Origin of the sequence: Streptomyces sp. HUAS 31, from assembly GCF_028198125.1 — a bacterium.
Taxonomy (GTDB): Bacteria; Actinomycetota; Actinomycetes; order Streptomycetales; family Streptomycetaceae; genus Streptomyces; species Streptomyces chartreusis.
Map to the genome: position 1 here is coordinate 7,351,413 of NZ_CP116353.1, position 56,700 is coordinate 7,408,112.

General features: G+C 72.0%; 50 protein-coding genes, 2 tRNA genes and 1 pseudogene (1 of these 53 cut by a window edge). 20 read left to right on the forward strand and 33 right to left on the reverse strand.

The features are described from left to right. The first annotated feature begins 125 nt into the window (after positions 1-125). Complete coding sequence (locus tag PGH47_RS32625) at positions 126-1,649, forward strand: amino acid permease (RefSeq protein ID WP_271666351.1); 1,524 nt, start codon at positions 126-128, stop codon at positions 1,647-1,649. A 37-nt stretch (positions 1,650-1,686) separates the two neighbouring features. On the opposite strand, the gene PGH47_RS32630 is transcribed toward PGH47_RS32625, so the two are convergent. Next, on the reverse strand, positions 1,687-2,058 hold the full coding sequence (locus PGH47_RS32630; RefSeq protein ID WP_271666352.1) for an NTP pyrophosphohydrolase: 372 nt from the start codon (positions 2,056-2,058) through the stop codon (positions 1,687-1,689). Between the two features lie 225 nt (positions 2,059-2,283). After that, the gene (locus tag PGH47_RS32635; RefSeq protein ID WP_333938221.1) at positions 2,284-3,216 is read right to left on the reverse strand and encodes an NAD(P)-dependent oxidoreductase; all 933 of its coding nucleotides are present in this window, start codon (positions 3,214-3,216) and stop codon (positions 2,284-2,286) included. 144 nt (positions 3,217-3,360) lie between these two features. Between PGH47_RS32635 and PGH47_RS32640 the strand changes: the two genes are divergently transcribed. Continuing rightward, a complete protein-coding gene (locus PGH47_RS32640) occupies positions 3,361-4,377 on the forward strand; it encodes a hypothetical protein (protein ID WP_271666354.1) in 1,017 nt (338 codons plus the stop codon). 75 nt (positions 4,378-4,452) lie between these two features. Here PGH47_RS32640 and PGH47_RS32645 read toward each other — a convergent pair whose 3' ends face one another. The 4 genes from PGH47_RS32645 to PGH47_RS32660 all read right to left on the reverse strand — a co-directional run bounded on the left by PGH47_RS32645 (position 4,453) and on the right by PGH47_RS32660 (position 11,351). Beyond that, on the reverse strand, positions 4,453-6,582 hold the full coding sequence (locus PGH47_RS32645; RefSeq protein ID WP_271666355.1) for a 3-hydroxyacyl-CoA dehydrogenase NAD-binding domain-containing protein: 2,130 nt from the start codon (positions 6,580-6,582) through the stop codon (positions 4,453-4,455). After that, on the reverse strand, positions 6,579-7,799 hold the full coding sequence (locus tag PGH47_RS32650; RefSeq protein WP_030952690.1) for a thiolase family protein: 1,221 nt from the start codon (positions 7,797-7,799) through the stop codon (positions 6,579-6,581). Before PGH47_RS32650 ends, PGH47_RS32645 begins: the two co-directional genes overlap by 4 nt. Before the next feature lie 142 nt (positions 7,800-7,941). Beyond that, on the reverse strand, positions 7,942-8,967 hold the full coding sequence (locus tag PGH47_RS32655; protein ID WP_271666356.1) for a LacI family DNA-binding transcriptional regulator: 1,026 nt from the start codon (positions 8,965-8,967) through the stop codon (positions 7,942-7,944). Then, positions 8,964-11,351: a glycoside hydrolase family 2 protein gene (locus PGH47_RS32660; protein ID WP_271666357.1), complete on the reverse strand. Its 2,388-nt coding sequence runs from the start codon at positions 11,349-11,351 to the stop codon at positions 8,964-8,966. Before PGH47_RS32660 ends, PGH47_RS32655 begins: the two co-directional genes overlap by 4 nt. Before the next feature lie 158 nt (positions 11,352-11,509). Between PGH47_RS32660 and PGH47_RS32665 the strand changes: the two genes are divergently transcribed. From PGH47_RS32665 to PGH47_RS32675, 3 genes are read left to right on the forward strand one after another with little or no spacing between them, the layout of a single operon-like run. Beyond that, positions 11,510-12,823, forward strand: coding sequence for an ABC transporter substrate-binding protein (locus PGH47_RS32665; protein WP_271666358.1), 1,314 nt, complete (start codon positions 11,510-11,512; stop codon positions 12,821-12,823). Beyond that, on the forward strand, positions 12,823-13,770 hold the full coding sequence (locus PGH47_RS32670; RefSeq protein WP_271666359.1) for a carbohydrate ABC transporter permease: 948 nt from the start codon (positions 12,823-12,825) through the stop codon (positions 13,768-13,770). The genes PGH47_RS32665 and PGH47_RS32670 overlap by 1 nt, the downstream gene beginning before the upstream one ends. Beyond that, positions 13,767-14,597: a carbohydrate ABC transporter permease gene (locus tag PGH47_RS32675; protein WP_271666360.1), complete on the forward strand. Its 831-nt coding sequence runs from the start codon at positions 13,767-13,769 to the stop codon at positions 14,595-14,597. The genes PGH47_RS32670 and PGH47_RS32675 overlap by 4 nt, the downstream gene beginning before the upstream one ends. A gap of 27 nt (positions 14,598-14,624) precedes the next feature. On the opposite strand, the gene PGH47_RS32680 is transcribed toward PGH47_RS32675, so the two are convergent. The 3 genes from PGH47_RS32680 to PGH47_RS32690 form a co-directional block, all read right to left on the reverse strand. After that, complete coding sequence (locus tag PGH47_RS32680; protein ID WP_271666361.1) at positions 14,625-15,905, reverse strand: ribonuclease D; 1,281 nt, start codon at positions 15,903-15,905, stop codon at positions 14,625-14,627. Positions 15,906-16,108: 203 nt separating this feature from the next. After that, the gene (locus PGH47_RS32685; RefSeq protein WP_030967662.1) at positions 16,109-16,771 is read right to left on the reverse strand and encodes a response regulator transcription factor; all 663 of its coding nucleotides are present in this window, start codon (positions 16,769-16,771) and stop codon (positions 16,109-16,111) included. Positions 16,772-17,002: 231 nt separating this feature from the next. After that, positions 17,003-17,680, reverse strand: coding sequence for a DUF3000 domain-containing protein (locus tag PGH47_RS32690; RefSeq protein WP_271666362.1), 678 nt, complete (start codon positions 17,678-17,680; stop codon positions 17,003-17,005). 104 nt (positions 17,681-17,784) lie between these two features. Here PGH47_RS32690 and hemE point away from each other — a divergent pair, with 104 nt between their 5' ends. Continuing rightward, positions 17,785-18,840, forward strand: coding sequence for a uroporphyrinogen decarboxylase (gene hemE, locus PGH47_RS32695; RefSeq protein ID WP_271666363.1), 1,056 nt, complete (start codon positions 17,785-17,787; stop codon positions 18,838-18,840). Between the two features lie 7 nt (positions 18,841-18,847). Here the strand turns inward: hemE and PGH47_RS32700 are convergent, their stop codons facing one another. Then, entirely contained in the window at positions 18,848-19,672 is an 825-nt protein-coding gene (locus tag PGH47_RS32700) for a rhomboid family intramembrane serine protease (RefSeq protein WP_271666364.1), read from the reverse strand. Positions 19,673-19,797: 125 nt separating this feature from the next. Here PGH47_RS32700 and PGH47_RS32705 point away from each other — a divergent pair, with 125 nt between their 5' ends. Further along, positions 19,798-20,142: a hypothetical protein gene (locus PGH47_RS32705; RefSeq protein WP_176575121.1), complete on the forward strand. Its 345-nt coding sequence runs from the start codon at positions 19,798-19,800 to the stop codon at positions 20,140-20,142. Positions 20,143-20,237: 95 nt separating this feature from the next. Here the strand turns inward: PGH47_RS32705 and PGH47_RS32710 are convergent, their stop codons facing one another. Both PGH47_RS32710 and PGH47_RS32715 read right to left on the reverse strand, forming a co-directional pair. Further along, entirely contained in the window at positions 20,238-21,647 is a 1,410-nt protein-coding gene (locus PGH47_RS32710; RefSeq protein WP_271666365.1) for an FAD-dependent oxidoreductase, read from the reverse strand. Between the two features lie 27 nt (positions 21,648-21,674). Continuing rightward, positions 21,675-22,682 (reverse strand): DUF4349 domain-containing protein, encoded by a 1,008-nt coding sequence (locus PGH47_RS32715; protein ID WP_271666366.1) that lies wholly within the window; start codon positions 22,680-22,682, stop codon positions 21,675-21,677. Positions 22,683-22,901: 219 nt separating this feature from the next. Between PGH47_RS32715 and hemG the strand changes: the two genes are divergently transcribed. Both hemG and hemQ read left to right on the forward strand, forming a co-directional pair. Next, positions 22,902-24,383 (forward strand): protoporphyrinogen oxidase, encoded by a 1,482-nt coding sequence (gene hemG / locus PGH47_RS32720; RefSeq protein WP_271666367.1) that lies wholly within the window; start codon positions 22,902-22,904, stop codon positions 24,381-24,383. A 4-nt stretch (positions 24,384-24,387) separates the two neighbouring features. After that, entirely contained in the window at positions 24,388-25,119 is a 732-nt protein-coding gene (hemQ, locus tag PGH47_RS32725; protein ID WP_125528840.1) for a hydrogen peroxide-dependent heme synthase, read from the forward strand. A gap of 68 nt (positions 25,120-25,187) precedes the next feature. On the opposite strand, the gene PGH47_RS32730 is transcribed toward hemQ, so the two are convergent. The 5 genes from PGH47_RS32730 to PGH47_RS32750 form a co-directional block, all read right to left on the reverse strand. Then, positions 25,188-26,834: an alpha/beta hydrolase gene (locus PGH47_RS32730; protein WP_271666368.1), complete on the reverse strand. Its 1,647-nt coding sequence runs from the start codon at positions 26,832-26,834 to the stop codon at positions 25,188-25,190. Positions 26,835-26,957: 123 nt separating this feature from the next. Next, entirely contained in the window at positions 26,958-27,755 is a 798-nt protein-coding gene (locus tag PGH47_RS32735; RefSeq protein ID WP_271666369.1) for a TIGR04222 domain-containing membrane protein, read from the reverse strand. Between the two features lie 102 nt (positions 27,756-27,857). Continuing rightward, positions 27,858-28,655, reverse strand: a complete 798-nt coding sequence (locus tag PGH47_RS32740) for a DUF4142 domain-containing protein (protein ID WP_271666370.1) — start codon at positions 28,653-28,655, stop codon at positions 27,858-27,860. A 272-nt stretch (positions 28,656-28,927) separates the two neighbouring features. Next, positions 28,928-30,244, reverse strand: coding sequence for a DUF692 domain-containing protein (locus PGH47_RS32745; RefSeq protein ID WP_271666371.1), 1,317 nt, complete (start codon positions 30,242-30,244; stop codon positions 28,928-28,930). Between the two features lie 151 nt (positions 30,245-30,395). After that, positions 30,396-31,127, reverse strand: coding sequence for a peptidyl-tRNA hydrolase (locus tag PGH47_RS32750; RefSeq protein WP_271666372.1), 732 nt, complete (start codon positions 31,125-31,127; stop codon positions 30,396-30,398). Between the two features lie 80 nt (positions 31,128-31,207). Here PGH47_RS32750 and PGH47_RS32755 point away from each other — a divergent pair, with 80 nt between their 5' ends. Both PGH47_RS32755 and PGH47_RS32760 read left to right on the forward strand, forming a co-directional pair. Continuing rightward, positions 31,208-32,080, forward strand: a complete 873-nt coding sequence (locus PGH47_RS32755; protein ID WP_271666373.1) for an ABC transporter ATP-binding protein — start codon at positions 31,208-31,210, stop codon at positions 32,078-32,080. Next, a complete protein-coding gene (locus PGH47_RS32760) occupies positions 32,077-32,748 on the forward strand; it encodes an ABC transporter (protein WP_271666374.1) in 672 nt (223 codons plus the stop codon). Before PGH47_RS32755 ends, PGH47_RS32760 begins: the two co-directional genes overlap by 4 nt. On the opposite strand, the gene PGH47_RS32765 is transcribed toward PGH47_RS32760, so the two are convergent. The 9 genes from PGH47_RS32765 to zapE all read right to left on the reverse strand — a co-directional run bounded on the left by PGH47_RS32765 (position 32,740) and on the right by zapE (position 41,855). After that, a complete protein-coding gene (locus tag PGH47_RS32765) occupies positions 32,740-32,919 on the reverse strand; it encodes a hypothetical protein (RefSeq protein WP_093747633.1) in 180 nt (59 codons plus the stop codon). The genes PGH47_RS32760 and PGH47_RS32765 overlap by 9 nt on opposite strands. Before the next feature lie 18 nt (positions 32,920-32,937). Then, positions 32,938-33,786, reverse strand: coding sequence for a polysaccharide deacetylase family protein (locus PGH47_RS32770; protein ID WP_271666375.1), 849 nt, complete (start codon positions 33,784-33,786; stop codon positions 32,938-32,940). Between the two features lie 88 nt (positions 33,787-33,874). Continuing rightward, complete coding sequence (locus PGH47_RS32775; protein WP_271666376.1) at positions 33,875-35,392, reverse strand: serine/threonine-protein kinase; 1,518 nt, start codon at positions 35,390-35,392, stop codon at positions 33,875-33,877. Between the two features lie 64 nt (positions 35,393-35,456). Next, positions 35,457-36,860 carry an alkaline phosphatase PhoX gene (locus tag PGH47_RS32780; RefSeq protein ID WP_271666377.1) on the reverse strand — a complete coding sequence of 468 codons (1,404 nt, stop codon included), beginning with the start codon at positions 36,858-36,860 and terminating at the stop codon, positions 35,457-35,459. A gap of 90 nt (positions 36,861-36,950) precedes the next feature. Continuing rightward, complete coding sequence (locus PGH47_RS32785; RefSeq protein WP_271666378.1) at positions 36,951-37,904, reverse strand: slipin family protein; 954 nt, start codon at positions 37,902-37,904, stop codon at positions 36,951-36,953. Between the two features lie 121 nt (positions 37,905-38,025). Continuing rightward, positions 38,026-39,483, reverse strand: coding sequence for a SulP family inorganic anion transporter (locus PGH47_RS32790; RefSeq protein ID WP_271666379.1), 1,458 nt, complete (start codon positions 39,481-39,483; stop codon positions 38,026-38,028). Between the two features lie 5 nt (positions 39,484-39,488). After that, positions 39,489-40,067: a carbonic anhydrase gene (locus tag PGH47_RS32795; RefSeq protein WP_271666380.1), complete on the reverse strand. Its 579-nt coding sequence runs from the start codon at positions 40,065-40,067 to the stop codon at positions 39,489-39,491. Between the two features lie 79 nt (positions 40,068-40,146). Beyond that, complete coding sequence (locus PGH47_RS32800; protein WP_271666381.1) at positions 40,147-40,551, reverse strand: hypothetical protein; 405 nt, start codon at positions 40,549-40,551, stop codon at positions 40,147-40,149. 194 nt (positions 40,552-40,745) lie between these two features. Beyond that, the gene (gene zapE / locus PGH47_RS32805; protein ID WP_271666382.1) at positions 40,746-41,855 is read right to left on the reverse strand and encodes a cell division protein ZapE; all 1,110 of its coding nucleotides are present in this window, start codon (positions 41,853-41,855) and stop codon (positions 40,746-40,748) included. A 37-nt stretch (positions 41,856-41,892) separates the two neighbouring features. Here zapE and PGH47_RS32810 point away from each other — a divergent pair, with 37 nt between their 5' ends. The 5 genes from PGH47_RS32810 (at position 41,893) to PGH47_RS32830 (ending at position 46,264) form a co-directional block, all read left to right on the forward strand. Then, positions 41,893-42,804 (forward strand): pyrimidine reductase family protein, encoded by a 912-nt coding sequence (locus PGH47_RS32810; RefSeq protein WP_271666383.1) that lies wholly within the window; start codon positions 41,893-41,895, stop codon positions 42,802-42,804. A 150-nt stretch (positions 42,805-42,954) separates the two neighbouring features. Continuing rightward, on the forward strand, positions 42,955-43,428 hold the full coding sequence (locus tag PGH47_RS32815; protein ID WP_185932892.1) for an indole-3-glycerol phosphate synthase: 474 nt from the start codon (positions 42,955-42,957) through the stop codon (positions 43,426-43,428). 97 nt (positions 43,429-43,525) lie between these two features. Then, entirely contained in the window at positions 43,526-44,914 is a 1,389-nt protein-coding gene (gene murC, locus PGH47_RS32820) for a UDP-N-acetylmuramate--L-alanine ligase (RefSeq protein WP_093865774.1), read from the forward strand. Between the two features lie 13 nt (positions 44,915-44,927). Further along, the gene (gene msrB / locus PGH47_RS32825; RefSeq protein WP_271666384.1) at positions 44,928-45,335 is read left to right on the forward strand and encodes a peptide-methionine (R)-S-oxide reductase MsrB; all 408 of its coding nucleotides are present in this window, start codon (positions 44,928-44,930) and stop codon (positions 45,333-45,335) included. Between the two features lie 182 nt (positions 45,336-45,517). Continuing rightward, entirely contained in the window at positions 45,518-46,264 is a 747-nt protein-coding gene (locus PGH47_RS32830) for a PP2C family protein-serine/threonine phosphatase (RefSeq protein ID WP_271666385.1), read from the forward strand. Positions 46,265-46,288: 24 nt separating this feature from the next. Here PGH47_RS32830 and PGH47_RS32835 read toward each other — a convergent pair whose 3' ends face one another. The 4 genes and pseudogenes from PGH47_RS32835 to PGH47_RS32850 all read right to left on the reverse strand — a co-directional run bounded on the left by PGH47_RS32835 (position 46,289) and on the right by PGH47_RS32850 (position 50,109). Then, positions 46,289-47,377, reverse strand: a complete 1,089-nt coding sequence (locus PGH47_RS32835; protein ID WP_271666386.1) for a lysylphosphatidylglycerol synthase transmembrane domain-containing protein — start codon at positions 47,375-47,377, stop codon at positions 46,289-46,291. Between the two features lie 275 nt (positions 47,378-47,652). Next, positions 47,653-49,959: pseudogene (locus PGH47_RS32840) on the reverse strand (hypothetical protein). Between the two features lie 3 nt (positions 49,960-49,962). Then, a tRNA-Pro gene (locus tag PGH47_RS32845) sits at positions 49,963-50,034 on the reverse strand. Positions 50,035-50,037: 3 nt separating this feature from the next. Then, positions 50,038-50,109 (reverse strand) — tRNA-Cys (locus tag PGH47_RS32850). A gap of 174 nt (positions 50,110-50,283) precedes the next feature. On the opposite strand from PGH47_RS32850, the gene PGH47_RS32855 reads away from it, so the two are divergent. Both PGH47_RS32855 and PGH47_RS32860 read left to right on the forward strand, forming a co-directional pair. Continuing rightward, the gene (locus tag PGH47_RS32855) at positions 50,284-51,783 is read left to right on the forward strand and encodes a glycoside hydrolase family 3 N-terminal domain-containing protein (protein WP_271666387.1); all 1,500 of its coding nucleotides are present in this window, start codon (positions 50,284-50,286) and stop codon (positions 51,781-51,783) included. Between the two features lie 63 nt (positions 51,784-51,846). Beyond that, the gene (locus tag PGH47_RS32860; RefSeq protein ID WP_271666388.1) at positions 51,847-52,926 is read left to right on the forward strand and encodes an N-acetylglucosamine kinase; all 1,080 of its coding nucleotides are present in this window, start codon (positions 51,847-51,849) and stop codon (positions 52,924-52,926) included. A 64-nt stretch (positions 52,927-52,990) separates the two neighbouring features. On the opposite strand, the gene PGH47_RS32865 is transcribed toward PGH47_RS32860, so the two are convergent. Next, positions 52,991-53,872 carry a MurR/RpiR family transcriptional regulator gene (locus PGH47_RS32865; RefSeq protein WP_271666389.1) on the reverse strand — a complete coding sequence of 294 codons (882 nt, stop codon included), beginning with the start codon at positions 53,870-53,872 and terminating at the stop codon, positions 52,991-52,993. 188 nt (positions 53,873-54,060) lie between these two features. Here PGH47_RS32865 and PGH47_RS32870 point away from each other — a divergent pair, with 188 nt between their 5' ends. Both PGH47_RS32870 and PGH47_RS32875 read left to right on the forward strand, forming a co-directional pair. Then, entirely contained in the window at positions 54,061-54,825 is a 765-nt protein-coding gene (locus tag PGH47_RS32870; RefSeq protein WP_271666390.1) for an SIS domain-containing protein, read from the forward strand. Between the two features lie 163 nt (positions 54,826-54,988). After that, entirely contained in the window at positions 54,989-55,570 is a 582-nt protein-coding gene (locus PGH47_RS32875) for an Rv1733c family protein (protein ID WP_107907674.1), read from the forward strand. 93 nt (positions 55,571-55,663) lie between these two features. Here the strand turns inward: PGH47_RS32875 and PGH47_RS32880 are convergent, their stop codons facing one another. Further along, positions 55,664-56,413 carry a DUF4142 domain-containing protein gene (locus tag PGH47_RS32880; protein ID WP_271666391.1) on the reverse strand — a complete coding sequence of 250 codons (750 nt, stop codon included), beginning with the start codon at positions 56,411-56,413 and terminating at the stop codon, positions 55,664-55,666. 150 nt (positions 56,414-56,563) lie between these two features. Further along, on the reverse strand, positions 56,564-56,700 hold the 3' end of the coding sequence (locus PGH47_RS32885; RefSeq protein ID WP_271666392.1) for an alpha/beta fold hydrolase. The gene runs 688 nt beyond the window's last position; the window shows 137 of its 825 coding nt (coding positions 689-825); its start codon lies off the right edge, out of view — the gene reads right to left on this strand; it ends in the stop codon at positions 56,564-56,566.

Below are 56,700 nucleotides of genomic sequence, written 5' to 3' on the forward strand. Positions count from 1 at the left end.
GGGCCGGTTTCACCACCCATGACGGTGGCGAAACCGGCCCATCTGTGTGAATCCGCCCACGCCGGGGCAGGCGTATCACGCCCCCTCTCGATCATGTCGAGGACGACAAGTGGGAGGTACGACCCGTGAGCAGCACACTCTTCCGGACGAAGAGAGTCGAGCAGTCCATCCTCGATACCGAGGAGCCGGAGCACGCGCTCAAGAAGTCCTTGTCCGCGTTGGATCTGACCGTCTTCGGCGTCGGTGTCATCATCGGCACCGGCATCTTCGTGCTCACCGGCACCGTCGCGAAGGACAACGCCGGACCCGCCGTGGCCCTGGCGTTCGTCGTCTCCGGCGTCGCCTGCGCGCTGGCCGCGCTCTGTTATGCCGAGTTCGCCTCCACGGTCCCGGTGGCCGGGTCCGCGTACACGTTCTCGTACGCCTCGCTGGGTGAACTGCCCGCCTGGATCATCGGCTGGGACCTGGTCCTGGAGTTCGCGCTCGGCACGGCGGTGGTGGCCGTCGGCTGGTCGGGCTACATCCAGTCCCTCATGGACAACGCGGGCTGGACGATGCCCGACGCGCTGGGCAGCCGGGAGGGCGCCGACACCTTCGGGTTCGACATCCTCGCCGCCGCGCTCGTCCTGGTCCTCACCTTCATCCTCGTCCTCGGCATGAAGCTGTCCGCGCGGATCACGTCCCTGGTCGTCGCCATCAAGGTGGCCGTCGTCCTGACCGTGATCATCGCCGGCGCCTTCCTGATCGACGGCGACAACTACGACCCGTTCATCCCGAAGACGCAGACGGTGGAAGCCGCCAGCAATCTCGACGCCCCGCTGATCCAGCTCATGTTCGGCTGGGCCCCCTCCAACTACGGCGTGATGGGCATCTTCACCGCCGCCTCGGTCGTGTTCTTCGCCTTCATCGGCTTCGACGTCGTGGCCACGGCCGCCGAGGAGACCAAGAACCCGCAGCGCGACATGCCGCGCGGCATCATCGGCTCGCTCATCATCTGCACCACGCTGTACGTCCTCGTGTCCATCGTGGTCACGGGCATGCAGCACTACACCAAACTGTCCGTGGACGCCCCGCTCGCCGACGCGTTCAAGGACACCGGGCATCCCTGGTTCGCGGGCTTCATCAGCTTCGGCGCCGCGGTCGGCCTGACGACGGTGTGCATGATCCTGCTGCTCGGCCAGACCCGGGTGTTCTTCGCGATGAGCCGCGACGGACTGCTGCCGCGGTTCTTCTCCCACGTCCACCCGCGGTTCAAGACCCCGCACCGGCCGACCATCCTGCTCGGCGTGATCATCGCGATCCTCGCCGGCTTCACCCCGCTGACCGAACTCGCGGCCCTGGTGAACATCGGCACCCTGTTCGCCTTCGTGGTCGTGGCCATCGGCGTGATCATCCTCCGCAAGACCCGCCCCGACCTGCACCGGGCCTTCCGCACCCCGTGGGTGCCGGTCATCCCGATCCTGTCGGTGTGCGCCTCGCTGTGGCTGATGATCAACCTGCCCACCGAGACCTGGGTCCGCTTCGCCATCTGGATGGTCGTGGGCTTCGGCGTGTACTTCCTCTACGGCCGCTCCCACAGCCGCCTCGGACGGCACGAGGAGACGACCGAGGCCGAGGTCGAGAAGGGCAACGGCCCAGGCACCGCCTAGCCCGATCCGACGACTGCGGGCCGCGTACGGCAGCCGGCTACGGCCGGACCGTGCGCGGCCCTGCCACGTCCGCCCCCAACTCCGTCACCCGCCGACGCAGTTCCCGGTCCGCGGTCACCACGAGGCAGGTCCGCCCGGCCGCCCGCGCCACCAGCTCGACCATGCGGTCGTCCCCGCTCCCGGCGGCGGACTCCACCAGCACCCCCGGCACGCTCTGCACGCCCCGAGCGGCCCCCTCCACGACCAGCACGATCTCCACGGGCCCCGCGTGCCCCGGCACCCCGTCCGCCGCCAGCCGGTCCCGCAGCCGCTCCGCGGCCCCCCGCCGATCCCGCCACCACCCGTCGGGCACCGACCCGACGACGTTCGCGGCGTCGACGATCACGAGCAGGGGGACGTCAGCGGTCATGCGGCAAGGGTCGCACGGCGGCCGTGGGAGGCGACCGGCGCGCTCGCTGCCGGAACCGGCCTGCTGCCCCTTCGCCCCCGTGCGGGAATGGCCTGCTGCCCCTGCGACCCGTGCGGAACCGGCGTGCTGCCCCTTCGCCCCCGTGCGGGAATGGCCTGCTGCCCCAGCGACCCCGTGCGGGAACCGGCGCGCTCAACCTGCGGCTCCCTGACGGAGCCGGCCCGCTCACTCCGCGGCCCCCTCCTCGAAGCTCGCGAAGTACGCCGCCGCCATGTCCTCGTCGCCGTGCCCCTGCGCCGTCGCCCGTTCGAAGCGCTCCGCGCTCGCCGTCGCCACGTCCAGCTGTACGCCGTGCCGTTCGCCGGCCTCCACGATGAGCCGTGCGTCCTTCGCCGCCGTGCTCACCGCGAAGGCGGCCGGGGACAACCGGTCGTTCAGCACCAGGTCCGTCTTGGCCCGTAGGTACCCCATGTCGAGCGGCCCGCCGTCGATCACCTCGAAGAAGCGCTGCGGGTCCACGTCCAGTGCCTTGGACAGCGCGAGCACCTCACCGGCGGCGTTCGTCACGGCCAGCACCCAGCTGTTGGCGACCAGCTTCAGCCGGGTCGCACTGCCCGCCCCGCCGTCCTCGCCGGTCCACACCGTACGGGCGCCGACGGCGTCGAACACCGGCGTGACCTTCTCACGGCTCTCGGCGGGACCGGCCGCCAGGACGGTGAGCTGACCGGCCTCGGCGGGCTGGCGGGTGCCGAGGACGGGGGCGTCGTAGAAGACGAGGCCGTGCTCGTCGGCGAAGGCGACCAGCGCGGCGATGCCGTCGATCCCGGCGGTCGTCGACTGCATCCAGACGGCACCGGAGCGCAGTCCGGGCGCCGCCTCGCGCATGACTTCGAGCGTCGCGGGACCGTCGTACAGCATGGTCAGGACGACGTCGGCGCCCTCGACCGCCTCGGCGGGGGAGTCGGCGACGAAGGCGCCGTCGGCGGCGAGCGGCTGGGCCTTGGCCCGGGTGCGGTTCCAGGCGCGGACGCTGTGCCCGGCCTTCGCGAGGTTGCGGGCCATCGCGGCGCCCATGATGCCGGTGCCCAGGACGCTCACGGTGAGCTTGTCGGTCATGACGTCGAATTCCTGTTCTCGTGCGGACGTTGCTGCTCTGATCCAGCTTGCCCCGGGTACACGGGGATGCTGCGGACCCCACGACACGGAGGGGGAGTTGGTGACATCGGCCGCGGTCACGGCATCGCATGCCGAGAACCCGGGGCCGGGACACCGGCGCCGGTCCGCCCCGCATATGGTGATCCGGTGAACGGCGACTGGCTCATCCGCGGCCGTGACGGCCGCCTCAGCGTCTATCTGCCGACCGAGGACGCCGTCCTGTGCCGGGCGGAACTCGGTCCCGGCGGCCCCTGGGAACCCCCGCGCAAGGTCGGCGGCGACCAGAAGCTGCGCCCCGGCCCCGCGGTCGGTCAGGGTGCCGACTCCTACGCCCATCTGGCCGCCTGGCGGCCCACCAAGGAGGGTGAGGCGGGCCTGGTGCACTCCACGCACTTCCGGCCCCGGCTGGCCCCGCTGGACTGGGCGTCCATCGGTCACCCGGACAAGGCTGGCGACCGCACCGGCACGCCCGCCGTCACGGTGGACGCGCAGGGCCGGGCGCACGTCTTCGTGCGCAACCGGGAGGGCGGCGTCAGCATGCGCGGCCAGAAGGAGGTCGGCGGCTGGGGCCCGTGGCGCGACCTGAAGGGCGCCGAGGTCGACGACCGGCTGGCAGCGGTGACGGGGGAGTCGGGACGGGTCGAGCTGTACGCGGCCGTCCCCGGGGCCCTGCTGCACTGGCGGCAGGAGAAGCCGGGCAGTGTTCCGGTCCTGGAAGAGGCGATGGAGACGCCGGTGCGGGCGGGCACCCTGCACGCCCTGGCGACCTCCGCGGAGCACACGACCCTCTTCTACGCCGACGACTCCGGCGACCTGTGCGCCTGGCGCCCCGGCACCAAGCCGGTGAACCTCCTGACGTCCGCGGGGCCCGGCCCGGTCACCGCGATCCGCTGCGAACTCGACGGCCACGACTGCACGTTGCTCGCCCAGCGCTCGACGAGCGGCCGTGTGGCCTTCGCCGCGTACCCGACGGAGCAGGAGTCGGCGGGCGCGTGGTGGACCGAGTCGGGCCCGCAGCTCCCGGCGGACGCGGTGGTGGCGATGGCGGTGGACGAGGACGGCCGGGTCGTGGCGGCAACGCTGTCACCGTCGACCGACCAACTCCTCATCACCCGCCGCAAGGACGAGCCGGGGCTGGCCCTGGAGGCGTGGCGGGAGGTCTGACCGCCCTCGCCCCGGCACAACGGACGCGAAAGGGCCCCTGCCGGAGCAGGGGCCCTCACTCGCGTACGAGTCGTGTTACGCCGGAACCGACGCCACGCCCGGAGCCAGGAACTTCTTGCCGTTCACGCGCTCGGAGACACCCTCGCGGTCCAGGTACGGCGTGATGCCGCCCAGGTGGAAGGGCCAGCCGGCGCCCGTGATCAGGCAGAGGTCGATGTCCTGGGCCTCGGCGACGACACCCTCGTCGAGCATGAGCCCGATCTCCTGGGCGACGGCGTCGAGGACCCGGTCGCGGACCTGCTCCTCGGTCAGGACGGAGTCGCCCTGCTTCAGCAGCGCGGCGACCTCGGGGTCCAGCTCCGGCTTGCCGGAGTCGTAGACGTAGAAGCCGCGCTTGCCCGCCTTGACGACGGCCGCGAGGTTCGGGGAGACCGTGAAGCGGTCCGGGAAGGCCCGGTTGAGGGTCTCCGAGACATGCAGACCGATCGCGGGACCGACCAGCTCCAGGAGGACGAGAGGAGACATCGGCAGGCCCAGAGGCTCCACCGCCTTCTCCGCGACCTCGACCGGGGTGCCCTCGTCGATGACGTTCTGGATCTCGCCCATGAAGCGGGTGAGGATGCGGTTCACGACGAACGCCGGGGCGTCCTTGGTGAGGACCGCGGTCTTCTTCAGCTTCTTGGCGACGGCGAAGGCCGTGGCCAGCGAGGCGTCGTCCGTCTTCTCGCCGCGGACGATCTCAAGGAGCGGCAGGACCGCGACCGGGTTGAAGAAGTGGAAGCCGACGACCCGCTCGGGGTTCTTCAGCTTCGACGCCATCTCGGAGACCGAGAGGGACGAGGTGTTGGTGGCGAAGACGGCGTGCGCCGGGGCGACCGCCTCGACCTCCGCGAACACCTGCTGCTTGACGCCGATCTCCTCGAAGACGGCCTCGATGATGAAGTCCGCGTCCGCGAAGCCCTCGGCCTTGTCCAGGACACCGGTCACCAGCGCCTTGAGGCGGTTGGCCTTGTCCTGGTTGACACGGCCCTTGCCGAGCAGCTTGTCGATCTCGGCGTGGACGTAGCCCACACCCTTGTCGACGCGCTCCTGGTCGATGTCCGTGAGGACGACCGGGACCTCAAGGCGGCGCAGGAAGAGCAGCGCGAGCTGGGAGGCCATCAGACCGGCGCCGACGACACCGACCTTGGTGACCGGGCGGGCCAGGTTCTTGTCCGGCGCGCCGGCGGGGCGCTTGCCGCGCTTCTGCACCAGGTTGAAGGCGTAGATGCCGGACCGCAGTTCGCCACCCATGATCAGGTCGGCGAGCGCCTTGTCCTCGGCGTCGTAGCCCTGCTGGAGGTCGCCGTTCTTGGCGGCGGCGATGATGTCGAGGGCGCGGTAGGCGGCCGGAGCGGCGCCGTGCACCTTCGAGTCCGCGACGAAGCGGCCCTTGGCGACGGCCTGGTCCCAGCCCTCACCGCGGTCGATCACCGGACGCTCGACCTCGACGTCGCCCTTGAGGACGTTCGCGGTCCAGATCAGCGACTGCTCCAGGAAGTCGGCGCCCTCGAAGATGGCGTCCGCGATACCGAGGTCGAAGACCTGCTGGCCCTTGAGCTGCTTGTTCTGGTTGAGGCTGTTCTCGATGATCACCTGGACGGCCTTGTCGGCGCCGATCAGGTTCGGCAGGATCGTGCAGCCGCCCCAGCCCGGGACCAGGCCCAGGAACACCTCGGGGAGCGAGAAGGCGGGCAGCGCCTTCGACACGGTCCGGTACTCGCAGTGCAGACCGACCTCGACGCCACCGCCCATCGCGGCACCGTTGTAGTACGCGAAGGTCGGGACCGCGATACCGGCGAGGCGCTTGAAGACCTCGTGGCCGCCCTTGCCGATGGCCAGCGCGTCCTTGTGCTCCTTCAGCAGCTCGACGCCCTTGAGGTCGGCGCCGACGGCGAAGATGAACGGCTTGCCGGTGATGCCGACGCCGACGATGTCGCCGTCCGCGGCCTCCTTCTCGACCTGGTCGATGGCGGTGTTGAGGTTCGCCAGCGAGGCCGGGCCGAAGGTGGTCGGCTTGGTGTGGTCGAAGCCGTTGTCCAGCGTGATGAGCGCGAAGCGCCCGGCGCCGAACGGCAGGTCGAGGTGGCGCACGTGCGCCGACGTCACGACCTCGTCGGGGAACAGCTCGGCCGCACCCTTCAAAAGCTCAGCGGTGGTGCTCACTTGCTGCCTCCGTCGAAGTTCGGGTTCTCCCAGATGACCGTCGCGCCCATGCCGAAGCCGACGCACATGGTGGTCAGGCCGTAGCGGACGTGCGGCTGCTCCTCGAACTGGCGGGCCAGCTGGGTCATCAGACGGACGCCGGAGGAGGCGAGCGGGTGGCCGAAGGCGATGGCGCCGCCGTACTGGTTGACGCGCTCGTCGTCGTCGGCGATGCCGTAGTGGTCGAGGAAGGCCAGGACCTGGACGGCGAAGGCCTCGTTGACCTCGAACAGACCGATCTCGGAGATGTCGAGGCCCGCCTTGGCGAGGGCCTTCTCCGTGGCCGGGATCGGGCCGTAGCCCATGACCTCCGGCTCGACGCCCGCGAAGGCGTAGGAGACCAGGCGCATCTTCACCGGGAGGTTGTTCTCGCGGGCGAAGTCCTCGGAGGCGATGAGGGAGGCGGTGGCGCCGTCGTTCAGACCGGCCGCGTTACCGGCGGTGACCCGGCCGTGGACGCGGAAGGGGGTCTTCAGACCGGAGAGGTTCTCCAGCGTGGTGCCCGGGCGCATCGGCTCGTCGGCGGTGACCAGGCCCCAGCCCGTCTCGCCGGCCTCGGGGTTGGTGCGGCGCACGGAGATCGGGACCAGGTCGGCCTGGATCTTGCCGTTGGCGTACGCCTTGGCGGCCTTCTCCTGCGAGCGCACGGCGTACTCGTCGGCGCGCAGCTTGGTGATGTGCGGGTAGCGGTCGTGCAGGTTCTCCGCAGTCATGCCCATGAACAGGGCGGACTCGTCGACCAGCTTCTCGCTGACGAAGCGCGGGTTGGGGTCCACGCCCTCGCCCATGGGGTGGCGGCCCATGTGCTCGACACCACCGGCGATGGCGATGTCGTACGCCCCGAAGGCGACCGAACCGGCAACCGAGGTGACGGCGGTCAGGGCGCCGGCGCACATGCGGTCGATGGAGTAGCCGGGCACCGACTGGGGCAGACCGGCGAGGATGCCGGCCGTACGGCCGATGGTCAGGCCCTGGTCGCCGATCTGCGTGGTCGCGGCGATGGCGACCTCGTCGATCTGCTTCGCGTCGAGACCGGGGTTGCGGCGCAGCAGCTCCCGGATCGCCTTCACGACGAGGTCGTCGGCGCGGGTCTCGTGGTAGATGCCCTTCGGGCCCGCCTTGCCGAACGGGGTGCGGACGCCGTCGACGAAGACGACGTCCCTGACGGTACGAGGCACGATGGCTCTCCTCCAGAGGTGCGGGATCTGCACTGCTGCGGCACGCAAGCGCTGAGCGCGCGCTCAGGCCCATGCTACTTATGAGTAACGTAGCTGCACAGTCCTGGAGGGTGGAGCGGCGAAGGTCACACACGAACGGTGCTCACCGAGGTGGCGCCGTGGACCCCCGAGGAGTCAGCACCGGAGTGGGCACGGGATGCGATCCGGCCCCGTCCCCCATGATCACCCCGAACAGGGTCCGCGCCACCTCCGCCCCGAACCCGTGCACGTCATGACTCATCGCGGACAGCGTCGGATGCGTCAGCCGGCACAGCTGCGAGTCGTCCCAGGCCAGCAGCGACACGTCCTCCGGCACCCGCAGCCCCATCTCCGCGGCCACCGCCAGCCCCGCCACCGCCATGATGTCGTTGTCGTACACGATCGCCGTCGGCCGGTCCTCCGGTGACGCCGCCAGCAGGGACCGGGTCGCCCGCGCCCCCGCGTCGCCCGAGAAGTCCGTCGCGACCTGCCACGCCCCGGCCAGCGCGAGCGCCCCCGCCGCCTCGTCGAACGCGGCCGTACGGATGGCCGTGTGGCCGAGGGCGGCAGCCCCGCCCACCCGTGCGATCCGCCGGTGCCCGAGCGCGGCCAGATACCGCACGGCCTCCGTCACGGCGGTGGCGTCGTCCGTCCACACCGACGTCAGCCCGCCGGTCAGCGACGGGTGCCCGACCGCGACCACCGGCATCCCGAGCCGCTCGGCCATCGCCACCCTGGGATCGTCCGCCCGGAAGTCGACCAGGATCGACCCGCCGATCTGCCGCCCGCGCCACCAGGTGTCCTGGAGCCCGGCCTCCTCCTCCACGGTCCGCACGAGACGCAGCAGCAGCGAGCAGGAGTGCTCGGTCAGCACGCTCTCCACGCCCGAGATGAACTCCATGTAGAACGGTTCGAGCCCGAGCAGCCGGGCCGGCCGGCAGATCGCCAGCCCCACCACGTCCACCCGCGACCCGGCCAGCGTCCGGGCCGTGAGGTTCGGCGCCCAGCCCAGCTCCCGGGCGGCCCGGAAGATCCGGTCCCGGGTCGCCTCGGACAGTCCGGGCTTGTGGTTGAAGGCGAGGGAGACCGCGCCCTTGGACACACCGGCGCGCGCGGCGACGTCCTTGATGGTGACGCGCGAGGTCGTCATCGGGAGGGCTCCATGCAGTACAGGGCGGACCGGGCGGCGGCCGCGTCAGGAGTCTCCCAGCCGCTCACCCCGATGGTCACCTCCTCGCCCGGCAACAATGTCACCAGCCCCCGGTCGGCCCGGGCGTCCGGGTGCAGCCGGTCGGCCTGGAGCAGCAGGTCCCGCACCAGGGTGCGGGCCGTGACCAGCACCCCGCCCGGCACGAGCGCGACGTCGAACTCCGGCCGGGGATACGGTACTTCGCGATCCGGCGCGGGGAAGTGCACGGCACGTGAACCGTCCGCGTCCACCACGAGGAACTCCTTAGGTCCGACGGGTTCCAGCTCCTTCGGTACGCCGATGCGGGCCACCGCACGCCGCTCGGCACCGAAGCCCGCACTCGCCTCGCCGAGCACCGCCCCCTCGACCGACATCCGCCGCAGCCTCGCCGTCCCGGTCCAGGCCACGCCCGCCTGATTGACGACGGCCAGCTCCAGCCCCTGCTCCCGCACCCCCAGCGTGATCAGCCGGTCCGCGTACAGCCGCCGCAGCTCGTGGTACAGCGGCTTCTCCCGCCCGTCCCCGTCGATCGCCGCCCAGGACGTCACCGGCCAGCAGTCGTTGAGCTGCCAGAGGACCGTGCCCGCGCACACCGGCCAGTTGGACCGCCAGTGCTCGATCCCGGCCGCGACGGCCCGCGCCTGATTGACCTGGGTGAGGTAGTGCCAGCGGTCGAAGTCCTGCTCGGAGTCCTTCTCCGGCAGGGCGAAGTACCGCTCCAGCCCCCGCCTCAGCTTCCCGTTCCCGTCGTCCGCCTTCTGATGGTGCAGCATGCCGGGGGAGTCGGGCGCGAGCTCCTCGTCCGGCAGCGCCCGCCGCAGCGTGGCGTACGCGGGCGGCGCCTGCCAGCCGAACTCGGCCACGAAACGCGGCACGCTCAGCCGGTAGTCGGCGTGGTCCTCCCGGTTCCACACCTCCCAGGAGTGGTGCGTGCCGTGGGCCGGATCGTTCGGATGCCGGTCCCACGACCCGGACCAGGGGCTGCCCGCGGTGTACGGCCGCGTCGGATCCAGCTCGGCCACCACCCGCGGCAGCATGCCCAGGTAGTACCCCTCGCCCCAGGAGTCCCCGGCCAGCCGCGGCTCCCAGTCCCAGTCCCGGAACCCCCACAGGTTCTCGTTGTTGCCGTTCCACAGCACCAGCGAGGGGTGCGGCATCAGCCGTACGACGTTCTCGCGGGCCTCGGCCTCGACCTCCCCGCGCAGCGGCTGCTCCTCCGGATAGGCCGCGCACGCGAACGGGAAGTCCTGCCACACCAGCAGCCCCAGCTCGTCACAGGCGTCGAAGAAGTCCTCGCTCTCGTAGATCCCGCCGCCCCAGACCCGTACGAGATCCACGCCCGCGTCGGCGGCCTGCCGCAGCCGGGTGCGGTACCGCTCGCGGGTCACCCGGGACGGGAACACGTCGTCCGGGATCCAGTTGACGCCCCGCGCGAAGAGCCGTTCGCCGTTGACGACGAGGGTGAAGCCGGTGCCGTGCTCGTCGGCGGAGCGGTCGAGCCCGACGGTCCGGAAGCCGATCCGGCGGCGCCACACATCCAGCGGGGCGTCGCCGTGCAACAGCCGCAACTCGACGTCGTACAGGGGCTGTTCGCCGTAACCCCGCGGCCACCACAGCCGTACGTCCGGCACGGTCAGCCGTACCGTCCCGCCCGTCCCCTCGATCTCGGCCCGCGCCCGGACCCCGCCGACCGTCGCCTCGACCGTAAGCGGCGCCTCGACCCGGGTCCGCTCCACGTCGACCGCCAACTCGACCTGTCCGGCGCCCTGTTCGACGCCCGCCACGGGCCGCACGCGCGCGATCCGTGCCGTCGACCACTGCTCCAGCCGCACCGGCCGCCAGATCCCGGCGGTCACCAGGGTCGGTCCCCAGTCCCAGCCGAAGGAGCAGGCCATCTTGCGGAGGTACTGGTAGGGCTCGGCATAGGCGGCGGGCCGTTCGCCCAGCCTGCCGCGCATGGCCTCGGCCTCGGCGTACGCGGAGGCGAACCGCACCGAGAGCCGCCCGCTCAGGCCCGTGACGTCGAAGCGGTAGGAGCGGTGCATGTTCCGCACCCGGCCCAGGACCCGGCCGTCGAGCAGGATCTCGGCGACGGTGTCGAGCCCGTCGAAGACGAGGTCGGTCTGCTCATGGGCGGAGGCGGCGTCCAGGTCGGTCTCGTACGTCCAGTCCCGCCGCCCCACCCACGCCACCTCGGTCTCGGCCCGCCCGAGAAAGGGGTCCGGGATCACGCCGGCGGCCAGCAGGTCGGTGTGCACACAGCCGGGCACGGCGGCCGGCAGCGCCGCCGCCCCGTCGGGGTGTCGCAGGATCCATCCGTCGGTGAGTGGTGTCGCCTGAAGCATGCGCGCACTCCTAAACCGATTCATCCCAGTACTGGGAAACAGTTTGGCATCGTTGGCGAGATAGGGACTTTACCGGTTAAGAAAACGTTGTCAGAGTTCCGAACCAGCCAACCCGCACATGCTCGTCCTCGTCCGTCCCCAGAACGGAGCTGACGCACATGAACCGCCGTACAGTCCTCGCCATCACGACAGGTGCCGCCCTGCTGCTCGCGGCGTGCACCGGCACCGGAGGAAGCTCGAAGGGCGCGGAGGCCAAGGCGCCCGACGACCCGTCAGAGGTGAGCGGCACCATCACGGTCCTCACCCATCGCACCGACCTCGTGCAGGACGGCACGATGAAGGCGTACGCCGCCGAGTTCGGCAGGACGTACCCGAAGGTGAAGGTCGAGTTCGACGCCGTCACCGACTACGAGGGCGAAGTCAAGATCCGTATGAACACGGAGAACTACGGCGACGTCCTCATGATCCCCGGCGTGATCGAGAAGAAGGACTACCCGAGGTTCTTCGCCTCCCTCGGCACCCCGGCCGAGCGGAGCAAGAAGTACCGCTTCACCGACTACACCACCGTCGACGGCAAGGTCTACGGCCAGAGCCCGCTCGGCGCGGTCCCCGGCTTCATCTACAACAAGAAGGTCTGGCAGCGGGCCGGCGTCACCGACTGGCCCACCACACCGGACGAGTTCCTCGCCGACCTGAAGGCGATCAAGTCGAGGACCGACGCGGTCCCGTACTACACCAACTTCAAGGACATGTGGCCGCTGACCCAGTGGACCCAGGTCAACGGCTCGGTCAGCTGCGACGAACAGGCCACGACCAGGCTCGCCGAGGGCGACCCGTGGGCCGAGGGCGCGGACCTGCGCACCGCCGACACCCTGCTGTACGACATCGTGCGCGAGCAACTGGTCGAGAAGGACCCCACGACCACCAACTGGGAGGCGTCCAAGCCCCGTATCGCCAAGGGCGAGATCGCCACGATGTGGCTCGGCTCCTGGGCGGTCATCCAGATGCGGGGCGCGGCCGAGCAGGCCGGCGCCGACCCCGACGACATCGGGTTCATGCCCTTCCCGGCGCAGCGGAACGGAAAGTTCTGCGCGGTCGCCCTGCCCGACTACAACCAGGCCGTCAACATCCACTCCGAGCACAAGGAGGCGGCCCGCGCCTGGGTCGACTGGTTCACCGACAAGTCCGGCTACGCGGCGGACAACCTGGCGCTCTCCCCGCTCAAGGACGCCCCGCTGCCCGACGTCCTCGCGCCCTACGAGGAGCAGGGCGTCGAGCTCCTCGACCTCGACGACACCAAGGGCGCCGAGGTGAAGGCCATCGACAACAGGTCCGAGGTCGGCATCAACAAGCCGGACTACCGCCAGGACCTGGTCGATCTCGCACGCGGCGCCACCAAGGGCAGCCTGGACGACTTCCTGGCCGGCCTCGCCAAGAAGTGGACCGACACACAAGCGTCCCTGGGGTCCTGATGACGGACACCACCGAGAAGGCGGCCGCCCCGCCGGCCCCGGGACCGGCCGCGCCCGAACCGGCCCCCGCCCCGCGCGCGGCACGGCTGTGGCGCGGGGCCACCCCCTGGCTGTTCCTGCTCGCGCCGCTCACCCTGCTGATCGTCTTCACCTACGCGCCGATCGCCAACATGGTCGCCTACAGCTTCACCGACTGGGACGGCGTGAGCCCCGAGCTGCACTACACCGGCGCGGGGAACTACACCGAACTCTTCACCCGCTCCGACCTGTTCGAGGTGTTCTGGGTGAGCGGCTACTACCTGGCGGCCTCCGTCGTCCAGATCGTCGCCGCCCTGTACTTCGCGACGGTCCTGAGCTTCAACGTCCGCTTCCGGAACTTCTTCAAGGGCGTGCTGTTCTTCCCGTACCTGATCAACGGCGTCGCGATCGGCTTCGTCTTCCTGTACTTCTTCCAGGACGGCGGCACCCTCGACTCGGTGCTGAGCCTGTTCGGCGTGCACACGGACCGCGCCTGGCTGGGCACCCCGGCCGCCGCGAACACCTCGCTCGCGGCGGTGTCCGTCTGGCGCTACCTGGGCCTGAACTTCGTCCTCTTCCTCGGCGCGATCCAGTCGATCCCGGGGGAGCTGTACGAGGCCGCCGAACTGGACGGGGCGAACCGCTGGCACCAGTTCCGCCACATCATCGCGCCCGGCATCAAGCCGGTGCTGTCCCTGACCGTGATCCTGTCGATCTCCGGCTCGCTGTCGGTCTTCGAGATCCCGTACATCATGACCGGCGGGGCGACCGGCACCGAGACCTTTGTGATCCAGACCGTGAAGCTGGCCTTCCAGTTCAACAAGACGGGGCTCGCCTCGGCGGCCGCGGTCGTGCTGCTGCTGATCGTGCTGGCGGTGACCTGGGTGCAGCGGCGCCTCGTCCCCGACGACAGGGCGGACCTCGTATGACGCGCCGTAGCGTGGCCCGCACCCTGATGTACGTGTCGCTGATCGCCGCGACGGTGGTGGTCCTGCTCCCGCCGGCGGCCGTGGTCCTTACGTCCCTCAAGTCGGAGCGGGAGATGGCGGACGGCAGCGGGGCCCTCGCCCTCCCTGACGATCCGCTGAACTTCTCCAACTACGCGACGGCGTTCCAGGACGGCCGTATGCTCTCGGCCTTCGCCAACACGGCGGTCATCCTGCTCTTCGCCATCGGCGGCACGGTCCTCATCGGCTCGATGACGGCGTACGCCATCGACCGCTTCGCGTTCCGCTTCAAGAAGCCGGTCGTGGCGCTGTTCCTGGTCGCCGCGCTGGTCCCCGGCGTCACGACCCAGGTGGCGACCTTCCAGATCGTCAACAGTCTCGGCATGTTCGACAGCATCTGGGCGCCGATCGTCCTGTACATGGGCACGGACATCGTGTCGATCTACATCTTCCTCCAGTTCGTCCGCTCCATCCCGGTCTCCCTGGACGAGGCGGCCCGCCTGGACGGCGCCAACGCCTTCACGATCTACCGCCGGATCATCTTCCCGCTGCTGAAGCCGGCGATCGCGACGGTGGTGATCGTCAAGGGCATCACCACCTACAACGACTTCTACATCCCGTTCCTGTACATGCCCTCGGAAGATCTTGGCGTGATCTCGACGTCGCTGTTCCGCTTCAAGGGCCCGTTCGGCGCCCACTGGGAAACGATCTCGGCAGGAGCGGTCCTGGTGATCCTGCCGACACTGATCGTCTTCCTGTTCCTCCAGCGGTTCATCTACAACGGCTTCACGAAGGGAGCGACGCGGTGAGAACCGGGGGCGCGGGCGGCCGCACGACTAGGCGGACAGGGCGGCCACCAGAACCGGCGTGACCTGCTCGACCTGCCAGGGCCGAGCCCCGTGACCGGCAAGCGCCTCGGCGACCGTCTCCGCGCTCACCTCCTTCGGCGGCTCCCAGCAGACCCGCCGCACGGTGTCCGGGGTGATCACGTTCTCCTGCGGCATGTTCAGCTGCTCGGCCAGCGCCGACACCGCGGCCCGCGCGGCGGAGAGCCGGGCGGCGGCGGCCGGATCCTTGTCCGCCCAGGCCCGCGGCGGAGGCGGCCCCGCGACGGGCTGGCCGGGGGTCGGCAGCTGGGCCTCGGTCAGGGCCTTCGCACGGTCGACGGCGGCCTGCCACTGCTCCAGCTGGCGGCGCCCCATGCGATGCCCGAAGCCGTTGAGCGCGGCCAGGGCGTGCACATTGCCGGGCACGGCGAGCGCGGCCTCGACGATGGCCGCGTCGCTGAGCACCTTGCCCGGGGACACATCCCGCTTCTGGGCGATCCGGTCCCGGGCCTGCCACAGCTCCCGCACGACACCGAGCTGCCGGCGCCTGCGCACCTTGTGCATGCCGGACGTCCGCCGCCAGGGGTCCTTGCGCGGCTCGGCGGGCGGCGCGGACGCGATCGCGTCGAACTCCTGCCATGCCCACTCCAGCTTGCCCTGCCGGTCGAGCTCCTTCTCCAGGGCGTCGCGCAGGTCCACGAGCAGCTCGACGTCCAGGGTCGCGTACCGCAGCCAGGGCTCCGGCAGCGGGCGGGTCGACCAGTCGACGGCCGAGTGGCCCTTCTCCAGCACGAACCCGAGAACGCTCTCGACCATCGCGCCGAGGCCCACGCGGGGGAAGCCGGCGAGGCGTCCGGCGAGCTCGGTGTCGAACAGCCGGGTCGGCACCATGCCTATCTCACGCAGGCAGGGCAGATCCTGGGTGGCGGCGTGCAGCACCCACTCCACTCCGGACAGCGCCTCGCCGAGGCCGGACAGATCGGGACAGGCCACGGGATCGATCAGCGCGGACCCCGCGCCCGCGCGGCGCAGCTGCACCAGATAGGCACGCTGGCCGTAGCGGTAGCCGGACGCGCGTTCGGCGTCGACGGCGACCGGGCCCGAGCCGGCGGCGAAGGCGGCGATCACCTCGGCGAGCGCGTCCTCGTCGGCGATCACGGGCGGAATGCCCTCGCGGGGCTCCAGCAAAGGGATCGGCGCCTCTGTAACAGAAGATCCGTCGTCTTCCGGAGGGGCGCCTCCGGTGGTTCGCAGTGAACTGTCTGCTGCGGTTTCTTGGGCGTCGGTCACATGTCAAGGGTATCTGTGTATGGACGGCGCCCGCCGACGGAACGTTCCGTCGGCGGGCGCTCAAGGGTCGTAAACCAGTCAGTCAAGTGAAGGATCCGGCTCACGACGGATAGGGGACGGGGGCGGGATCAGCGGCCGATCCTGTTCACGTCAGTGAATGATCAAGCGTTGAATCGTCGGTGGCGGGCTGGAGGGGGACGGGCTCAGTGGATGATGCCGGTGCGCAGCGCCACGGCGACCATACCGGCGCGGTCGCCGGTGCCGAGCTTGCGGGCGATGCGGGCGAGGTGGCTCTTGACGGTCAGGGCGGACAGGCCCATCGAGACGCCGATCGCCTTGTTCGACTGGCCCTCCGCCACCAGCCGCAGTACCTCGACCTCACGGCCGGACAGTTCGCGGTAGCCGCCCGGGTGGCTCGGGGCACCCGGGTGGCGACGGTGCATACGGGCGGCGGCGGCGCCGATGGGGGCGGCACCGGGGCGGGTGGGGAGCCCGACGTTGGTGCGGGTGCCGGTGACGACGTAGCCCTTCACACCGCCCGCGAGGGCGTTGCGTACGGCGCCGATGTCGTCGGCGGCGGACAGGGCGAGGCCGTTCGGCCAGCCCGCGGCGCGGGTCTCCGACAGGAGGGTGAGGCCCGAGCCGTCGGGCAGGTGGACGTCGGCGACACAGATGTCGCGGGGGTTGCCCACGCGAGGACGGGCCTCCGCGATGGACGAGGCCTCGATGACATCGCGCACACCGAGCGCCCAGAGATGACGGGTGACGGTGGAGCGGACGCGCGGGTCGGCCACGACCACCATGGCGGTCGGCTTGTTCGGGCGGTAGGCGACCAGGCTTGCGGGCTGCTCGAGGAGAACGGACACCGGGCCTCCTGGGGTGCGGGGACGGCTTTCAAGGTCACAGTCGTCTTCGGCACCAAACCTCTGGCCCTTTAGGGAAAGATCACGATTTAGTGAGTAACAATTGGGGCAATTCGGACACGTGGTCGATCGTTCGGGGAGTAATTCGCTTCGATCATGGACTGTTTCCTGACCGAAAGTGGCCGTATCGACAAAGTGACGGTCAAGGTTCCGGCCGTCGGATGCCGTGCGTGTTTATCGGGACTGCGGGTCGCGGCGCTGAGGCAGCGTCACGACCGACGCGTCACCCGGACCGGCCGGCGGCAGGCCCGCGATCTGGGCCAGCAGATCGCACCAGGACGCCAGATGGGCCGCGGTGTCCGGGACGCCGCCCAGGCCCTCACGCGGGGTCCAGGAGGCACGGATCTCGATCTGCGAGGCCGCCGGGCGCTCGGACAGGCCGCCGAAGTAGTGGGAGCTCGCCCGCGTGACGGTGCCGCTCGGCTCGCCGTACGACAGCCCCCGCGTCTGGAACGCGCCGGTCAGCCAGGACCAGCACACCTCCGGCAGCAGCGGGTCCGCGGCCATCTCCGGCTCCAGCTCCGCGCGGACCAGGGTCACCAGCCGGAAGGTGCCCCGCCAGGCGTCGTGGCCCGACGGGTCGTGCAGCAGCACCAGCCGGCCGTCGGCCAGATCCTGGTCGCCGTCGACGACCGCCGCCTCCAGGGCGTACGCGTACGGGGCCAGGCGCTGGGGCGCCTTGGTCTGCTCGATCTCGATCTGCGGCCGCAGGCGACTCGCCCGCAGTGCCTCGACAGCGGCACGGAACGCCGCTGGAGCCGTACTGTGCGAATGCCGGTCCCCCTCCCCGGCCTCCTTCGCGTCATCCATTCCGCCAGTGCCGTCCGACAGTCTTCCCTGAGCCGCAGCCATGCCGGGAAGATTAAGGGGAACGCGGGCTTCGTGCAGGGAGGGACACCCGGACAACACGGCAACCCCGGCGTGGAGCCCATCGTGGCCGTGCGAGACTTGCCCCCGTGAGTGCCAACCAGACGCCGCCGCCCGCCACGTACGACTCAGCCTTCCTCAAGGCATGCAGGCGCGAGCCCGTGCCGCACACGCCGGTGTGGTTCATGCGGCAGGCCGGGCGCTCACTCCCCGAGTACCGCAAGGTGCGCGAGGGCGTCGGCATGCTCGAGTCCTGCATGCGGCCCGACCTGGTCACCGAGATCACTCTCCAGCCCGTGCGCAGGCACGACGTGGACGCGGCGATCTACTTCAGCGACATCGTCGTGCCGCTGAAGGCCATCGGCATCGACCTCGACATCAAGCCCGGCGTCGGCCCGGTCGTCGAGCGCCCCATCCGTACCCGCGCCGACCTCGCCCAACTGCGCGACCTCACGCCCGAGGACGTCTCCTACGTCACCGAGGCCATCGGCCTGCTCACCGCGGAGCTCGGCGCCACCCCGCTCATCGGTTTCGCCGGCGCGCCTTTCACCCTCGCGAGCTACCTCGTCGAGGGCGGTCCGTCGCGCACGTACGAGAACGCCAAGGCGATGATGTACGGCGACCCGCAGCTGTGGGCCGATCTGCTCGACCGCCTCGCCGACATCACCGCGGCCTTCCTGAAGGTGCAGATCGAGGCCGGCGCCTCCGCCGTCCAGCTCTTCGACTCCTGGGCCGGCGCCCTCGCCCCCGCCGACTACCGCCGCTCGGTGATGCCCGCCTCCGCGAAGGTCTTCGACGCCGTCGCCGGGTACGGCGTCCCGCGCATCCACTTCGGCGTCGGCACCGGTGAGCTGCTGAAGCTCATGGGCGAGGCCGGCGCGGACGTCGTCGGCGTCGACTGGCGCGTCCCGCTCGACGAGGCCGTCCGCCGGGTCGGCCCCGGCAAGGCGCTCCAGGGCAACCTCGACCCGACCGTCCTGTTCGCCGGCACCGAGGCGGTAGAGGCCAAGACCCGCGAGGTGCTGGACGCCGCGGCCGGCCTCGAGGGCCACGTCTTCAACCTCGGCCACGGCGTCATGCCGTCCACCGACCCGGACGCCCTGACCCGGCTCGTCGAGTACGTCCACACCCGGACCGCCCGCTAGGCGACGCTCACCACGTCTGCCGGGGTCGCGCCCGTCTGCCGAACAGCAGGCCCCGCGGCTCCGGCGGAGGCGGTGTCCCCGGCTTCAGCGGCCAGGCGAGCAGCATCCCCGCGAGGAAGCCGACGATGTGCGCCGCGTACGCCACCGTGCCCGCGTCGGAGACGCCCTCGCCGGACGAGTACACGGCCTGGAGCACGAACCAGAACCCGAGCACCAGCCACGCGGGCAGCCGCAGCGGCAGGAAGATCAGGAACGGCACCAGGACCCATACCCTGGCCCTCGGATACAGCACGAGATAGGCGCCCAGGACACCTGCGATGGCCCCGGAGGCGCCGATCAGCGGGTCCGCCGAGTCGGCGTTGAGGTACGCGAAGCCGTAACCGGCCGCGTAGCCGCAGACCACGTAGAAGAGGAAGTACCGCACGTGTCCCATGCGGTCCTCGATGTTGTTGCCGAAGATCAGCAGGAAGAGCATGTTGCCCAGCAGGTGCACCCAGCCGCCGTGCAGGAACATCGCGGTGAAGACCGACAGCGCGGGCGACTTGTCGTAGCCCGGCGGGCCGATGGCACAGCCGGCGCCGTTCGGGCCGACGGCCACCTGGCCGGTGGGGACGACGCCGGGCAGCTGATCGTGGATCAACTCCCGCGGCACGGCCGCGTAGTGGTCCAGGAACGCGTGCAGATGGCACATCTGGGCCAGGCTGCTCTCACCGGACACGGACCCGGCTATGCCGGGCGTGGACAGGAAGACGAGGACGTTCGCGGCGATCAGCGCGTATGTCACCCAAGGGGTGCGGCGCACCGGGTTCACGTCATGGACGGGGATGACCACGACTGGTATCTGCCCGGGATCCGTGCGGCGAATCGGTGAACGGGGGTGTGGCCGCCTGCGTATGAGTCGGCAACCGCCCGCGGCACGGGGAAGGCGGGTCGCGGGGTCTACGTGAGGAACAGGCGATGAACGACCGAGTTACTCCTCCGATTCACGCGTTGCCCGACGGGGAGGCCGAGATCGCGGTGGTGGTGCGGCTGCCGTGGGAAGACGTGGCGCGGCTGGGTCAGGAGGCCGGACGGCTCGCGTCGCAGATGCAGCGCCCGGTGACGCTGGACGAGGCCGTGAGCCATCGCCTGCGGTCGGCTCGGCCCGCCGCGGCGCATGCGAAGCCGGCGGGGGAGCAGCCCGCTGCCGCCGCCGCTGCCGCGATGCCGCCGAGTGTGAGTGCGTCGGTTTCCTCGTTGCCGTCCCGGCCGCCGGCCGAGCAGGCCCGGCAGGCCATCGAGAGGATCAACGGCAGCGCGTGAGCGCCGTGGGGGTGCGGGTGCTCGGCGGCTGCGGGCCGTTCGTGGCTGATCGCGCAGTTCCCCGCGCCCCTTGGGGGGGTTGGTGGCGCGGTCTGTCATGAAGGTCTGGCGTTCACCGCCTTCGCCGCCTTTCGAGCCGCCACCAGGACCGGGTCCCAGACCGGGGAGAACGGGGGCGCGTAGCCGAGGTCCAGGGACGTCATCTGTTCCACCGTCATGCCGGCCGTCAGGGCGACCGCCGCGATGTCGACCCTCTTGCCCGCGCCCTCACGGCCCACGATCTGCACGCCCAGCAGACGACCCGTGCGGCGTTCGGCGAGCATCTTGACCGTCATGAAGGAGGCGTCCGGGTAGTACCCGGCCCGGCTCGTGGACTCGATCGTGGCCGTCACGAACTGCAGGCCCGCCCTGCGCGCGTCCTTCTCGCGCAGGCCCGTCCGGGCGATCTCCAGGTCGCAGACCTTGCTGACGGCCGTGCCGACCACGCCGGGGAACGTGGCGTAGCCGCCCGCCACGTTCGTGCCGATGATCTGGCCGTGCTTGTTGGCGTGGGTGCCGAGGGGGATGTGGCGTTCCCGGCCGGAGACCAGGTCGAGGACCTCGACGCAGTCGCCGCCCGCCCAGATGTTCTCGTGGCCGCGGACCCGCATGGCGAGGTCGGTGAGCAGTCCGCCGTGGTCGCCCAGGGGGAGGCCCGCGGCCCGCGCGAGGGACGTCTCCGGGCGGACCCCGATGCCGAGGACCACCACGTCCGCCGGGTACTCGGCGTCCTCGGTGGCGACCGCGCTGACGGCGCCGTCGTCGCCGGTGAGGATCTTGGTGACCGCGGCGTCGTCGACCATGGTGATGCCGAGGCCCTCCATGGCCTCGTGCACCAGGCGGCCCATGTCCGGGTCGAGGGTGGACATGGGTTCGCTGCCGCGGTTGACGACCGTCACCTCGTAGCCGCGGTTGATGAGCGCCTCGGCCATCTCCACGCCGATGTAGCCGGCGCCGACCACCACCGCGCGACGGCCACGCGTGCGTGCCAGCCGGTCGATCAGGGCCTGGCCGTCGTCGAGGGTCTGCACGCCGTGCACACCGGGGGCGTCGGCGCCCGGCATGTCTGGGCGGATCGGACGGGCACCGGTCGCGATCACGAGCTTGTCGTACGACGTCCAGGACTCGGCGCCGGTATCGACGTCACGCGCGCGTACCCGGCCGCCGGCCACGTCGATCTCCACGACCTCCGTCCGCATGCGCAGGTCGATGTCCCGCGCCCGGTGCTCCTCGGCCGTACGGGCGATCAACTGGTCCCGCTCGGGCACCTCGCCGCCCACCCAGTAAGGGATGCCGCACGCCGAGAAGGAGGTGAAGTGGCCGCGCTCGAAGGCCACGATCTCCAGCTCTTCGGCACTCTTCAGGCGGCGCGCCTGCGACGCCGCGGACATCCCCGCGGCGTCGCCGCCGATCACCACCAGCCGCTCCCGCTCGCCCGGCACACCCCTCGTAGCGCTCATGTTCATGCGAACACGCTACGGGGGCAGGGAATTTCAGTCCTGTCCGCCGCTCTGCTCGTCGCCCGCGTGCGTGGCACGCGGAGCGGGGCGGGCCGCCGGCAGCGGGCCCGGCACGGGGCTCGCGGGCACAGTCGCCGGGCGGCGCGGCAGCCGGGGTCGCAGGACCTTCAGCCACAGCAGGAGGATCAGCACCGCCACCGCCGCGAACGGCAGCAGTGCGCCGAACGCCACCGCGATCCAGCGCAGCATCGTCACGAACGCGTTCCAGCCACCCGCGAGCGCGTCCAGGAAGCCCGGGTCGTCGTCCTTCGAGGCCTTCTTCACCGGCGTCTCGGAGAGGGTCAGCGAGATCGTCGCGAGGCTCGTGCGGTCCTTCAGGGACGCCTGCTGGGCCAGCAGCGACTCCAGGTCGGCCTGCCGGCGGCTCAGCTCGCCCTCCAGCGTCACCACGTCGCTGAGCTTGGTCGCCTGGTCCATCAGCTCCCGGATACGGGCCACGCTGGCCTGCTGCGACTTGATGCGGCTCTCCACGTCCACGACCTGGTCGGTGACGTCCTGCGCCTTGGCGCTGCGCTCGATCAGCTTGCCCGCGCCCTCCAGGTCCGCGAGGACCTCGGCGTACTCGTCGACGGGTACCCGCAGCACGACCCGGGTGTGCTCGTGGCCCTCCTCGTCGCGGGTGGTGGTCTCGTTGCCGACGTAGCCGCCCGCGTTCTCGGCGGTCGTACGGGCCTCGTCGAGGGCCTTCGGCACCTCCTTGACCTGCACGGTCAGCGAGGCGGTGCGGATGATGCGGCTCGCGGTGACCTTGGCAGGCGTGGTGGCCCGGCCGGCGTCGGAGCCGGTGCCGGGCGCGCCCTCCTTCGCGCCTCCGTCGGAATTCGCGCCCCCGTCGGAGTCCGCCCGGGCGGCCTCGCCGGCAGCGGCCTTGCTGTCGCCGCCCGAGTCGTTCGCGGCGCTGCAACCGGTGAGCGCGAGGGCGCCGGCCAGCAGGAGGCCGGCCAGGGCCTGAACGGGTCGTGCGGAAAGTCGTGTGCGCATGTGGGCGTACCCCCGAGGGTCGTCGTGACGACTGACGCCTCTTCGACGCGGGGACCCTTCGGAACGTTGGCCTGAAACGGTCCCGATGCGGTCACGGTCGGGACTCGGGGCGGGCACGCGGGACGGACACCCGGGACGGTCACCCGGGGCCGGACGGCGGCGCGACGGGGGCCGTGCGCCCCTGGCAGCCGTGTCAGTGGGGTTTGAGAGAGTGGGATCATGCGCGAGCACAGCGAGGACACACGCACGGGCGACGACCCCGTACGGCCCGGTCATGTCGTGGTCATCGGCGGCGGGATCGCCGGACTGGCGGCCGCCCACCGGCTGCTGGACCGCGGCAGACGCGTGACCGTCCTGGAGGCCTCGGACCGGGTCGGCGGCAAGCTGCTGCCCGGCGAGATCGCGGGTGTGCGCGTGGACCTCGGCGCCGAGTCGATGCTGGCCCGCCGCCCCGAGGCGATCGCCCTCGCGCGGGAGACGGGCCTCGCCGAGCGGCTCCAGCCGCCGGCCAGTGCGACCGCATCGATCTGGACCCGTGGCGCCCTGCGGCCCATGCCCAAGGGGCATGTGATGGGCGTCCCCGGCACCGCCGCCGCCCTCTCCGGAGTCCTGTCCGACGAAGGGCTGGCCCGCATCGAGCGCGACGCCGACCTGCCGCGCACCGAGGTCGGCGACGACGTGGCGGTCGGCGAGTACGTGGCGGCACGCCTCGGCCGCGAGGTCGTCGACCGCCTCGTCGAACCCCTGCTGGGCGGCGTCTACGCGGGCGACGCGTACCGCATCTCGCTGCGCTCCGCCGTCCCGCAGCTGTACCAGGCCGCGCGGACCCACGACTCGCTCACCGAGGCCGTCCGGGAGATCCAGGCCAAGGCCGCGGCGAACCAGCAGACCGGGCCGGTGTTCATGGGCCTCGAGGGCGGCGTGGGCCAACTCCCGCTCGCCGTCGCGGAGTCGGTGCGCGCACGGGGCGGCGAGATCGTGACCGGGGCACCGGTGACCGAGCTGCGCCGCGAGGCGTCCGGCGGCTGGCGCGTGGCCGCCGGTGACCGGGTGCTGCGGCCCGACGCCGTCGTCGTCGCCGTGCCCGCCCCGGCCGCCGCCGACCTGCTGCGCGCCGAGGTGCCAGGGGCCGCCGCCGAGCTGGAAGGCGTCGAGTACGCCTCGATGGCCCTGATCACCCTCGCCTACCGCCGCGCCGACGCCGGCCTCCCGGCGGGCAGCGGCTTCCTCGTACCGCCGGTCGACGGGCGCACCATCAAGGCGTCGACCTTCGCCTCCCAGAAGTGGGGCTGGATCGCCGACGAGGACCCGGACACGATCGTCCTGCGCACCTCGGTAGGGCGGTACGGCGAGACGGAGATCCTGGGCCGCGACGACGCCGGCCTCGTCGACGTCTCACGCCGGGACCTCAAGGAGGCCACCGGCCTCGACGCCACCCCGCTTCAGACCCGCGTGACCCGCTGGACCGACGGCCTGCCGCAGTACCCGGTCGGCCACCACGCGCGCGTGGCCCGCGTCCGCGAGCACGTCGCCCGGGTGCCGGGCCTCACGGTGTGCGGCGCGCAGTACGACGGCGTGGGCATTCCGGCGTGCATCGCGAGCGCGTACGCCGCCGTCGACCAGCTCGACGGCGATCCGGGCGGTGTGCAGGAGCTCACCGCCAACCCGGTGCAGAGTCTGCACGGCGGAGCGGGAGAATAAGGGCATGAGTGACGACGCCTCCACCACCGAGTCCGGCAGGATCCCGAACAAGGGCAAGCTGGCCAAGGACCTCAACGAGGTCATCCGCTACACCCTCTGGTCCGTCTTCAAGCTGAAGGACGTGCTCCCCGAGGACCGCGCGGGCTACGCCGACGAGGTCCAGGAGCTGTTCGACCAGCTCGCCGCCAAGGACGTGACGATCCGCGGCACCTACGACGTGTCCGGCCTGCGCGCCGACGCCGACGTCATGATCTGGTGGCACGCGGAGACCAGCGACCAGCTCCAGGACGCGTACAACCTCTTCCGCCGCACGAAGCTGGGCCGCGCGCTCGAGCCGGTGTGGTCGAACATGGCGCTGCACCGCCCCGCCGAGTTCAACCGCTCGCACATCCCGGCGTTCCTCGCCGACGAGACGCCGCGGAACTACATCAGCGTCTACCCCTTCGTGCGCTCCTACGACTGGTACCTCCTGCCCGACGAGGACCGCCGACGCATGCTCGCCGACCACGGCAAGATGGCCCGCGGCTACCCCGACGTCCGCGCCAACACGGTCGCCTCGTTCTCGCTGGGCGACTACGAGTGGATCCTCGCCTTCGAGGCCGACGAGCTCTACCGCATCGTCGACCTCATGCGTCACCTGCGCGCCTCCGAGGCCCGGATGCACGTCCGCGAGGAAGTGCCGTTCTACACCGGCCGCCGCAGGTCCGTCGCCGAACTGGTCGCCGGACTCGCCTAGCCGCTCGCACGGCGAAGCCCCGCACCCCCTCGACGGGGTGCGGGGCTTCGCCGTACGAGCGCTGCCTGCTACGGACGGGCCGCGGTCTCGCGGTGATCCTTGTGCCGGGCGGCGGGCATCTTCGCCTTGCGCTCACCCGCCCGCTGCGGCTTCGGCTCCGGGTGCCCCTCGCAGGAGGCGTGCCGCGCCGGCAGACGGCCCTCCAGCAGATACGCGTCGATGTGGCCGTTGACGCAGGAGTTCGGGCCGTACGCGATGCCGTGCGTCCCGGCGTCCCGCTCGGTCACCAGGACCGAGCCCGCGAGCCGCCGGTGCATCTCAAGCGCCCCGTCGTACGGTGTCGCGGCATCCCGCTCGGCGGCCAGGATCAGCGTCGGCGGCAGCTCACCCGGACCGGTCCGCACATCCACCGGCTGCTGCCGGGGGGCCTTCCAGAAGGCGCACGGCAGATTCATCCACGCGTTGTCCCAGGTCTCGAACGGCGCCACGCGCGCGAGCCGGGTGTTGTCCCGGTCCCAGGTCGCCCAGTCCGTCGGCCAGGGCGCGTCGTTGCACTCCACGGCCGTGTAGACCGCGTTCGTGTTCTCCTCCTCGGCCGCCGCCTCCGTCACCGGCGAGGCCAGTTCCACCAGCGGCTTCGCGTCGCCCTTCAGATACGCCGACAGCGCCTGCGCCCGCGAGGGCCAGTAGTCGTCGTAGTAACCGGCCTGGAGGAACGCCTCCTGCAACTGCCCCGGCCCGATCTTCCCGCCGGCCGGCCGCGTCGCGAGCCGGGTGCGCACCTTCTCGTAGTTGGCCAGCACCTCGTCCGCGGTGATGCCGAGCCCGTACACGTCGTCGTGCTCGGCCACCCACTCCCGGAAGTCCGTCCAGCGGCCCTCGAACGCGGCCGACTGCGCGAGGTTGCTGTGGTACCAGATCTGCTTCGGGTCCGGATTCACCGCGGAGTCGAACACCATCCGCCGTACGTGCTGGGGGAAGAGGTGCGCGTACAGCGCGCCGAAGTAGGTGCCGTACGAGGCGCCGATGAACGTCAGCTTCTCCTCGCCCAGCGCGGCGCGCAGGACATCCAGGTCACGGGCGTTGTTGAGGGAGTTGTAGTGCCGCAGGGCGCTGCCGGCGCGCTCGGCGCAGCCGCGCGCGTACGCCTTCGCCCGGGCGACGCGCTCCTTCTTGTACGCCTCGGAGGGGAACGTCGGGGCCTGCGAGGGCACCTTGAAGTACTGCTTGGGGTCCTGGCAGGACAGCGGCGCCGAGGGTCCCACGCCGCGCGGGGCGTAGCCGACGAGGTCGTACGCGGCCGCGAGCCGCTTCCAGGCCGGGACGACCCCGATCAGCGGGAACTGGATGCCGGAGGCGCCGGGTCCGCCCGGGTTGTAGACCAGGGCGCCCTTGCCCGGCACCCGGCGCTTGCTGTTGTGCGGGTCCTTGTGCGTGGCCTGCGCCCGGCTGACCAGCAGCCGGATCTGCCTGCCGTCGGGGTGCGCGTAGTCCAGCGGGACGGACACCGTGCCGCACCTCACGGTGCCGGGCAGGCCCTGCTCCTTGGGGCAGCGTCCGAAGGTGATGCCGGCGGCCTTGGCGCGCGCCGCGGCCACCGTCGTGCCGTGCCGCTCGTCCGCTCCCGGAGCCGCCCCGGCGCTTGTGGCCGGGGCCAGGGAGAGAGCGGACAGGAGCATGGCCCCCGCGGCCGAGTAGAGGGCGGCAGCTCGCATGGCATTTCCCTTCGGTGCACGGCAGCAACAAAAGGGATATTTGGTTCGTCTGTTGATGAAGGCAAGCACCGCCTCGCCGAAGTCGCCGCAATGCCCCCTATGCGTTATCGACTTGCGGCGCCGTCAGTCGTGCCGGTGCAGCGCCTCGTGGTGCTGCTCGCGGTGCGCGAAGGCCGCGCGCAGGTCCGGCTCCCCGATCGCGCGCACGCCCCGCACGGCCACGGACGTGAGATACGTGCGGTCGCCGCCGCCCCCGGAGTGCCGCACCAGGGCACTGAGCAGCCGCTGCCCGGCCGGGGAGGCCCAACGCGCGTACGGCTGGATCTCGATGCGGGCGATGGCCAGACAGCTCAGGGTCAGCACGAACGGCAGCGCGAACCACAGCGCGACCAGGTGTGCCGGCATGTCCGACTGGGCGGGCGCCAGCAGGGCGATCGCGCCGAGCGCCGCCACGACCCCGGCGGCGAGCCGCACCTGACGGATCGCGGCGCCTATGTCGTCACGCGCTCCGGCGGGCACGGCGAGACCCGCGCTGACCAGCCGGTCGCCGAGGCTGCCCACCGCGTCGGCGGCGGCTGCGGCGTCGCGCACCGGCTCGATCAGGGACTGGCCCTCCGGACCGATGGCCCCTATCACCGAGCGTTCCATCTCGTCCCGGCCGCGCGGATCGACGACGGTCGCCCACCCGGTGCGCGCGAGCAGCAGCCGCCGTTGGCGCGCCATGGACACCAGCGTCAGATCCGCGACCCTGCGGGGGCCGCCGGACAGGAACGCGGCCTCGTACAGCGTCAGATCGTGGTCCCGGGCCGCAGTCGCCTCTTTCGATTCCATGGCCGCGGCGTGCACGGCGGCCAGGCACAGCCGCGTGCACGCCGTGCCGGCGACGGCCCAGGCCAGCAGCAGAAGAAGCACCCAGAACATGCCGCGTTTCTATGCCAAGGCTCCGTGTGACGCCATGCCTTGTTCACAATACGGACAGAGAGTTGCCGGGATGTGACGTTCCGGATCGGCCGGGCGGGGGCGTCAGGAGTCCCCGGAACCGCCTTCCGGACGCGGGCTGCTGGCGGCCGACGGCAGGGTGTACCCCGGCGACGGGGGCGGTGTCATCGGGACGGCCGGAGCGGGATCGGACGTCGGACCCGGCGGGGCGGGGGACGGGGTCAGCGGCGGGGTGCTGTCGGCGACCATGTCCCGTGCCAGGGCGTCGTAGTCGACGTAGCCGGTGGCCTCCAGGACCGTGATGTGGTCCAGCACGGTGGTGTTGGCGTCGTCCGCGAGCTTGCGCACGAGGGAGTTGCGCGTACTGGCCCGGACCTGGGCGACGACGGAGAACACCTTGCCGTGCGCCAGCCGCAGGATGTTCGCGAACCGGCTGTCGTACTCCACGCCTTGCGCGGCGTTCAGGGTCGCCAGCCACTCCTGCTGCTGCTCGTTGGGTTCGTTGGGCAGCTGGAGGCTCAGCTTGGCCGCCACGTCGCGTACCCGCTCGTCCAGGAACGCGTGCCCCTCGACGAGATGCTCACCGGCGGTCCGTACGGCCGGGGTGCTGCCCTTCTCCTCGGCCTGCCGGCCGGCGGGCAGTTCCCAAAGGCCGGCCAGCCGGACCTTCGTGATGAAGTCGCGGTCGAGGGCGGACAGCGGCCCGTAGCCGGTCGAGACGCTGTCGGCGTTCAGAACGTCGAGTCCGGTCCCGGACCGGTCGGCGTACGACCAGATCGGGAAGATCATCGCCAGCAGCGTCGCCATCAGGCCCGTGACGATGATCCCGGTGCCGCTGAAGATGCCGCGGCCGTCGATCGGGGGTCGCTTGCGGGATCGCATGGTGCCTCCTGTTGCGGCACCGCACGTTAGTGCGCTTCGAGGGTGAGGTTGGCATATTACTTCGGCGCCTACGCCAACTTCCGTACAGGAGCGAATGCTTGCAAGCGGGGTGGTTACGGGCGAAAAGGGAGTAGTGGCGAGGGGTTTATGGGGCCATACGGGGACCAAGCGGGCGCGCGGAGCGAGGCGCGGGCCCCGGTGTTAACCCCGGCACACTCGCCGGCCGCGACCGCGTCCACCGGCGAGCGGGATTCGGCGTAGCCCGCCCCCGCTCACCGACGCAGCAGCACCCGGCGCGTGGCCCGGGCCAGCCGGACCGCCGGACGGCGGGAGCGCGGCGCGGGTCCCGATCGCTCCAGCCACCACTCCCGCAGCTCGGCCCGCACCCCCGCGTCCTCGCAGCGGTCGCCGGTCAGCAGGTACCCGGCGAAGTCCAGTGCGTCGCGCCGGTAGCCGCCGGTCATCGGGTGCCCGTGCGCGTATCCGAGGAAGGCCTGCCGGTACCCGTCGCCGAGGATCACCGGCAGTTCGGGCGCGACCTTGGCCACGACGTCCGCCCGCTTCCCGGCGAGCGCCCGCGCCTGCACACCGAGCCGCACCCGGTCGAACCCCTCCGGCACGGGCGTCCCGGCGACCAGCGCGGAGAGCAGCGCGGCCTGCGCGAGACCGAGCCGCTGCCGGACGGGCTCAGGGGCCTCCTGGACCGGTGCCGCCTCCCGTGAGCTCCCGGTCGCCGGGGTCCCGCTCTGCGCGGGCCGCTCGGCGGCACCCTTCTCCAACGCCCCTCGGATCGCCCCCAACTCCCGCTCCAGCTCGGCCGGTTCGGGGAAGTTCTCGTCACGCTCCAGCAGCACCCCCGGCGGGGACACCCGGGAGGCGAGGTCGGTGAGGACGTCGAGGACCGGCTGCGGGACGGGGTGCGCGTGACTGTCGTGCCAGACACCGTCGCGTTCGAAGCCGCCCGCGACATGGACGTACGCGATGGCCTCCAGCGGCAGCTCGGCGAGCGCCTTGGCCGGGTCCTCGCCCCGGTTGACGTGGTTGGTGTGCAGGTTGGCCACGTCGATCAGCAGCCGTACGCCGGTGCGGTCGGCGAGCTCGTACAGGAACTGCCCCTCGGTCATCTCCTCGCCCGGCCAGGAGATCAGCGCGGCGATGTTCTCCACGGCGAGCGGCACCGGCAGCGAGTCCTGCGCGATCCGCACGTTCTCGCACAGCACGTCGAGGGCGTCCCGGGTCCGCGGCACCGGCAGCAGGTGCCCCGCCTCCAGCATCGGGGATGCGGTCAGCGCACCTCCCGCCCGCACGAACGCGATGTGCTCGGTGACCAGCGGCGACCCCAGCGCCTCCACCCGCTCGGCGAGCGCGGCCAGCCGCCCCGCGTCGGGCCGCTCGGCGCCGCCGAGGCCCAGCGAGACACCGTGCGGGATCACGGTGACGCCGCGCTCCCGCAGCCGTACCAGGGACTCCGGCAGATGGCCGGGGCAGACGTTCTCGGCGACGGCCTCGACCCAGTCGATGCCCGGCATGCGTTCCACGGCGTCCGCGATCTCCGGACGCCATCCGATTCCCGTACCCAGTCGCTCCATCGTCCCCTCCTCGGCCTGCTCCGTGTCGGATGTGACGGGGGTATGGCCCCTGAGCAGGGAGCCGAACCCCTCGGGGGCCACCTTCAGAGCAACATTTGAGGTTGGGACCGCGCCCCGCCACAGGCTCGTACGGGCGGGACGGCCGGGATGTTCAACCGCGGGGCGTCCGCCGCAGCGCCGGGTGGTCGGCGACGACCGTGCACGAGCCGGGCGCGATCTCCGTGAACCCCGCGTCCCGTACCAGCGGCAGCGCGCCGCTCGTCAGATCGCCCCAGCGTGCCGGGTCCGCGGTCCGTACGGCCAGCGGGAACCCCGCGTCGCGCCAGGCGGCCCGCTCCTCGTCCGACAGCTCCCACCAGGCGAGCTGCGCCGCGTGCCCCGTCTGCGCCATCGCCTTGCCGGCCGACATGTCGAGCTCGGGGTTCAGCCAGAGCACCGGCGCCGAGGGGTCGGCGTCGACGGGCGGCTCAGGATCGTCGAGGTCGGTTCCGGAGACCTGGAGCTTCGCCAGCTCCTTGGGCCAGCCGTCCAGCGGCACCGGCGGGAAGACGCGCACCTCGGCCGACTTCCCGGTGACGGTGATCCCCGGCAGCCCCTCCGCCCGTCGCCACTCGGCCCCGCGGGCCCGCCGCACGACCTTGCGGATGCGTGCGTCCTGCCAGTCACGCATCGCCTGTGCCCACTCGCCCTCGCCGAGCGACCGCTCGTCACTGAGGATGGTGAGCACGGCGCGGGCGGAGGTCTGAAGGGCGTCGGTGCGGGCGGGGGGAGCGTTCCGCTCGATGCGGACGACCAGGGGCAGCACGAACTGCGGTGCCTCGTCGCGTACGTCGGGACCGGGCCGGAAAGGACTGTCGCCGCCGGACGTCGAATCATGGCTCACAGCAACACCCTAAGGGGCGCGGGGAACTGCGCGACAAGCCCCCACTCGGCGGCTGTCGCGCATACGAGAAGATGCCCCTCATGCAACGCGATCTTCGTCTGGACAACGTGGGCCGCCGCTACGGCCTGCGCGGGCCATGGGTCTTACGCGGAATCCACCTCACTGTGCAGCCCGGCACCCTCACCCGCATAGAAGGCCCCAACGGCACCGGCAAATCGACCCTGCTACGCCTCCTGGCCCGCATAGACGCCCCCTCCGAAGGCCGAGTCACCGGCCGTCCCCGTACCGCGTACGTCCCCGAACGCTTCCCGACCGCGCTCCCCTTCACCGCCCTCGGCTATCTGACCCATCTCGGTGCGGTCCACGGCCTGTCCCGGCCCGAGGCCACCCGCGCCGCCCTGGAGTGCCTCGACCGCTTCGGCGCCGCCCCCTACGCCCGTACCCCCATGGCCCAGTTGTCGAAGGGCAGCAGCCAGAAGGTCGCCGTCGCACAGGCCCTGCTCGCCGAACCGGGGCTGCTCGTGCTGGACGAGGCATGGACCGGCCTCGACACCGACGCCCGCGCGGAGCTGGAGCGGGCCGTCGCCGAACGGACCGCCGGCGGCACCGCCGTGGTCTTCGTGGACCACGACCCGCGCCGCCTGGCGGGGGCGCCCGACGCGACGTACACCGTGCGCGACGCGGGACTGGAACTCCGCGGCGAACCGGCGTCCGCCGAGCCCGAGGGCCCGCGCGTGGCCGTCGTCGTCCGGGGACCGAAGGGCGGGCAACTCCCCGCCGACGCGATCCGCACGGCCGCCTCGGCCGAGGAACTCACCCCCGGCACCCACCGTCTCACCGTGCCCGCGTCGCACTCCGACATCCTTCTGCGGGCCCTGCTCACCGCCCGGCCGCCCTGGCACGTGGTGAGCGTGGGCCCGCAGCCGAACCCCGACCACGAGAGCCGCAGATGACCGCCCTGCTCGGATACCAGGCCGCCCTGCTCGCCCGCTCGCAGCGCTGGCTGCCGCCGCTCATCCTGTACGTCGCGTTCCTCGGCATCGGCGTGCAGGGCGGCCAGCCGATCCTCGACTCGCTCGGCTACACGGCCGCGGCCCTGCTGCCCGTCGCCGCCTGGCTGGTGCGGATCTGCGTCACCAACGAGCCGCCCGCCGCCCGCAGTTGTGTCTCCGCGGCGGTCGGCCCCGGGCGGGCGCACCTCGCCGCGGTGCTGGTGGCACTGGCCACCGCCGTGGCCCTGGGGGTGGTCGCGACCGTCGCCGTGACCCTGGTCAGCCACTCGGCGAGCGCGGACAACGAGACGCATCTGTCACGCTTCGCGGCGGGCGCGGCCGGACTGCTCGCCACGCTGGCCTGCGCCCTGCTGGGTACGGCCGTCGGCGCCCTCACCACCTGGCCGGTGCTGCGCTCGACCGGCCGCGCGGTGCCGACGATGCTGCTCGCGGCCCTGCTGTCCGTGGTGGTGACGGGTTCCCCGGCGCAGGCGGCGGTCAGCGGCCTGGTCACGGGCTCCCGCTCGGGCACGGTACCGATGCCGGTACTGCCCCTGGCGGCCGCGGCCCTGCTCACGGCAGCGGCGATCGCGGCGGCCTGCGCGCTCACGTCCCGCAGATCACCCTGAGCACGCGGTGCGCTGCGCCTCCTGCCACTCGCAGACCGGGCAGAGCGTGATCCCCTTGTACGACTCCGGGTACTCCGTCGGCTCCCGGCACAGCACGCACTCCGCATAGGGCGGCCCCTCCGCCTTCGGCGGCTTCGGCACGTCGACGATCGTGCAGTAGTCCTCGCTCATGACTCCAGCGTAGGACGCTCAGTGCCGCCCGTTCGAGGCCCCGATCAGCTCGGACACCTTCACCAGCCGGAAGCCCTTCGCGCGCAGCTCCGGCACGATGCTGCGCACCACCCGCTCCGTCGTCGGGGCGGCACTGCGTGTGCAGTGCAGGACGACCACGGACCCGGGGCGCACCCCGTTCAGCACCTCACGGGCGACCGCGGCGGCGTCCGTCGCGAAGGCGTCGCCGCTCACCACGTCCCACTGCACGGCCGTGACACCGACCGGGGTCAGCGCCTTCAGGGCCCGCCGGTCGTGGCACCCGCCCGGAAACCGGAAGTACGGCACCGCATCGCGGATCCCCACCTTCCGGAACACCGCGTACGCCCGCTCCACGTCCGCCCGCATCCCTTCCTCGCCGATCGTCGGCAGCCCGTAGCAGTGGTCGGTGAAGGCGTAGTGGCTGTAGGAGTGACTGGCGACCTCGAAGAGGGGGTCCCGGCCGATGGACCGGGCCTGCCGCGGGTACTCCTCGGCCCACCGCCCCGTCATGAACACGGTCGCCGGCACCTTCAGCTCCCGCAGTGCCGCGATCAGCCCCGGATTGTCGAACCGCTCGCCCTGCGCCGCCCGCGGCCCCTGGTCGGCGGTCATGTCGGCGTCGAAGGTGAGCGCGACGGTCCGCCCCGCGTCGCGCGGGCCGTGCTCGAAGACGCCCGTCATGCCCGCGGGCCCGGGCGCGAGAGTCGGCGGCTCGGCCACCGGAGAGGTGGCGCTGGGCGGCGGAAGGGGTGCCCGGGTCGTCTCGCGCGCCCCGCACGCGGCGAGCACGACCAGGGCCGCACCCAGGACACAGGCGGCGGTGACGCTTCGTACAGGAGTGATCACCGAATGAAGATATGATAATCAAACGGTCATTTCGGCACGCCGAGGGGTGCGCCGGGCCCGCGTCACCCGCCCGGCGGGCCCGGGTCCGTCAGCCGTTGCCGTTCTTGCGGGTGCAGGTGCCCGTCGGCGCGGAGGCCGGGGGTCGGCACTGGAGGTCGAAGTCCTTCTGGTTCTTGCTCAGGTAGCGGCCGATGCAGCTGTTCACCGTGGTGCGGTCGTGCTCGGCGCAGAAGGTCAGCGCCGCAGGGCCGTTGGGGAAGGGGCCGGGGGCGTAGAACACCCAGTAGCCGCCGCGCAGGGACGCGAAGTCGTCGCTGCGGAGCACCTTGGCCTGCGGGACCGACCGGCGGATCGTGGTGAGCCTGCGGTCCCGGTTGGCGAGGCCCGCGGAGACGGGCTCGGAGTGGAGCTGCGCGATCCAGCGGCCGGCCAGGTTCCCGGGCTTGGGTGTGGGCGTGCGAGTGGGAGTCTTCTGGCTGGGCGACGGAGCGGGGGACGTCTGCCGGTCCGACGGGGTGGGTGTGGACGCCTTGGTCGACGGATCCCTCGTGGCGCCGGCCTTGTTGCCGCCCGTGCCACCCGTACCGCCCGTGTCGCCGGTGCGCAGGGTGAGGACCAGTGCCGTGGCCGTGGCGATCGCCAGCACCGCGGTCGCGGCGACCACGAGGGGTGTGCGGCGCCGGGTGCCGCTCGCGTGCTGCTGGACCGTGGGGCGGGGGGTGTCCAGCTGGGTGGGGGTGGGCGCCGGCATCGGGTGCGGAGCGGTGGCGGTCATCGTCGGCTGGGCGGCCCAGTACGGCGTCGCCCCCGACTCCACCTGCGTCAGCATCGCGTCCAGCCGGGCGGCGTCCGGCCGGGCCGCCGGGTCCCGGACCAGCAGCGCTTCGAGCACCGGCGTCAGCGGGCCCGAGCGGGACGGCGGAGGCAGCGGGTCGTCGAGTACGGCGGCGAGGGTGGCGAGGGTGGTCGGGCGGCGCAGCGGGCTGATGCCCTCGGCGCAGACGTACAGGACCACGCCCAGCGACCAGAGGTCGGCGGACGGGTCGTCGCCGTGGCCCCGGATCCGCTCCGGCGCCATGTACTCGGGCGAGCCGACGAGTTCACCGGTCGCCGTGAGCCCCGTCGTGCCCTGGAGGGCGGCGATGCCGAAGTCGGTGAGGACCGCGCTGCCGTCGGGCCGCAGCAGGATGTTAGCGGGCTTGACGTCCCGGTGCTGGATGCCCGCCGCGTGCGCGGCCCGCAGCGCGGCGAGTACCTGGCGGCCGAGCCGGGCCGTCCCGGCGGGCGTCAACGGGCCCTCGTCCAGCCGCTGTTGCAGCGAGAGGCCCGGCACCAGCTCCATCACGATCCACGGATGCGGTTCGGCATCCACTATCTGATGGACCGTCACCACGTTCGGGTGGCTGAGCCGGGCCAGTGCCCGCGCCTCCCGCATCACACGCTCGCGCACGACGCCGACCGTGTCCGCGTCGGACCGCACCGCCTTGAGCGCGACCTCGCGGTCGAGCACCGTGTCGCGAGCCCGCCACACGGTGCCCATACCTCCACTGCCGAGCCGTTCCACCAGCTCGAAACGGCCGTCGACGAGATCCCCCGGTGCGTTCATGCCGCACAGGTTAGAGGACGCCACGAAAGGGGTGGCTTCCGCAGGGACTCCCGTCAGCGGGCCGTCACTTGCGCCAGGGCCCGGTCACCGCGAACGTCGTGCCCGGTGTGTAGCAGTTGACGTACATCGTCCGGCCGTCCGGCGAGAACGTGACCCCGGCGAACTCGCCCCACTCCGGCTCCTCGGGCGTGCCCAGGTTCTGAGCGTTGCGCGCCATCGCGTACACCTCGCCGTGCCGGGTGACGCCGAAGACGTGCTGCGCGCCGTTGCCGTCCTCGCAGACCATCAGGCCGCCGCTGGGCGCGAGGCAGATGTTGTCCGGGGACTCGCCCGGCAGCTGCACATCCGTGTCGGGGCCGAAGACGATCACCAGGGTGAGACGGCGCTCGGTGGGGTCGTAGCGCCAGATCTGGCCGTAGTGGTCCGCCGCCGAACCCTCCGCGCTGTGGGCGAAGGAGGAGACGAAGTACACGCTGCGACCGCCCCAGTAGCAGCCCTCCAGCTTCTGCGCGTGCGTGATGCCCTTCGGGCCGAAGTCCTGGAGCCGGATGGGGGTCTGCTTGGCCAGCGGGTCCGGTACGTCGACCCACTCGATGTTCCCGAAGCTCGCTCCCGGCTCCTGGATCGACGACAGGTCGGGCACGCCCGGCACCCGCATCGCCTGGAGCCGGCCGCCCGCACGCAGGGTGCCCAGGCCGCCGTGCGGCTGGTTCGGCAGGAAGCGGTAGAAGAGGCCGAAGGGTTTGAGGAAGGCGTCCTCGGTCTCGTAGACGATGCCGCGCTTCGGGTCCACCGCGATCGCCTCGTGCTGGAAGCGGCCCATCGCGGTGAGCGGGACCGCGCCGGAGGCGTACGGGTTCGACGGATCGACCTCGAAGATGAAGCCGTGGTCCTTGGTGTAGCCGTTGGTGCCGGCCCGGTCCTCGGTCTCCTCGCAGGTCAGCCAGGTGCCCCAAGGGGTGGGCCCACCGGCGCAGTTGACGGCGGTGCCGGCGATGGCGACGCGCTCCGACAGGACGTGGCCGTGCCGGTCGAGCGTCAGGGCCGTACAGCCGCCCTTGCCTGCCGGGTCGTAGGTGAGGCCCGTGACCGTGGGCACCGGGACCCTGCCGTCGGCGCGGTTCTCGTGGTTGCGGACCAGGTGGACGCGGCCGCCTCTGCCGGGCAGGGCCGTCATGCCGTCGTGGTTGGAGGGCACCGGGCCCTCGCCCGAGCGGAGCCGGTCGCCCTCACGGGAGAGGACCCGGTAGCTGAAACCTTCCGGCAGATCGAGCAGATCGTCGGGGTCGGGGACCAGCGGGCCGTATCCCGTGTGGCCCAGGGTCTGTGCGGCGGCGGTGCCCGCGAAGAGTTCGGTGAGATTTCCGGCGAAGGCGATCGAGACGCCCAACGCCCCGGTGCGGGCGAGGAGCTGACGGCGGGTCGTGGAGCCGGACTCGGACGCCGCGACGGGCGCGTTTTCGGACATGGGGCAGCCTTCCTGTTGGCGGACAGGGACTGTGACCCCGCTGTGTCTATCACCTGGCGCGGGCCTCTGGAACCACGCGCGTAGCACGTGTCACTTCCCCGAGGCGTCCTCGATGATGTCCTCGATGGTCCGTTCGACCTCCCGCTCGGGCGGGGGCTCGATCTCCTGCTCGGCCGGGGGCTCGACGGCCTGCTCGGCCAGGGGCTCGACGGCCGGCTGTTCGCCCTTGTCGGCGGGGCTCTCCACGGCTTGAGCGGCGTAGCGCCGTGGCTGGTCCCCGTGCTCCTCGCCGCCCCGCTCCAGGAAGCGCAGCAGCTCCACCGGGATCGGCAGGACCAGCGTGGAGTTCTTCTCCGCGGCCACCGCCATCACCGTCTGCAGGAGGCGCAGCTGGAGCGCGGAGGGGGTGTCCTCCATCTGATGGGCGGCCTCGGCCAGCTTGCGGGAGGCCTGGAGCTCGGCGTCGGCGTTGATGATGCGGGCCCGCCGCTCGCGGTCCGCCTCGGCCTGCCGGGCCATGGAGCGCTTCATCGACTCCGGCAGCGACACGTCCTTGATCTCGACGCGGTCCACCTGCACGCCCCAGCCGATGGCCGGGCTGTCGATCATCAGCTCAAGGCCCTGGTTGAGCTTCTCGCGGTTGGAGAGCAGGTCGTCCAGGTCGCTCTTGCCGATGATCGAGCGCAGGGACGTCTGCGCCATCTGCGAGACCGCGTACTTGTAGTCCTCGACCTTGATGAGGGCGCTCGCGGGCTCGACCACCTTGAAGTACACGACGGCGTCCACCCGCACGGTCACGTTGTCGCGGGTGATGCCCTCCTGGGCCGGCACCGGCATCGTGACGATCTGCATGTTGACCTTGTGCAGCCGGTCCACTATCGGAACGATCATCGTGAACCCGGGAGCCCGTACGTCTCCCGCCAGCCGTCCGAGCCGCAGGACCACCCCGCGCTCGTACTGCTTGACGACGCGCGCCGCGGCCGCCACGTACACGGCTCCCGCGGCAGCCACTCCCGCGACGATGCCCAGTACTTCCTCGACCATGACGACCTCCTCGCCGAGAGGTCTGTTCCGTATGCTCTTGCAACGATATGCCCGGAGTCTGGTCCGGGGCCACAAACGGCCCCGGACCAGCGGTCATGCCTTTACGGAGGGCTTACGGCGGTCAGGGCGCCGTGACCCGCACAGGTTCCGTGCCGGCCGCGCTGTGGCGCTCGGCCCAGTTCTCCAGCGCCGTACGGCACGCGTGGTCGAGGTGGTGCAGCCCGGACAGGTCCAGCTCGACCGGACGGTCCTGCGGCAGGGCCTCCAGGCTGTCGAGGATCTTCGGCAGCCTGAGGAAGGTCGCGTTGCCCGACAGGTACGCCTGGATGGGTCCCGCGCCCTTGTCGATGACCTCCAGCTTCACGTGCGAGGCCTCCCAGGCGGTCTTGGCGACCGACAGGGCCAGACCGATCAGCACGCCCTCGAACATGTTCACCGCGACGATCGACAGGGCGGTGACGACGAGGATCAGCGCCTCGCCGCGGTGCCCTCGCCACAGCGAGACGATCCCGCGGAAGGGGATCAGCTTCCAGCCCGCGTGGACCAGGATGCCGGCCAGCGCGGGGATCGGGATCAGCGCCAGCGTGGCGGGCAGCAGCGCCGCGAACAGCAGCAGCCACACGCCGTGCATGACCCGGGACGCCTTGGTCCTCGCGCCCGCCTGGACGTTGGCGGAGCTGCGCACGATGACCGCGGTCATCGGCAGCGCGCCGAGCGCACCGCAGACGGTGTTGCCGGCGCCCTGCGCCATCAGCTCCTTGTCGTACTGGGTGCGCGGCCCGTCGTGCAGCCGGTCCACGGCCGCCGCGCTGAACAGCGACTCGGCGGACGCGATGAGGGTGAAGGCGACGATCGTGGCGAGCACGCCGACGCTCGCGAGCTCGGCGAAGGCGTCGGTGCCGGGCGGCTGGACGGAACCCAGCAGACCCTTGACCTCGACGGTGGCGACCGGCAGCGCGAACACCGCGGCGACCAGCGTGGCGAGCCCGACGGCCGCGAGCGGGCCGGGAACGGCGCGCACAGGGCGCGGCAGCCGCCTCCACAGCACCAGTACGGCGACGGTGCCGGCGCCCAGTCCGACCGAGGCCAGCGCCTCGGTGCTCCCGGCGGCCCCGGCGAGGGCGCCGGGCAGCCCGGCTATCTTCTCCAGGCCCGAGGCGGGCGCCTTCGCGTCGGCGACCGCGTAGAGCTGGCCGGCGATGAGCACCAGGCCGATGCCGGCCAGCATGCCCTCGACGACGGAGACCGAGATGGCCCGGAACCAGCGCCCCAGCCTCAGGGCGCCCATGAGGAGCTGGAGCAGGCCGGTGGCGAGCACCAGCACACCGAGGACCGGCAGCCCGAACTCCTGGACGGCCTCGTAGACCAGCACCGTCAGACCGGCGGCGGGCCCGGAGACCTGGAGGCTGCTGCCGCGCATCAGCCCGGTGACGATGCCGCCGACTATGCCGGTGACGAGCCCGAGCTCGGCCGGCACTCCGGAGGCGACGGCCACGCCGACGCACAGCGGCAGCGCGACCAGGAAGACGACCAGCGAGGCAGCGAAGTCCTGCCGTATGTGGGGGAATTTGGTCATCATGGCGATCACAGCGCCTCGAACGCGTCGGTCTCGGTGCTGTGGGCGCGCACGGCACCCTTGTGCACCTCGTAGTACCAGGCGTGCAGGGCCAGTTGGCGCTCCTTCAGCTTCTTCTCGATGAACGGGTACGACCGCAGCCGCAGCAGCTGCGTCAGCACATGGGCCTGGACGCCCTCGGCGACCTCGGGGTCCTCGGCGGCACCCGTGGGGCGCGGGGTGGCGTTCGCGAGCCAGTCGCGCACGGCCGGCACGGCGTCCAGGTCGTCGCCGCGCACCAGCGCGCCGACGGCCCCGCAGTGGGAGTGGCCGCAGACCACGACGTCGCGGACGCCGAGGACCTCCACGGCGTACTCGATGGTGGCCGCCTCACTGGTGGGGTGCTCGGAGGTGTACGGCGGGACGATGTTGCCCGCGGTGCGCAGCTCGAAGAGCTCGCCGGGGCGGGCGCCCGTGATCAGGGCCGGAACGACCCGGGAATCGGAGCAGGTGATGAACAGGACCTGCGGAGACTGCCCTTCGGCGAGCCTGGCGAACTCCTCAGGGCGCTGTCCGAACATACGGGCGTTGTCGATGAGGGGCTGCATGTGTGGTGACTCCTCCTGGCGCGCCGCCGTCGGCGCGTCGGGGTTTGCATGACAGAGGTGGGGGGGACTGCTCTGCTTCTCAGCAGCGAAAGACCTGGAGCGCGGCCGGGGTGTGCGACGTCGAGGGTCTCGATGTGCGGTGCTGCGCCGCGCCGGGTATGGCGGGCGCGTGTGCGGCGGCCGGGTCCCGCCTGAGCGGCGGTCGGTCGGGCGTCGTGGGCCCGCAGTCGGCGAGGCGTGAACGGTCCCTGGTGCGCAGTGGGCCGGTCGGGTCTCCAGCACCCGACGGTGCGCACTCGCGGGACATGAGGGTTTCGTCGCGCAGCGCCTTCCCGGAGAGCTTGATTCCGGGGAGGGCTTTGGCCTCGGCCTGACTGACCGTATGCGCGTGTGCGAAGGAAGCGCCGGGTGCGAAGAACTGGAGGGCGAGCAGGACGGCGGCGAGGGTCGAAATCACGGTCCGGGCCGTCGTACCTCGGAACATACGCCTCCCTCCAGACGGTCCACACCTCATGCGCGTACCAACGCTTGGTCAATCGTTGGTCAAGAAACACATTAGCCCGGCAAAGTTGTTTGCAGGGTTAACTTAACGTTTCAACCTGAAGAGAGCCTGAAATGCGCGGGTGGCATGGCCGGAACCTCCCCCTGAACAGGGGGAGTTGAGGGAGGGGTCGGGCGTCAGGCGGTGACGAGGCCCTTGGCGTCGCGCGCGAGCGCGGTGAGTCGCGAGATGGCGCGGAAGTACTTCTTGCGGTAGCCGCCCTTCAGCATCTCCTCGCTGAAGAGCCGATCGAAGGGCAACCCCGAGGCCAGAACCGGGACTTCACGGTCGTAGAGCCGGTCGGCGAGCACCACGAGCCGCAGGGCGGTGGACTGGTCCGGAATCGGCTGCACGTCGGTGAGGCAGACGGCCTTCAGGTCATCGGTCAACGCACCGTAACGACTGGGGTGGACGCGGGCGAGGTGCTCCAGCAGATGCGGGAAGTCGTCGAGCGAGGCGCCCTCGGTGGCGTACGCCGCCTTCGTCACCTGTTCGTCGGAGTACGGCGCCGGAGCCTCGGGCAGACCGCGGTGGCGGTAGTCCTCGCCGTCGATGCGCAGGGCGCGGAAGTGTGCCGACAGGCCCTGGATCTCGCGCAGGAAGTCGGCCGCCGCGAAGCGGCCCTCGCCCAGTTTGCCGGGCAGCGTGTTGGAGGTGGCGGCGAGCGCCACGCCGGCGTCGACGAGCTTGCCGAGCAGGGTGGAGACGAGGACGGTGTCGCCCGGGTCGTCGAGCTCGAACTCGTCGATGCACAGCAGGCGGTGACCGGAGAGGGTCTGCACGGTCTGCTGGAAGCCGAGGGCGCCGACGAGGTTGGTCAGCTCGACGAACGTGCCGAACGCCTTCAGGGACGGCTCGGCCGGGGTGGCGTGCCAGAGGGAGGCGAGCAGATGGGTCTTGCCGACGCCGTAGCCGCCGTCGAGGTAGAGACCGCGCGGGCCCGCCGCGGTCTTGGGGGCCTTGGGCCGGCCGAAGCCGAGGAAGCCGCGCTTGGCCTTGCCCGCGCCGCTCGCGTGGGCTCCGCCGAGCCCGCCCGCGAAGTCCTCCAGGACGCCGACCGCCTCGGTCTGGCTGGGCTGGTTCGGGTCCGGGATGTAGGTGCTGAAGCGGACCGAGTCGAAGCGGGGCGGCGGCACCATCTCGGCGACCAGCCGGTCCGCGGGCACGTGCGGCTCACGGGTGCACAGGGACAGCGGGCTCGCTTCGGCTATCGCGCTCGGTTCGGACGCGGCTGTGGAGGACGACACGGGTCACCATGGTAAGCGCCGTGCCACACTCCTTGACATGCGACGCCTGTTCCCTGTGACCGATGAGACAGCAGCGAGGGCCTCCGGCGGTTCGGCCGGGGAAGGCGGGGGTGGAGCTGCCGAAGGTGCGCTCGGGCCCGGTGGGTCCGGCGGTCTTCCTGATGGGTCCGGGGGCGTTCCTGATGGGTCCGGGGGCGTTCCCGGTGGTGATCTCGTCGACCGGGAGTGGAGCCTCGCCGAGCTCGGTCTGGCCTATGCCTATCCGGAGCCCGGTCCCGGGGAGCCGCAGCCCTGGCTGCGGGCCAACATGGTGTCCACGCTGGACGGCGCGGCTCAGCACGACGGGCGTTCTCAGCCCATCTCCACCGCGACCGACATGCGCATCTTCGGCACGCTGCGGGCGCTGGCGGACGTCGTGATCGTCGGTGCCGAAACGGTACGGCAGGAGGGGTACCGCCCGGCACGCGCGCGTGCGGAGTTCGCCGGGGCGAGGGAAGCGGCCGGTCAGGGGCCCGCGCCCGCCATCGCGGTGATCAGCGCGAGCCTCGACCTGGACTTCGGCCTGCCGCTGTTCACCTCGCCCTCGGTGCCCACGATGATCCTGACCGGTGCCGCCGCGGCCCCCGACCGGATGGCGGCGGCGGAGAAGGCCGGCGCCCGGGTGGTGATCGCCGGCGACGGCGTCGGCGTGGACCCCGTCCGCGTCGTCCAGGCCCTCGCCGAACTCGGGCACACCCGGCTGCTGACGGAGGGCGGGCCGCGGCTGCTCGGCCAGCTGGTGGCCTCCGGCGTCCTCGACGAGCTCTGTCTGACGATCTCCCCGATGCTCACCGCGGGCGACGCCCAGCGCATCGCCGGCGGGCCCGCGGTGGCGGTCCCGAAACGGTTCGAGCTGGTGTCCCTGCTGGAGGAGGAGGGTTTTCTGTTCAGCCGCTACCGGCGGACGTGAGGTTAGGTCGGCTCGGAAATGGGTTCTATGGATGCCGTGCCCCTGAAACGGCGGAATCCACCGTTCCGTTTAGCTTCCGCCGGGCACACTAAATCTCGCAGTCCCCGTGCCGGCACGGGGCAGGATGGTTTCCGCAGAAGGGGCGCCCCGGTGTTCACAAGCGTTTTGATGATCGAGAAGGCCCTGACGTCCGCCGACGTGGAGTTCGTCACCACCTTGCACGGTGACGAAGAGGTTGCCTTCCATGTGCTGCTCCAGCCGCGCGGCGAGCAGGCCGACAGGCTGTTGCGCGCCATCGACGACATCGCGCTCGGAGAGCTGGACGAGGCGGTCCGGGAGGGGGAGACCCCGGAGGGGAAAGAGGCACTGAGCACGGGGGAGCGGGCGCTGGAGGTGTCGCTCACGGCGCTGCGCACGGCCGGGGCGGAGGCCGACGGGCGGCTGCTGGAGGACCATCCGCTGGACGCGCTCAGGGCCGTGGTGGACGAGGTCGGCGCCGACGAGGTGATCGTGCTGACCGACCCGCACTACGTGGAGGAGTTCTTCCACCGCGACTGGGCCTCGAGAGCCCGGCACAAGGTCGGCGTGCCGGTGCTGAAGCTGTTCTCGCACAGCAAGGCGTAGCGCCGCGGGGGTCGGGACCGCGCCCCTCGGGTGGGCGCGGTCCCGTACGCAATAGGCTGGGCCCTCATCGTCGTATCGCACTTCTGGGAGAACACGCATGGCACCCGGCATTCCCACCGCCATGGACCGACCGCACTTCATCGGCATCGGCGGGGCCGGGATGTCGGGGATCGCGAAGATTCTCGCCCAGCGCGGGGCCGCGGTGGCCGGCAGCGACGCCAAGGAGTCGGCGACCGCGGACGCGCTGCGGGCGCTCGGCGCGACCGTGCACATCGGGCACGCGGCGGAGCACCTCGCCGACGACGCCAGCTGTGTCGTCGTGTCCTCGGCCATCCGGCAGGACAACCCCGAGCTGGCCCGCGCCGCCGAGCTGGGCATCCCGGTGGTGCACCGCTCCGACGCGCTCGCCGCGCTGATGGGCGGCCTGCGTCCGATCGCCGTCGCCGGTACCCACGGCAAGACGACCACCACGTCGATGCTGGCGGTCTCCCTGACCGAGCTGGGCCTGAAGCCGTCGTACGCCATCGGCGGCGACCTGGACGCCCCCGGCTCGAACGCCCTGCACGGCGACGGCGACATCTTCGTCGCCGAGGCGGACGAGTCGGACCGCAGCTTCCACAAGTACGCGCCCGAGGTCGCCATCGTCCTGAACGTGGAGCTCGACCACCACGCGAACTACGCGTCGATGGACGAGATCTACGAGTCCTTCGTGACGTTCGCCGACCGCATCGTCGAGGGCGGGACGCTGGTGATCTCCGCGGACCAGGACGGGGCGCGCGAGCTGACCCGGCAGGTCGCCGGGACCGTGCGGACGGTGACGTACGGCGAGGCTGAGGACGCCGACGTACGCGTGCTGTCCATCGTGGCGCAGGGCCTGAAGAGCCAGGTCACCGTCGTCCTGGACGGCCAGGAGCTCACCTTCACGGTCTCCGTCCCGGGCCGCCACTACGCCCTCAACGCGGTCGCCGCCCTCGCGGCGGGCGCGGCCCTCGGCGTGCCGGCCGCCGAGCTGGCCCCGGCGCTGGCGGCCTACACCGGCGTGAAGCGGCGCCTCCAGCTGAAGGGCGAGGTCGCGGGCGTCCAGGTCATCGACTCCTACGCCCACCACCCGACCGAGATGACCGCCGACCTGGAGGCGATGCGGGCCGCCGCCGGCGACGCCCGGATCGTGGTCGTCTACCAGCCCCACCTGTTCTCCCGCACCCAGGAGCTCGGCAAGGAGATGGGCGACGCCCTCGCCCTGGCCGACGCCTCGCTGGTCCTGGACATCTACCCGGCCCGCGAGGACCCGATCCCCGGCATCACCAGCGAGCTGATCATCGAGGCGGCCCGCGCGGCGGGCGCCGAGGTGACGGCGGTACCGGACAAGGGCGAGGTGCCCTCGCTCGTCGCGGGAATGGCGAAGCCCGGTGATCTCGTTCTCACCATGGGCGCGGGCGATGTCACCGACCTCGGCCCGCTCATCCTGGACCGCCTGTCGAAGTGAGGGGCACACACTCATGTCGTACGACGTCGAAAAGCCGGACGAGCAGTGGCGCGCGGAGCTGACTCCGGCCGAGTACGCCGTCCTGCGCCAGGCCGGCACGGAGCCCGCCTTCACCGGTGAGTACACCAACACCAAGGAGAAGGGCGTCTACTCCTGCCGCGCCTGCGGCGCGGAACTCTTCACCTCCACCACCAAGTTCGAGTCGCACTGCGGCTGGCCGTCCTTCTACGACCCGAAGGACTCCGACGCGGTCGAGCTGATCGAGGACCGCTCGCACGGAATGGTCCGCACCGAGGTGCGGTGCGCCCGCTGCGGATCCCACCTCGGACACGTCTTCGAGGGCGAGGGCTACGCCACGCCGACCGACCAGCGTTACTGCATCAACAGCATCTCGCTGCGGATGACCCCGGACGAGGACTGACCGACGGCCCGCGGCCCTCAGCCGCGGGGTGTCCGGGGCGGCACCGCTCCGGACACCCCGGCCGGTGTCACGCCCGGGTGCGCTGGCAGGGGTGAGGCGGGTGTTCCTAGACTCGTAAGCCGGGAGCCGGGCCAAAGGGCCGGTCCGGCGTCGGGATCCGTACGGGAGGGCGGTGGCGGCCTGTGCCGTACGTCGCTGTGAGTGCGATCAGTCATCCCGGACTGCTGCGCGAGCGCAACGAGGACAGCCTTGTCGTCGGGCCGTGGACACTGTGCGGCACCGTGACCGAGAATCCGCAGACCCTGGTCTTCCCGCTCGGCACCCCGCTGGTGGTGGCCGTCGCCGACGGGCTCGGTGGGCATCCCGGCGGGGACGTGGCCAGTTCCCTCGTCGTCCGGCAGCTCGCGGAGCTGGGGCCCGCCCTGACCAGCGAGGTGGCCGTCCGTGACGCCGTGAACGCCTGCAATCGGTCCGTGTACCAGGCGGCCGGCGGTGAGGAGGAGACCGTGCTCACCGCCATGGGGACGACGGTCGCCGGCGTCGTCGTGCAGGCCGACTCGGTGCTGGTGTTCAACGTGGGTGACAGCCAGGTCTTCGCGGCCGGCGGCGACGGGCTGCGCCAGGTGAGCGTCGACGACAACCCGCCGCACCCACCGGGCCGGACCGTCTCCCTGGTCACCCAGTGCCTGGGGGGCTCGCCCACCTACCGGGCCGTACAGCCCCACGTCACGTCCGAGACCCCGGCACCCGACGAGCGGTACCTGATCTGCTCGGACGGCCTCACGGACCCGGTGCCCACGGACGTCCTCGACGAGATCCTCGCCGAGCACGACGACGGCCGGGCCGCCTTCGAGCTGTGGAAGGCGGCGATCGAGGCCGGTGGGCCCGACAACATCACGGTGGCAGTGGTGCGGATCGGGCAGGAGTAGCGGCGTCCTCCTCGCCCCCGGCGGTCAGAGGATCTTGCGCTGGACCATGATCGAGAGCACCAGCGCGCCGGGCAGCAGCGGCACCCAGACCGTCAGCACGCGGTACCCGATCACCGTCGCCGCGGCCAGGCCCGTCGGGGCGCCGAAGGTGACCATCGTGAACACCAGGGCCGCGTCCACGGGGCCGATCCCGCCGGGCGCGGGCACGGCGCCGACGGCCGTGCTCGCCAGGAGGAGCGCCAAGGTCACCTGCGTCCAGGACAGCGGCAGTCCGAGCGCGAAGCCGACCGAGGCGATCACGCTCGCCTGGAGCAGCGGGGTGGCCGCCGCGCCGCCCCAGAGGGCGAGGACGCGGCTCGGGCGGGTGTGCAGGATGCGCGCGTCGGTCAGGGCGGTGCGTACGAAGCCGAGGAGGGGGCGGCGCAGCGCTCGTACGGTCGTCATGAGTACGGCCGCCGTGACCAGGGCCGTCACCACGCCCGCCGCGACCAGGACCGATGTCCGCCGGTCCGGAACGAGTTCGCCCAGGTGCAGCAGCTCGGGGAACGCCACGAGGAAGCCCAGCAGCACAACCGTCTTCGCGACCGGCTTGGCCAGCGAGTACAGGGCGAGCGACGCGGTGCCACGGGCCAGCGGTACGCCCTGGCTCTGCAGGAAGCGCAGGGTGACGGCGTGGGCGCCGATGGACGCCGGCAGGACCTGGTTGGCGGCACCCGCCGCGAACTGCGACGCCAGCAGCGGGCCCGGCGGCAGGCGGTCGGGTATCGCCCCTTGGCGGACGACGGCGGCGCACACCCAGCCCATGCAGGTGAAGAAGAGGCCGGCCAGCAGCCACCACGGGTCGGCCGAGGCGAGCCGGGCGGCGCCGTCACGGATGGTGTGCCAGTCGGCCGCCGCCCACGCCCCGATGAGCACGAGCGGGAGCAGGGTCAGCGCGTGACGGGCGAGGCGCGCCGGGGTGAAGGGGGAGTCGGCGGGCGTGAGCGGGGAGTGGGTGCCCGCCTCGGCCGGGGCGGCCGAGGCGGCTGGGACGGTCGTCAGGGCGACGACTGCGGGGACCGGGCAGGTGGGCAGCGGTCCGGGGAGATCGCTGAGCGGGAGCGAGGAGGACACGGCGCGGTCGTCCTTCCGCGTCGCACCCGCGCGGACGCGGGCGGACGGCTAGAGGGCGAGGGCAGGAGGGGACGACGGCAACGTGCCCTCCCGGTGTGAAGCGACGGTGTCCGGCAGCCGACGGGGTGTCGGCGGATGAGCGACGTGACCGGGGGCGTCGTGCCGCTGTGTGCGTGGAGGGGTGGGTGGTGCTGGTGGGGCGGGGAAGGGCATCGCGTGATCCGACCTGCGCAGAGGCGGGGCAGGTGAGTACCTGCATACGTATATCCCCGCCCTCACCGCATCCAATGCCCCCCGGTGCTCCAGCCCAGGAACCGGCGTGCCCCGCCCTCCGCCGTGCCGTCCGCCCGGAAGCCGGCGCCCTCGGCCGTCAGGGCCAGGCCCGCCAGGGCCGGTGCCAGGCGGATCGCGACATGGGGCGCATGGCGGGCCGCCTCCGCGTCCAGGGCCGCGAGGAAACGCCGCTGCTCCTCGGGCGGGCACAGGGACAGGTGGAACAGCATCTGGCGCCACGCGTAGGCCGCGTCCTTGATGGTGGGCAGCGGCCACGGGTTGCCCTCCACCCGAGCCGTCAGCCGGCACACCGTGACGAAGCAGCGGTGCGCCAGGTCGGCCCAGCCGGGCCGCGGCGCGATGCCCACGCGGTGGACCAGCGTGGCCAGGTTGTGGGTGGTGAGGATCTGTGCCTGCTCGATCACCTTGCCGTTCGCCGCCACGGACCAGGAGTCCGACGCCGACCCGGCCCGCTCCGCGCACAACCGCGCGAAACCCGGGGAGGTGCGGGGCCCGCCCGAACGGGCCGGCGCCGTGCCCGCCTCGGCGATCGCGAGGTCGCGGATCGCGTCGTAGTCGATGCCGTAGTAGCGCTCCTAGAGCGTGCCGCCGAGCAGCTCACCCGCGATCCGTGCCGCCGTGAGGAACTTCGGGCCGAACGCGCCCATGAAGATGTCGGCGGCCAGCTCCTCCACGAACGGGGCGCCCAGGTCGCAGCTCCGGGCCAGCACGCCGAGCTCACGGACGAGCGGGTTGGGCAGGATCGTGCCCGGGAAGGCCTGCACGGCCAGCTCGCCCAGCCGACGCAGCACGTCGAGCGCGCCGTCGGCGTCCGGCCTGCCCGTCACCGCCGCCCGCTGCCCGGACACCGCGAGCACCCACGGCAGTTCCTCGACGCGCACCTGCCGCTCCAGGTCGAGCAGGAGCAGGGAGCGGCGGTTGCGGAACGCCCGGTAGTTCGCGGCCATCAGCGCCCGCAGGGCCTCGTCGCGGTACGCCCGCGCGGTGGTGGCGGCGACCAGCTGCGGGACCAGTTCGGCCAGGACCTCGGCGGACGGGACGACCCCGCGCTCCACGAGCGTGCCGATCGGCGCGCTCAGCGCGGCCCCGACCACCTGCCGGATCGCGGGCGGTACGGCAGCTCCGGCGGGCAGCCCGGTCTCCCGGCTCTCCTCCTCGCTCACCGCTGCGACCAGCGGGGCGACCTCGGGGATGCCGGTCTCCTGGGGGAGCACGGCGAGTCGGCGCAGCACCACCTGGGCCAGGGCGTGGTGGGAGGGCAGCGCAGCCTGCTCGGCCTGGCGCCGGCGCAGGGCCGTGTGCGGCACGGAGCCGGGCAGTCCCCGGCGCCGCACCATCGACGCCACCGCGTGCCGCAGCAGACCGAGCCGGCGCGCGTCCAGCGGCCGCCCGGCGACGGTCTCCTCCAGCGCGCCGCGCAGAATGCCCAGGTTCTCCTTGGGGCTCAGATGCTTGGTGCAGAGGGTGTGCCGCGCGGCCAGCGTCCGGTAGCGGTCCAGCAGGGCGGCACCGCGCTGCGGCCAGCCGGTGTCCGGCGCGACTTCGAGCACCCGGCCGTCCGGCCCGTCCCCTGCCGTCTCCAGCCAGTGCACGAGCAGCTCGTCGCCGAACGGCTGCCATACGGCCAGGGCCTCGCGCTGGGTCTCGACGGCCTTGTTCGGGCGCCGCCGCACCAGGGTGTCGACGGTGTCGGAGACGGTGTTGCGGTGCACCGCGGTGACGGGGTCCGGCGCGGGGCCGTCGGCCGGCCGGGGCAGGAAGCGCAGCCGGTCGGCGAACGGCGCCAGCTCCGCCACGAGATCCAGGGCCGCGTCCGTCGCCCCGTGCCGCACCAGCCAGGCCACGGTGAGCAGCGCCGCCTCCTCGGGCACGCCGATCTCGTAGTGGCCGCTGTCCAGCAGATCCCACAGCCGGCCCAGGCCGGGCTCGGTGAGGCAGTGCGCGAACAGCGCGCCCCGCTCGGCAGGCGCCCCGAGACTCCGCGCGGCCTCGATCTCGTACGGCTGGAGCGGGCCGCCCGCGCTCGCGGTGCCCGTGGCGAAGCCGCCCCGGACCACCTCGGGGGTCACCCAGGCCGGCAGCCCGGCCACCGGGGTGCGCGATCCGACGGTCAGCCGGCCCGAGGCCATCCCCGCGAGGACCGCGCGCCAGCGCTGCCCGCGCCGCTCGGCCCGGCGCCGGGTGTCGGCGTCCTGGTGGCTCAGTGCGGTCGTGAAGGCCTTGGCGAGCTGCGCCGCCGCGTAGGACGGGGCCGCCGTGAGGGGCTGCTGGTCAGCGTTGTCGTTCATATGCCGACGTGGCAGGTTCCGCCCCTGCGCCCTCCGGGTCCCGAGCCCGGCGCTCTGCTGTTGAGCTACACGTCGAGGCCGGCATGGCAGGTGCTGCCCCTGCGCCCTCCGGGTTTGCAGCCCGGTGCTCCGCCGTTGAGCCACATGCCGACGAAGGCCGACGCTAGACGTCGCCGAGGTGGCCGTACAACGGGATTTCCCGGCTGGACCGCGGACCTGGCGGCGACTTCCCGCCTGCCTGCCGGCCGTCCGCATGCCGAGGGGCTGAATCAGTCATCCACCGGAAGGTTGACTTTCGGCTGACCGAGCCAGAGCATTACGGGGGTGAGCCCCTTCGAGCACACATCCCTCGGGTCGACCGCACTGCCGGTCGACCTGGACGAAGCCGCCCACCGCTGCCTTGTCGCCGGGTTCGAAGGCGCCACGACCGTCCCTGACACGCTCAAGGAACTCATCGACCGCGGCCTCGGCGGCGTCATCCTCTTCACTCGCAACATACGCGACGCCGAGCAGGTGCGCCGTCTCACGGACGAGCTGCGAGCGATCCGCCCCGACCTCGTCGTCGCCATCGACAACGAGGGCGGCGGCATCGGCCACCTCGGTACGGTCGGCGCCCCGCAGGTCCCCGGCTCCTACGCCCTCGGCGTCGTCGACGACCCGAACCTCACCGCCCGCTGCGCCGACGAGCTCGCCGCGCACCAGGCCGCCCTCGGCATCACCGCCTCCTACGCCCCCGTCGCCGACCTCCAGCACAGGCCCGACAACCCGATCGTGCGCACCCGCTCCTTCGGCGCCGACCCTGAGTCGGTCGCCCGGCATCTGCGTGCCTGGATCACCGCGACCGAGGCCCGCGGCGTGGCGTCCTGCGCCAAGCACTTCCCCGGCCACGGCGGCACCGTCACCGACAGCCACCACGGAGTGGCGGTCGATCCGCGGCCGTACGACGAGCTCCAGGCCGACCTCGAACCGTTCCGCGCGGCCGTCGCCGCGGGCGTGCCGATGCTGATGAGCGCCCATGTCGTCTTCCCGGCCCTGGACCCGAACCGTCCCGCCACGCTCAGCCGGCGCGTCCTGGGCGATCTGCTCCGCCGCGACCTCGGCTTCGACGGCGTCCTCGTCGGTGACGCGCTGGAGATGAAGGCCATCGCCGACGAGTACGGCGAGGCGGCCGGCGCCCGTATCGCGCTCGCCGCCGGAGCGGATCAAGTGGTCGTCTCCGTGGGGGACTTGGACCTCACTCTGGACTGCCGGGACGCCGTACTCGACGCGCTGCGGACCGGAGTGCTGGCGCCCGAGCGGGTCGAGGAGGCGGCCGGGCGGGTGCGACGGCTCGCCGCGCGGTACGCGACCCCGCCCACCGCCACGACCGTCCCCGCCCCGGTGTCCGAGGTCGCCGGCTTCGGACTCGACGCCGCGCGCCGGGCCGTACGGAGCCGGGGAGTACCGCCCGCCGTGCGCGGGGCCCATGTGGTCGACCTGTTCCCACCGCCGCACCCCGTCCTCAACTGGGGCGGCGAGGACCTGCTCACCGAGGTGCGCGCCGTCGACCCCTCGGCCACGGGGACGGCGGTGACCGGTGAGTGCGCGGACCCGGACGACCTGGTCGAGGGGATCGTGCGCCGCTGCGGAGCCGCCCCGCTGGTCGTGGCCACCTGTGACGCCGGGCTGCACCCCTGGCAAGTGCGGCTGCGTGACGCCCTGTTGGGTCGGCGGCCGGACGCGGTGCGGGTGGACACGGGGCTGCCGGAGGGCGGCGCGCTGCACTCGTACGGGCGGGGGCGGGCCAATCTGCGGGCGTTGGCCGAGGTGCTGGCGGGGGTCTGACGGGCGGTGGCCGGGGCGGCCGTACGGCCTCGGTCGTGCGGTCGAGGCCGTGAGGTCGTGATGATGAGTGATGTGAAACGAGACTCGGACGGATCGGCGCCGGCCTACGTCGTCGGGCTGGACGCCGGTGGCACCCGTACGCGTGCCGTCCTGGCACCCGTCGGCGGTGGCGAACCCGACGGTGAGGGTGTCTCCGGGCCCGGCAACGCCCTGACCGTCCCCGGGGCGCAGCTCGTCGAGCATCTCGTCGAGGCACTCGCGCGGGCCGTGCCCGAGGAGTTGCGCGGTCATGTCGTGGCCGTGGCGGGCGGGTTCGCGGGGGCCTCGCGCACCGCGCCGGACGAGCCGGGGCGGGTCAAGGCGTACGCCGCGCTCACCGTGGCGCTGAGCAGGCTCGGCATCGGCACCGGATCGGTCGAGATCCACGGCGACATCGAGGTGGCGTTCGCCGCGGCGTCCGGCTGTCCCGCCGACGGGCTCGCGCTGGTGGCCGGCACCGGAGCGGTCGCCGGACGCATCGACGGGCGTGCCTGCACCGAGACCGTCGCCGGCGACGGCTGGCTGCTCGGCGACGACGGCGGCGGCTTCTGGATCGGGCGCGAAGCGGTACGGGTGGCGCTGCGCATGGCCGACGGCCGGGGCGCGCCCACGGCGCTCGGCGCCTCGGTCGGGCGGGCGTCGGGTGTACCCGAGGACGTCCTGCCGCCGGACGCTCCCGGCCCGTACGACGTCGAGTCCTGGACCCGGGCCCGGCGCGAGGCCTACCGCATGCACCTGCTCCCCGCCGCCATGGACCGCCCGCCCGTGCGACTGGCCGACCTCGCGCCGCTGGCCGCCGAAGCCGCCCGGCACCGGGATCCGGTCGCCGAGGGGATCCTCGCCACGGCCGCCGACCACCTCACCGACACCGTCCGTGCCCTTGCCCCGCGCTCCGGCGAACGGATCGTCGCGACCGGTTCCCTCCTCGGCCCGGACGGCCCGCTCACCGAACTCCTCACGGCCCGGCTCGGGCCCCTCGGGCTCACGCTCGACTGGGTGCGGGACGGCTGCCGGGGCGCGGTGGCGCTCGCCCGGCTCAGTGTCGAAGGGGCCGAGGCCGCGGCGCCCGGAGGTGCGAACACGTCGCCCCGCCCCGGCACTTGAGGCGCCCGAGTCGGGGGTCACTGCACGGCTCGCCGGTGCTTCCTCCGTGCGGAACCGGCCGCGCTCAGCGCGAGCGCCGGGACTTCACCGTGTGCTGCGGAACGATGTGGTCCGTCAGCGCCAGCGAGGCGCTCGCGCGCTGGTAGGAGAGCTGGGCGACCCGGACGTAGAGGCAGTCGATCAGGACCAGGATCGAGTGCCGGCCGCCGATGCCGGTGAGGAAGCTGGTCTCCGAGGCGGTCGAGATGAGCCGGATGTCGGCGGCCTTCGCGAGCGCCGAGCGCGGGTCGGAGGTGATCGCCACGGTCGTGGCGCCGCGCTCCTTGGCCAGCTCCAGCGGCTCGACCGTCTCCCGGGTGGCCCCGGAGTGCGAGATGCCGATGGCCACGTCCGCCGGGGTGAGCAGGGCGGCGGAGGTGGCGGCCCCGTGCACCTCGGTCCAGCCGCGCACCGCGCAGCCGATCCGGAACAGCCGTGTCTCGGTCTCCTGCGCCACCGCGCCGCTGCCGCCGACCCCGTACACATCGATCCGGCGGGCCCGTGCCGCCGCCTGCGCGGCCCGCTCGATCGCGTCCAGGTCGATGCGGTCGATGGTCTGCTGCACCGCGCGCAGGTCCGTGCTGCCCACGACCTGCACGACCCGCTCCAGGGAGTCGTCGGGGGAGATCTCCGGGCCGATCTCGGCGGTGCCCCAGTCGGAGACCTGGCCGCGGCCGCGCTCCTGGGCCAGCTCGATCAGCAGATGCTGGTAGGAGTCGAGGCCGATGGCGCGGCAGAAACGGGTCACCGTCGCCTGCGAGGTGCCGGTGCGGCGGCCCAGCTCGGCGGCCGAGCAGTGGGTGACGGCGGCCGGATCCTCCAGGATCAGCTCGCCGACCTTCCGCAGGGAGCCGGCCAGCCTGGGCAGCTCGGTACGGATCAGGGTCGTGACGTCCGTCGGGGGCATGAATCGAAGGTATCAGCCACCGTATGTCCCGCAGCTTGAATACCAGGACCGGACTGGCAGTTGCGTCGGCCGCCGGAGAGACGGCTCATTGCCCGCACCGCCGGTGTGTGATTCAGTGATTCACCGATGCGGTATCGCAGGGTGGTTTCATCCAGCGGTGTCATTCCGTCGTGGGGAGTGAGTGACGCGTGTCCGACGAGTCCGTCAGCGCCCGGCGCTTCGCGCGCGAGAGCATGGCCGTCCTCGACCGGCTGACCGAGTCCGCCCGGGGCGACGTGGCCCGCGCCGCCGAACTGATCGCCGACTGCGTCCGCGCGGACGGTGTGATCCAGGCCTTCGGCACCGGCCACTCCCAGGCCACCGTCCTGGAGATCGCCGGCCGGGCCGGCGGACTCGTGCCGACGAACCGGCTGAGCATCGCCGACCTCGTCCTCTACGGCGGTGAGCCCCCGAGCGCCCTGGACGACCCGCTCCTGGAACGCCGGGCCGGGGTCGCCGGCCGGATCTACGAACTGGCCGCGCCCCGCCCCCAGGACCTGTTCGTCGTGATCTCCAACTCCGGCGTCAACAGCGTCGTCGTGGAGATGGCCCTGCACGCCAAGGAGCACGGCCACCGCATCCTCGCCATCACCTCCCTCGCCCACACCCGAGCGGTCCCCGCCGGCCACCCGAGCGGCCGGAAGCTCGCCGACCTCGCGGACGTGGTCCTCGACAACGCCGCCCCGCGCGGCGACGCGCTGATGGAGCTGCCCGGCGGAGGCGCGGTGTGCGCGCTGTCGACCCTGACCGGCGTCCTGCTCGTGCAGATGGCCGTGGCCGAGGCGTCCGCGCTGCTCATCGCCGCCGGGGAGCGTCCGCCCGTGTACGTCTCCGCCAACGTGCCCGGCGGGTTCGAGGGAAACCTGGAGCTGGAGAAGCGGTACGCCGGCCGCATCAGGCGCACCGCGAGCTGATCGACCCGGGGTGGTCGGCGGCCCGCCTCGACCCAGCGGTGAATGGATCCACCGAAAGACACCGAAAGTGCTGAATGTTTCATTCAGTGCCGTCTCGACCTACGCGAAAGAGCCAACAGGCGCACACTGGAAGGGTGCTGTCGGTGCTCAAGGGGGTGTCGGCATGGCTGTGTCGGAGTGCACGAAGGTGCGGCTGTGGCGGTGGCGGCGCAACCCGCTGCGGCGGCGAAGCGACGTCATCGAGGCCTGGGTGGTTCTGTGCGGATGGCTCCTCGCGCTGGTCGGCGCCGTCTTCGGGGGCCTGGTCGCGGCGGACGCGGTCGTGCGCTCCGCGGAGCACCAGCGGGCCCAGAGCCACAAGGTGACCGCCGTCCTGGTGAAGGACGCGGAGGATCCGGGGCCGGCCCGGGTGACCACCGACCATCTGGTGTGGGCTCCCGTCCGCTGGACCGACCCGAACGGCTCCACGCGTACCGACGAGGCGCGAGTGCCGCCCCATATGAAGGCGGGCGGCAAGGTCCAGGTGTGGACCGACCGCACCGGCGTCCTGCCCAAGGAGCCCCTGACGGAGACCGAGATGATGCTGCACGCCGTCGCCGGCGGCATCCTGGCCGGGGCGGGCACCGCGGGCCTCGTGCTCGGGTCCGCCTGGGTGGTCCGGCTCGGGATGGAGCGGCGGCGTCTGGACCAGTGGGCCGCCGAGTGGGAGCGGGTCGACACGCCGTGGGGTTGGAAGACGGGCTGAGGACCGGATGCGATCGGGTGCTGCCGGACACGAGCAGGGCCCCGGAGCGACTGCTCCGGGGCCCGGCTCATTCGACCGTCGGCCGAGCGTCCGTCACTTGACGTCCGCGCTCGGCAGCGCCGTCGGGGACGCGGTGTTGAGGTCCTCCAGGCCCTTGGGGATGGCGAGCGTGAGGACCGGCGCGCCCGGCTGGGGCGCGGGCGGCGTCATCTGGTCCTTGGGGAGCTTCGGCGGGGTGGTCTGCTGGAAGTTGTTCGCGTCGAAGTTCACCATGCCCGTCTTCTCCAGGACGGTCATGTGGTCGAGCACGGTGTCGTTCGCCAGGTCGGCCAGCTGACGGACCAGGGTGTTCTGCGTGGTGCCCCGGATCTTCGCGATCGCCGGGAAGATCTGCCCGTGCGTCACCCGCATGATCGCGACGCCCGTGGCGTCGAACTCCTTGCCCGTCTTGGAGTCCACCGTCGCCACGAACTGCTGCTGCTGCGGGCTGGCCTGGTTCGGCAGCGTGATGTTCAGTTCGGACGCGAGCTTGCGGCAGGCGAGGTCGAGCCGGGCGTGTCCGACGACCAGGTGCTGGCCGGCCTCCTTCATCTCCGCCGTGGTCCCGCGCTGCATCGCCATCATGCCCAGCGGGTGCTCCCACAGCCCGGCGGCGCGGACCTTCACGACGAAGTCCCGGTCGGCCTCGGTGAGCGGCCCGTACTGCGTGTTGGCGATGACGCGGTCCTGGCTTGCGGAGGTGGTCTCCACGCCCAGCATGGCCGGGTAGGCGAGCGCGGAGAGGGTGAGGACGAGCGCGCCTCCCACGAAGACGGTTCCTACCATGCGGCGCGAGATGGGCATCGTGCCTCCTGACGTGAGCGGCTTGGTCTCCAGGAGGTACGGACGGAACGCGCGAAACAATCACCGTCGCGGGAAAAAACTTGCGGTTCCCTGTGCGTCGTCCGTCACAATCACCCGCGAACCGTACGGAGTCGGCCCGCCGCTCGGCCGCTACGGCGCCCGGCGGCCCAGGGCGACCAGCGCGGCCACCTGACGCACGTACTCGGTGGGGTGGCTGACGTGCGGGATGTGTCCGGCGCCCTCGAAGGTGTACGTCGCCGCCTGCGGGAGCGCGCCGGAGAGCCTGC

Excerpts from the sequence above, each read along its gene's own strand:
- PGH47_RS32785 (WP_271666378.1), bottom strand. The coding sequence starts at position 37,904 with ATGGTCGAGGAAGTACTGGGCATCGTCGCGGGAGTGGCTGCCGCGGGA.
- PGH47_RS32790 (WP_271666379.1), bottom strand. The coding sequence starts at position 39,483 with ATGATGACCAAATTCCCCCACATACGGCAGGACTTCGCTGCCTCGCTG.
- PGH47_RS32730 (WP_271666368.1), bottom strand. The coding sequence starts at position 26,834 with ATGCGAGCTGCCGCCCTCTACTCGGCCGCGGGGGCCATGCTCCTGTCC.
- msrB (WP_271666384.1), top strand. The coding sequence starts at position 44,928 with ATGTCGTACGACGTCGAAAAGCCGGACGAGCAGTGGCGCGCGGAGCTG.
- PGH47_RS32880 (WP_271666391.1), bottom strand. The coding sequence starts at position 56,413 with ATGCCCATCTCGCGCCGCATGGTAGGAACCGTCTTCGTGGGAGGCGCG.
- PGH47_RS32860 (WP_271666388.1), top strand. The coding sequence starts at position 51,847 with ATGAGTGATGTGAAACGAGACTCGGACGGATCGGCGCCGGCCTACGTC.
- PGH47_RS32655 (WP_271666356.1), bottom strand. The coding sequence starts at position 8,967 with ATGACGACCTCGCGCGTCACCATCAAGGACGTCGCCGCGCGCGCCGGT.
- PGH47_RS32810 (WP_271666383.1), top strand. The coding sequence starts at position 41,893 with ATGCGACGCCTGTTCCCTGTGACCGATGAGACAGCAGCGAGGGCCTCC.
- PGH47_RS32665 (WP_271666358.1), top strand. The coding sequence starts at position 11,510 with ATGAACCGCCGTACAGTCCTCGCCATCACGACAGGTGCCGCCCTGCTG.
- PGH47_RS32760 (WP_271666374.1), top strand. The coding sequence starts at position 32,077 with ATGACCGCCCTGCTCGGATACCAGGCCGCCCTGCTCGCCCGCTCGCAG.
- PGH47_RS32865 (WP_271666389.1), bottom strand. The coding sequence starts at position 53,872 with ATGCCCCCGACGGACGTCACGACCCTGATCCGTACCGAGCTGCCCAGG.
- PGH47_RS32740 (WP_271666370.1), bottom strand. The coding sequence starts at position 28,655 with ATGCGATCCCGCAAGCGACCCCCGATCGACGGCCGCGGCATCTTCAGC.
- PGH47_RS32670 (WP_271666359.1), top strand. The coding sequence starts at position 12,823 with ATGACGGACACCACCGAGAAGGCGGCCGCCCCGCCGGCCCCGGGACCG.
- PGH47_RS32660 (WP_271666357.1), bottom strand. The coding sequence starts at position 11,351 with ATGCTTCAGGCGACACCACTCACCGACGGATGGATCCTGCGACACCCC.
- PGH47_RS32710 (WP_271666365.1), bottom strand. The coding sequence starts at position 21,647 with ATGAACATGAGCGCTACGAGGGGTGTGCCGGGCGAGCGGGAGCGGCTG.
- hemQ (WP_125528840.1), top strand. The coding sequence starts at position 24,388 with ATGAGTGACGACGCCTCCACCACCGAGTCCGGCAGGATCCCGAACAAG.
- PGH47_RS32780 (WP_271666377.1), bottom strand. The coding sequence starts at position 36,860 with ATGTCCGAAAACGCGCCCGTCGCGGCGTCCGAGTCCGGCTCCACGACC.
- PGH47_RS32705 (WP_176575121.1), top strand. The coding sequence starts at position 19,798 with ATGAACGACCGAGTTACTCCTCCGATTCACGCGTTGCCCGACGGGGAG.
- PGH47_RS32800 (WP_271666381.1), bottom strand. The coding sequence starts at position 40,551 with ATGTTCCGAGGTACGACGGCCCGGACCGTGATTTCGACCCTCGCCGCC.
- hemG (WP_271666367.1), top strand. The coding sequence starts at position 22,902 with ATGCGCGAGCACAGCGAGGACACACGCACGGGCGACGACCCCGTACGG.
- PGH47_RS32715 (WP_271666366.1), bottom strand. The coding sequence starts at position 22,682 with ATGCGCACACGACTTTCCGCACGACCCGTTCAGGCCCTGGCCGGCCTC.
- PGH47_RS32765 (WP_093747633.1), bottom strand. The coding sequence starts at position 32,919 with ATGAGCGAGGACTACTGCACGATCGTCGACGTGCCGAAGCCGCCGAAG.
- PGH47_RS32745 (WP_271666371.1), bottom strand. The coding sequence starts at position 30,244 with ATGGAGCGACTGGGTACGGGAATCGGATGGCGTCCGGAGATCGCGGAC.
- PGH47_RS32735 (WP_271666369.1), bottom strand. The coding sequence starts at position 27,755 with ATGTTCTGGGTGCTTCTTCTGCTGCTGGCCTGGGCCGTCGCCGGCACG.
- PGH47_RS32690 (WP_271666362.1), bottom strand. The coding sequence starts at position 17,680 with ATGGCTGCGGCTCAGGGAAGACTGTCGGACGGCACTGGCGGAATGGAT.
- PGH47_RS32630 (WP_271666352.1), bottom strand. The coding sequence starts at position 2,058 with ATGACCGCTGACGTCCCCCTGCTCGTGATCGTCGACGCCGCGAACGTC.
- PGH47_RS32875 (WP_107907674.1), top strand. The coding sequence starts at position 54,989 with ATGGCTGTGTCGGAGTGCACGAAGGTGCGGCTGTGGCGGTGGCGGCGC.
- PGH47_RS32775 (WP_271666376.1), bottom strand. The coding sequence starts at position 35,392 with ATGAACGCACCGGGGGATCTCGTCGACGGCCGTTTCGAGCTGGTGGAA.
- PGH47_RS32675 (WP_271666360.1), top strand. The coding sequence starts at position 13,767 with ATGACGCGCCGTAGCGTGGCCCGCACCCTGATGTACGTGTCGCTGATC.
- PGH47_RS32755 (WP_271666373.1), top strand. The coding sequence starts at position 31,208 with ATGCAACGCGATCTTCGTCTGGACAACGTGGGCCGCCGCTACGGCCTG.
- PGH47_RS32795 (WP_271666380.1), bottom strand. The coding sequence starts at position 40,067 with ATGCAGCCCCTCATCGACAACGCCCGTATGTTCGGACAGCGCCCTGAG.
- murC (WP_093865774.1), top strand. The coding sequence starts at position 43,526 with ATGGCACCCGGCATTCCCACCGCCATGGACCGACCGCACTTCATCGGC.